55 protein-coding genes and 1 pseudogene (1 of these 56 running past the window's edge) are annotated in these 56,797 nt (G+C 63.7%); 28 read left to right on the top strand and 28 right to left on the bottom strand.

Annotated features, from left to right (window positions below; translation table 11 throughout):
• On the top strand, positions 1-1,688 hold the 3' portion of the coding sequence (locus tag J5J10_RS06480; RefSeq protein ID WP_349252043.1) for an EAL domain-containing protein. 886 nt of this gene lie to the left of the window's left edge; only the last 1,688 of its 2,574 coding nucleotides appear in the window; its start codon lies beyond the left edge, outside the window; the stop codon is at positions 1,686-1,688.
• A gap of 16 nt (positions 1,689-1,704) precedes the next feature.
• Here the strand turns inward: J5J10_RS06480 and J5J10_RS06475 are convergent, their stop codons facing one another.
• Positions 1,705-2,019: a DUF1476 domain-containing protein gene (locus J5J10_RS06475; RefSeq protein ID WP_208551272.1), complete on the bottom strand. Its 315-nt coding sequence runs from the start codon at positions 2,017-2,019 to the stop codon at positions 1,705-1,707.
• Positions 2,020-2,253: 234 nt separating this feature from the next.
• Between J5J10_RS06475 and purC the strand changes: the two genes are divergently transcribed.
• Genes purC through J5J10_RS06450 form a run of 5 tightly spaced genes read left to right on the top strand, consistent with a single transcriptional unit; the run spans position 2,254 to position 4,623 of the window.
• Positions 2,254-3,018: a phosphoribosylaminoimidazolesuccinocarboxamide synthase gene (purC, locus tag J5J10_RS06470; protein WP_208551273.1), complete on the top strand. Its 765-nt coding sequence runs from the start codon at positions 2,254-2,256 to the stop codon at positions 3,016-3,018.
• 17 nt (positions 3,019-3,035) lie between these two features.
• Complete coding sequence (gene purS, locus J5J10_RS06465; protein WP_208551274.1) at positions 3,036-3,278, top strand: phosphoribosylformylglycinamidine synthase subunit PurS; 243 nt, start codon at positions 3,036-3,038, stop codon at positions 3,276-3,278.
• A gap of 19 nt (positions 3,279-3,297) precedes the next feature.
• Positions 3,298-3,555 carry a hypothetical protein gene (locus J5J10_RS06460; protein WP_208551275.1) on the top strand — a complete coding sequence of 86 codons (258 nt, stop codon included), beginning with the start codon at positions 3,298-3,300 and terminating at the stop codon, positions 3,553-3,555.
• Positions 3,552-4,226, top strand: a complete 675-nt coding sequence (purQ, locus tag J5J10_RS06455) for a phosphoribosylformylglycinamidine synthase subunit PurQ (RefSeq protein WP_211929276.1) — start codon at positions 3,552-3,554, stop codon at positions 4,224-4,226. The genes J5J10_RS06460 and purQ overlap by 4 nt, the downstream gene beginning before the upstream one ends.
• A gap of 13 nt (positions 4,227-4,239) precedes the next feature.
• Entirely contained in the window at positions 4,240-4,623 is a 384-nt protein-coding gene (locus tag J5J10_RS06450; RefSeq protein WP_211929275.1) for a hypothetical protein, read from the top strand.
• A gap of 82 nt (positions 4,624-4,705) precedes the next feature.
• On the opposite strand, the gene J5J10_RS06445 is transcribed toward J5J10_RS06450, so the two are convergent.
• Positions 4,706-4,993: a DUF1127 domain-containing protein gene (locus J5J10_RS06445; protein WP_211929274.1), complete on the bottom strand. Its 288-nt coding sequence runs from the start codon at positions 4,991-4,993 to the stop codon at positions 4,706-4,708.
• Positions 4,994-5,076: 83 nt separating this feature from the next.
• Here J5J10_RS06445 and J5J10_RS06440 point away from each other — a divergent pair, with 83 nt between their 5' ends.
• The 7 genes from J5J10_RS06440 (at position 5,077) to J5J10_RS06410 (ending at position 11,707) form a co-directional block, all read left to right on the top strand.
• On the top strand, positions 5,077-6,489 hold the full coding sequence (locus J5J10_RS06440; RefSeq protein WP_211929273.1) for a PLP-dependent aminotransferase family protein: 1,413 nt from the start codon (positions 5,077-5,079) through the stop codon (positions 6,487-6,489).
• A 121-nt stretch (positions 6,490-6,610) separates the two neighbouring features.
• Positions 6,611-8,845, top strand: a complete 2,235-nt coding sequence (gene purL, locus J5J10_RS06435; RefSeq protein ID WP_211929272.1) for a phosphoribosylformylglycinamidine synthase subunit PurL — start codon at positions 6,611-6,613, stop codon at positions 8,843-8,845.
• Between the two features lie 14 nt (positions 8,846-8,859).
• Entirely contained in the window at positions 8,860-9,093 is a 234-nt protein-coding gene (locus J5J10_RS06430; RefSeq protein WP_208551281.1) for a BolA family transcriptional regulator, read from the top strand.
• 12 nt (positions 9,094-9,105) lie between these two features.
• The gene (locus tag J5J10_RS06425; RefSeq protein WP_211929271.1) at positions 9,106-9,333 is read left to right on the top strand and encodes a hypothetical protein; all 228 of its coding nucleotides are present in this window, start codon (positions 9,106-9,108) and stop codon (positions 9,331-9,333) included.
• Positions 9,334-9,348: 15 nt separating this feature from the next.
• On the top strand, positions 9,349-9,909 hold the full coding sequence (locus J5J10_RS06420) for a hypothetical protein (RefSeq protein ID WP_211929270.1): 561 nt from the start codon (positions 9,349-9,351) through the stop codon (positions 9,907-9,909).
• Between the two features lie 138 nt (positions 9,910-10,047).
• On the top strand, positions 10,048-10,380 hold the full coding sequence (gene grxD / locus J5J10_RS06415; protein WP_211929269.1) for a Grx4 family monothiol glutaredoxin: 333 nt from the start codon (positions 10,048-10,050) through the stop codon (positions 10,378-10,380).
• A 121-nt stretch (positions 10,381-10,501) separates the two neighbouring features.
• A complete protein-coding gene (locus J5J10_RS06410; RefSeq protein WP_211931158.1) occupies positions 10,502-11,707 on the top strand; it encodes a multidrug effflux MFS transporter in 1,206 nt (401 codons plus the stop codon).
• Positions 11,708-11,785: 78 nt separating this feature from the next.
• Here the strand turns inward: J5J10_RS06410 and J5J10_RS06405 are convergent, their stop codons facing one another.
• From J5J10_RS06405 to rpsD, 5 genes are all read right to left on the bottom strand, one after another.
• On the bottom strand, positions 11,786-12,610 hold the full coding sequence (locus J5J10_RS06405; RefSeq protein ID WP_211929268.1) for an inositol monophosphatase family protein: 825 nt from the start codon (positions 12,608-12,610) through the stop codon (positions 11,786-11,788).
• A gap of 20 nt (positions 12,611-12,630) precedes the next feature.
• Positions 12,631-13,461 (bottom strand): inositol monophosphatase family protein, encoded by an 831-nt coding sequence (locus tag J5J10_RS06400; RefSeq protein WP_211929267.1) that lies wholly within the window; start codon positions 13,459-13,461, stop codon positions 12,631-12,633.
• Positions 13,458-14,393 (bottom strand): tRNA 2-thiocytidine(32) synthetase TtcA, encoded by a 936-nt coding sequence (gene ttcA, locus J5J10_RS06395; protein ID WP_211929266.1) that lies wholly within the window; start codon positions 14,391-14,393, stop codon positions 13,458-13,460. The genes J5J10_RS06400 and ttcA overlap by 4 nt, the downstream gene beginning before the upstream one ends.
• A 55-nt stretch (positions 14,394-14,448) precedes the next feature.
• On the bottom strand, positions 14,449-15,375 hold the full coding sequence (locus tag J5J10_RS06390) for a glutaminase (protein ID WP_208551288.1): 927 nt from the start codon (positions 15,373-15,375) through the stop codon (positions 14,449-14,451).
• A gap of 111 nt (positions 15,376-15,486) precedes the next feature.
• On the bottom strand, positions 15,487-16,104 hold the full coding sequence (gene rpsD, locus J5J10_RS06385; protein WP_208551289.1) for a 30S ribosomal protein S4: 618 nt from the start codon (positions 16,102-16,104) through the stop codon (positions 15,487-15,489).
• Positions 16,105-16,424: 320 nt separating this feature from the next.
• Between rpsD and J5J10_RS06380 the strand changes: the two genes are divergently transcribed.
• Positions 16,425-17,321 (top strand): D-alanyl-D-alanine carboxypeptidase family protein, encoded by an 897-nt coding sequence (locus tag J5J10_RS06380; RefSeq protein WP_348646457.1) that lies wholly within the window; start codon positions 16,425-16,427, stop codon positions 17,319-17,321.
• A 26-nt stretch (positions 17,322-17,347) separates the two neighbouring features.
• Entirely contained in the window at positions 17,348-18,580 is a 1,233-nt protein-coding gene (pepT, locus tag J5J10_RS06375; RefSeq protein WP_211929265.1) for a peptidase T, read from the top strand.
• A gap of 8 nt (positions 18,581-18,588) precedes the next feature.
• Here pepT and J5J10_RS06370 read toward each other — a convergent pair whose 3' ends face one another.
• Together J5J10_RS06370 and J5J10_RS22600 are read right to left on the bottom strand one after the other, a co-directional pair.
• Positions 18,589-19,011: a type II toxin-antitoxin system VapC family toxin gene (locus J5J10_RS06370; RefSeq protein WP_211929264.1), complete on the bottom strand. Its 423-nt coding sequence runs from the start codon at positions 19,009-19,011 to the stop codon at positions 18,589-18,591.
• Positions 19,008-19,247: a hypothetical protein gene (locus J5J10_RS22600; protein ID WP_211929263.1), complete on the bottom strand. Its 240-nt coding sequence runs from the start codon at positions 19,245-19,247 to the stop codon at positions 19,008-19,010. Before J5J10_RS22600 ends, J5J10_RS06370 begins: the two co-directional genes overlap by 4 nt.
• 77 nt (positions 19,248-19,324) lie before the next feature.
• On the opposite strand from J5J10_RS22600, the gene J5J10_RS06360 reads away from it, so the two are divergent.
• Positions 19,325-19,744 carry a DUF1810 domain-containing protein gene (locus J5J10_RS06360; protein ID WP_211929262.1) on the top strand — a complete coding sequence of 140 codons (420 nt, stop codon included), beginning with the start codon at positions 19,325-19,327 and terminating at the stop codon, positions 19,742-19,744.
• Between the two features lie 3 nt (positions 19,745-19,747).
• Here the strand turns inward: J5J10_RS06360 and J5J10_RS06355 are convergent.
• From J5J10_RS06355 to J5J10_RS06320, 8 genes and pseudogenes are all read right to left on the bottom strand, one after another.
• A pseudogene (locus J5J10_RS06355) lies at positions 19,748-21,380 on the bottom strand (ATP-binding protein).
• 135 nt (positions 21,381-21,515) lie between these two features.
• A complete protein-coding gene (locus J5J10_RS06350; protein WP_208551294.1) occupies positions 21,516-22,805 on the bottom strand; it encodes a hemolysin family protein in 1,290 nt (429 codons plus the stop codon).
• A gap of 182 nt (positions 22,806-22,987) precedes the next feature.
• Entirely contained in the window at positions 22,988-23,224 is a 237-nt protein-coding gene (locus tag J5J10_RS06345; protein ID WP_211929261.1) for a DUF1127 domain-containing protein, read from the bottom strand.
• Positions 23,225-23,606: 382 nt separating this feature from the next.
• Positions 23,607-24,410, bottom strand: coding sequence for a glutamate racemase (gene murI / locus J5J10_RS06340; RefSeq protein WP_211929260.1), 804 nt, complete (start codon positions 24,408-24,410; stop codon positions 23,607-23,609).
• On the bottom strand, positions 24,391-25,212 hold the full coding sequence (locus J5J10_RS06335) for an RNA methyltransferase (RefSeq protein ID WP_211929259.1): 822 nt from the start codon (positions 25,210-25,212) through the stop codon (positions 24,391-24,393). The genes murI and J5J10_RS06335 overlap by 20 nt, the downstream gene beginning before the upstream one ends.
• A 70-nt stretch (positions 25,213-25,282) precedes the next feature.
• On the bottom strand, positions 25,283-25,828 hold the full coding sequence (locus J5J10_RS06330; RefSeq protein WP_211929258.1) for a hypothetical protein: 546 nt from the start codon (positions 25,826-25,828) through the stop codon (positions 25,283-25,285).
• A gap of 73 nt (positions 25,829-25,901) precedes the next feature.
• The gene (locus tag J5J10_RS06325; RefSeq protein WP_211929257.1) at positions 25,902-26,480 is read right to left on the bottom strand and encodes a hypothetical protein; all 579 of its coding nucleotides are present in this window, start codon (positions 26,478-26,480) and stop codon (positions 25,902-25,904) included.
• Positions 26,477-26,995 (bottom strand): hypothetical protein, encoded by a 519-nt coding sequence (locus J5J10_RS06320; protein ID WP_211929256.1) that lies wholly within the window; start codon positions 26,993-26,995, stop codon positions 26,477-26,479. The genes J5J10_RS06325 and J5J10_RS06320 overlap by 4 nt, the downstream gene beginning before the upstream one ends.
• Before the next feature lie 227 nt (positions 26,996-27,222).
• On the opposite strand from J5J10_RS06320, the gene J5J10_RS06315 reads away from it, so the two are divergent.
• From J5J10_RS06315 to J5J10_RS06305, 3 genes are all read left to right on the top strand, one after another.
• Entirely contained in the window at positions 27,223-28,437 is a 1,215-nt protein-coding gene (locus tag J5J10_RS06315) for an NADP-dependent isocitrate dehydrogenase (protein ID WP_208551301.1), read from the top strand.
• 131 nt (positions 28,438-28,568) lie between these two features.
• Positions 28,569-29,192, top strand: coding sequence for a glutathione S-transferase family protein (locus tag J5J10_RS06310; RefSeq protein WP_211929255.1), 624 nt, complete (start codon positions 28,569-28,571; stop codon positions 29,190-29,192).
• 81 nt (positions 29,193-29,273) lie between these two features.
• On the top strand, positions 29,274-30,932 hold the full coding sequence (locus J5J10_RS06305; RefSeq protein WP_208551303.1) for a SulP family inorganic anion transporter: 1,659 nt from the start codon (positions 29,274-29,276) through the stop codon (positions 30,930-30,932).
• Here J5J10_RS06305 and J5J10_RS06300 read toward each other — a convergent pair.
• From J5J10_RS06300 to recA, 3 genes are all read right to left on the bottom strand, one after another.
• Positions 30,916-32,148 (bottom strand): GGDEF domain-containing protein, encoded by a 1,233-nt coding sequence (locus tag J5J10_RS06300; RefSeq protein WP_211929254.1) that lies wholly within the window; start codon positions 32,146-32,148, stop codon positions 30,916-30,918. The genes J5J10_RS06305 and J5J10_RS06300 overlap by 17 nt on opposite strands.
• Before the next feature lie 126 nt (positions 32,149-32,274).
• Positions 32,275-34,935 (bottom strand): alanine--tRNA ligase, encoded by a 2,661-nt coding sequence (alaS, locus tag J5J10_RS06295; RefSeq protein WP_211929253.1) that lies wholly within the window; start codon positions 34,933-34,935, stop codon positions 32,275-32,277.
• 165 nt (positions 34,936-35,100) lie between these two features.
• The gene (recA, locus tag J5J10_RS06290; RefSeq protein WP_208551306.1) at positions 35,101-36,189 is read right to left on the bottom strand and encodes a recombinase RecA; all 1,089 of its coding nucleotides are present in this window, start codon (positions 36,187-36,189) and stop codon (positions 35,101-35,103) included.
• Positions 36,190-36,434: 245 nt separating this feature from the next.
• Between recA and J5J10_RS06285 the strand changes: the two genes are divergently transcribed.
• Positions 36,435-37,379: a carbohydrate kinase family protein gene (locus tag J5J10_RS06285; protein ID WP_349252042.1), complete on the top strand. Its 945-nt coding sequence runs from the start codon at positions 36,435-36,437 to the stop codon at positions 37,377-37,379.
• 28 nt (positions 37,380-37,407) lie between these two features.
• The gene (locus tag J5J10_RS06280) at positions 37,408-38,331 is read left to right on the top strand and encodes a pseudouridine-5'-phosphate glycosidase (RefSeq protein WP_211929252.1); all 924 of its coding nucleotides are present in this window, start codon (positions 37,408-37,410) and stop codon (positions 38,329-38,331) included.
• A 27-nt stretch (positions 38,332-38,358) separates the two neighbouring features.
• Here J5J10_RS06280 and J5J10_RS06275 read toward each other — a convergent pair whose 3' ends face one another.
• Both J5J10_RS06275 and J5J10_RS06270 read right to left on the bottom strand, forming a co-directional pair.
• Positions 38,359-39,093 (bottom strand): autoinducer binding domain-containing protein, encoded by a 735-nt coding sequence (locus J5J10_RS06275; protein ID WP_211929251.1) that lies wholly within the window; start codon positions 39,091-39,093, stop codon positions 38,359-38,361.
• A 67-nt stretch (positions 39,094-39,160) separates the two neighbouring features.
• A complete protein-coding gene (locus J5J10_RS06270) occupies positions 39,161-41,752 on the bottom strand; it encodes a cell cycle histidine kinase CckA (RefSeq protein WP_211929250.1) in 2,592 nt (863 codons plus the stop codon).
• A gap of 301 nt (positions 41,753-42,053) precedes the next feature.
• Between J5J10_RS06270 and J5J10_RS06265 the strand changes: the two genes are divergently transcribed.
• Positions 42,054-43,301 carry a flagellar biosynthetic protein FliO gene (locus J5J10_RS06265; RefSeq protein ID WP_211929249.1) on the top strand — a complete coding sequence of 416 codons (1,248 nt, stop codon included), beginning with the start codon at positions 42,054-42,056 and terminating at the stop codon, positions 43,299-43,301.
• An 84-nt stretch (positions 43,302-43,385) separates the two neighbouring features.
• Here the strand turns inward: J5J10_RS06265 and dksA are convergent, their stop codons facing one another.
• Positions 43,386-43,805, bottom strand: a complete 420-nt coding sequence (gene dksA / locus J5J10_RS06260) for an RNA polymerase-binding protein DksA (protein WP_208551312.1) — start codon at positions 43,803-43,805, stop codon at positions 43,386-43,388.
• Between the two features lie 284 nt (positions 43,806-44,089).
• Here dksA and J5J10_RS06255 point away from each other — a divergent pair, with 284 nt between their 5' ends.
• The 4 genes from J5J10_RS06255 (at position 44,090) to J5J10_RS06240 (ending at position 47,906) form a co-directional block, all read left to right on the top strand.
• A complete protein-coding gene (locus tag J5J10_RS06255) occupies positions 44,090-44,593 on the top strand; it encodes a histidine phosphatase family protein (protein WP_211931156.1) in 504 nt (167 codons plus the stop codon).
• Positions 44,594-44,689: 96 nt separating this feature from the next.
• On the top strand, positions 44,690-46,165 hold the full coding sequence (locus J5J10_RS06250) for a YcjX family protein (RefSeq protein WP_211929248.1): 1,476 nt from the start codon (positions 44,690-44,692) through the stop codon (positions 46,163-46,165).
• The gene (locus J5J10_RS06245) at positions 46,162-47,250 is read left to right on the top strand and encodes a TIGR01620 family protein (protein ID WP_211929247.1); all 1,089 of its coding nucleotides are present in this window, start codon (positions 46,162-46,164) and stop codon (positions 47,248-47,250) included. The genes J5J10_RS06250 and J5J10_RS06245 overlap by 4 nt, the downstream gene beginning before the upstream one ends.
• A gap of 119 nt (positions 47,251-47,369) precedes the next feature.
• Positions 47,370-47,906, top strand: coding sequence for a hypothetical protein (locus J5J10_RS06240; RefSeq protein ID WP_211929246.1), 537 nt, complete (start codon positions 47,370-47,372; stop codon positions 47,904-47,906).
• Between the two features lie 46 nt (positions 47,907-47,952).
• Here J5J10_RS06240 and folK read toward each other — a convergent pair whose 3' ends face one another.
• The 3 genes from folK to folP are packed head-to-tail and all read right to left on the bottom strand — an operon-like array spanning position 47,953 to position 49,704.
• Positions 47,953-48,486, bottom strand: coding sequence for a 2-amino-4-hydroxy-6-hydroxymethyldihydropteridine diphosphokinase (gene folK / locus J5J10_RS06235; protein WP_281436233.1), 534 nt, complete (start codon positions 48,484-48,486; stop codon positions 47,953-47,955).
• A complete protein-coding gene (gene folB, locus J5J10_RS06230) occupies positions 48,470-48,838 on the bottom strand; it encodes a dihydroneopterin aldolase (RefSeq protein ID WP_211929245.1) in 369 nt (122 codons plus the stop codon). The genes folK and folB overlap by 17 nt, the downstream gene beginning before the upstream one ends.
• On the bottom strand, positions 48,835-49,704 hold the full coding sequence (gene folP / locus J5J10_RS06225) for a dihydropteroate synthase (protein WP_211929244.1): 870 nt from the start codon (positions 49,702-49,704) through the stop codon (positions 48,835-48,837). Before folP ends, folB begins: the two co-directional genes overlap by 4 nt.
• Before the next feature lie 80 nt (positions 49,705-49,784).
• Between folP and J5J10_RS06220 the strand changes: the two genes are divergently transcribed.
• Complete coding sequence (locus J5J10_RS06220) at positions 49,785-50,423, top strand: DUF922 domain-containing protein (protein ID WP_246745836.1); 639 nt, start codon at positions 49,785-49,787, stop codon at positions 50,421-50,423.
• Between the two features lie 299 nt (positions 50,424-50,722).
• Here J5J10_RS06220 and J5J10_RS06215 read toward each other — a convergent pair whose 3' ends face one another.
• Together J5J10_RS06215 and J5J10_RS06210 are read right to left on the bottom strand one after the other, a co-directional pair.
• A complete protein-coding gene (locus tag J5J10_RS06215; protein WP_208551319.1) occupies positions 50,723-51,043 on the bottom strand; it encodes a 2Fe-2S iron-sulfur cluster-binding protein in 321 nt (106 codons plus the stop codon).
• A 132-nt stretch (positions 51,044-51,175) separates the two neighbouring features.
• Positions 51,176-51,544: an Hpt domain-containing protein gene (locus tag J5J10_RS06210; protein ID WP_211929243.1), complete on the bottom strand. Its 369-nt coding sequence runs from the start codon at positions 51,542-51,544 to the stop codon at positions 51,176-51,178.
• Between the two features lie 479 nt (positions 51,545-52,023).
• Between J5J10_RS06210 and J5J10_RS06205 the strand changes: the two genes are divergently transcribed.
• On the top strand, positions 52,024-56,797 hold a 4,774-nt coding region (locus J5J10_RS06205), incomplete at its 3' end, for a hypothetical protein (protein ID WP_211929242.1).

Genomic DNA, 56,797 nt, shown 5'->3' with positions numbered 1-56,797 from the left:
GGGACGAGCGCGTGATGCGCATCTACGGCGTGGAGGGACCCGGCCGGATACTGCCGAACGGCACGTGGCAGAGCATGCTCCATCCCGACGACCGGGACCGCGCGATCGGCAATTCCGAAAATGCGATCCGGGGCGGCGATGAGTTCTACGACCAGTTCCGGATATTCAGGAAGAACGACGGCGAGATTCGCCACCTGCGCTCGCGGGCAACGACCATCATCGACCAGAACGGCCGCCGGCGCCTTCTCGGTGTAACCTGGGACGTCTCCGACGATATCACCCTGCACCAGCAGCTCGACAGCGCAAAGACGCTGGCCGAGGCGCGCAATCGCGAGCTGGAAGGCGCGCGCCAGCGCATGGAGCATATCGCGCTCCACGATCACCTGACCGACCTACCCAACAGGCGATATCTCGATGCGATGCTGGACCAGATGGAAGAGCATTGCCGGTTGACGCACAAACGTCTCGCGGTGCTTCATATCGATCTCGACCGCTTCAAGCAGATCAACGACACGCTCGGCCACAATGCCGGCGATGCGCTGCTCCGTCACGCCGCATCTATCCTGCGGTCCGAGGTCGCCGCAGGTGATTTCGTCGCTCGCATCGGCGGCGACGAATTCGTCGTCCTCGTTCAGTTCGAGGGACCGGAGAAGCGGCTCGGCAAACTCGCCGAGCGCCTCATCGATCACACCCGCCGCCCCGTCACCATCGAGGGACATGAATGCCGGTTTGGCAGCAGCATCGGCGTCGCCGTGTCACGCGGGCCCGTCATCAATGCGCGCCAGCTGTTGCTCAACGCCGACATGGCGCTCTACCACGCCAAGAACCGCGGCCGAAACCGGTTCGAGTTCTTCCGTGACGACGACCAGACCCGCGCCGTCAGCACCAAGCGCTTGTCGGACGACATTTTGCGCGGGCTTGAGCAGGACGAGTTCGTTCCCGTCTACCAGTTCCAGTTCGACGCCCGGACGCTTGACGTCGCTGGCGTCGAAACTTTGGCGCGCTGGCAGCACCCCGAGCGTGGCCTTTTGACGCCCGATCTGTTCCTGAAGGCCGCCGACGATCTGAACGTCGTCTCCGATATCGACGGTCGCGTGCTCGACAAGGCGCTGGCCGACATGCGCCTCTGGCGCCAGCGCGGCTTTTCCATTCCCAAGCTGTCGGTCAACGTTTCCTCAAGGCGCCTGCACGATCCGAACCTGCGCAAGGCGCTGGCCGGAATCGAGATCCCGCCCGGCGCGCTGTCCTTCGAGCTCCTTGAATCCATTTTCCTCGACGATTTCGACGCGCAGGTGAAGGAGAACCTGCGGCTTCTGCGCAGGCTGGGAATTTCCATCGAGATCGACGACTTCGGCACCGGCCATGCGTCGATCGTCAGCCTGTTGCGCCTCAATCCTCAGGCGCTGAAGATCGACCGTGAGCTGATCCGCAAGGTGCCTGACTCCCGCGAGCAGCGGCAGCTCGTCCGGGCGATCATCGAGATCGGTCACTCCCTGAACGTCAAGGTCGTCGCCGAGGGGGTCGAGACCGACGCCCATGTAGAGGTATTGCGCGACCTCGGCTGCGATGTCCTTCAGGGTTTCGGACTCGCCCGCCCCATGCCGTTCGACCAGACGGAAACCTTCCTCAAAGGCCAGACATGGAAACGCCCCGCCACGGCCCTATCGGGCAACGACACGGGGCGTTGAAAAATCTGTCCTGATATTAGGTGTTCTGAACCTGTTCCACGGCGACGCCGAGAAGCTCCAGCATCTTGGCGCGCAGTTCCTCATCCGAAACGGACACGCCGCCGGCAGCCAGGTCGCCCTTGACCTTGCGGAACACGTCCTCGTCGCCGGCTTCCTCGAAATCCGAGGCTACGACTTCCTTGGCATAAGCATCGACATCGGTCTTGCCAAGCAGTCCGCCAGCCCAGATGCCAAGCAGTTTGTTGCGACGCGCTTCAGCCCTGAACTTCAGGTCCTGATCGTGCGCGAACTTGTTTTCAAACGCTTTTTCCCGGTCGCTCATGCCACTCATATCGTTCTCCCGAAATCTCTTGCCTTCTTGATGGCGCGTTTCCCCATTAATCAAAAGGCTGTAGAAAGTGCAATGCGAAGTTTGTCGTTTCCCTGAGTCGTTACCGGTTTGTCGGAAATATCCGTGAGGAACAACAGCTGCATTGTGAAAACGGATGTTTTCCTTTATGGGACCGCTTCAATTGCCGATCCACTGCGCCCCGCGCGAGGCGCCAACCAGCAGAGTAATTTTTCCATGAACCGTCGCCGCCGTATTTACGAGGGCAAGGCCAAGATCCTGTACGAGGGTCCGGAGCCGGGCACGCTGATCCAGTTCTTCAAGGATGACGCCACGGCTTTCAACAAGAAGAAGCACGACGTCATTGACGGCAAGGGTGTCCTTAACAACCGCATTTCCGAATACCTGTTCACGCACCTGAACAAGATCGGCATCCCGACCCACTTCCTGCGCCGCCTCAACATGCGCGAGCAGTTGATCAAGGAAGTCGAGATGATCCCGCTCGAGATCGTCGTGCGCAATGTCGCCGCCGGCTCGCTCGCCAAGCGTCTCGGCATCGAGGAAGGCGTCGTTCTGCCGCGCTCGATCATCGAATTCTACTATAAGTCCGACGCGCTCGACGACCCGATGGTCTCCGAGGAGCACATCACCGCCTTCGGCTGGGCCAATCCGGCCGAACTCGATGACATCATGGCGCTCGCCATCCGCGTCAACGACTTCCTGTCAGGCCTCTTCCTCGGCATCGGCATCCAGCTCGTAGACTTCAAGATCGAGTGCGGTCGCCTGTTCGAAGGCGAGATGATGCGCATCATCCTTGCCGACGAGATTTCGCCCGACAGCTGCCGGCTGTGGGACATCGAGACCAAGGAAAAGCTCGACAAGGACCGGTTCCGCCAGGATCTCGGCGGGCTTCTCGAAGCCTACCAGGAAGTAGCCCGCCGGCTTGGCATCATCAACGAGAACGAACCGATCCGTGGAACCGGCCCGGTTCTGGTGAAGTAAGGAAGAGGGAAATTCCAGTGATCAAGGCCCGTGTCACCGTCACCCTGAAGAATGGCGTTCTCGATCCGCAGGGCAAGGCGATCGAAGGCGCGCTCGCAACCCTCGGCTTCGACGGCGTCGGCCATGTCCGCCAGGGCAAGGTCTTCGACCTTGAACTTGATGGCGCCGACAAGGCAAAGGCGGAGGAAGACCTCAAGGCCATGTGCGAAAAGCTCCTCGCAAACACGGTCATCGAGAATTATACTATCTCCATCGCCTGAGGGTTGAAGGAGCGGTGGCATGGCCGACCAGACGCAGGAACTGATGTTCGAAATTCTGCGGAAACTGCAGGCGGATATTTCGACCATCAAGGATGGCCAGCGGGAAACGCGTCAAGATATCAATTCGCTCCGCAACTACATGCATGTAATGCAGGGCGACCTCAACAATATGCATGGGACGATGAGCCAGGTTCTGGACCGTCTCGATCGCATCGAAAATCGCCTGGAGCTGCGGGAGCTCCAGGAAGCCCAAGCAAGGTTTGAGCACCAGCCATGAAATCAGCCGTTCTCCAGCTTCCAGGCCTCAACCGCGACCGCGACATGATCGCCGCGCTCACCAAGATTTCCGGACAGGCGCCGGTGACGGTGTGGCAGACCGAGACGGACCTGCCCGATGTCGACCTCGTGGTCATCCCCGGCGGTTTCTCCTACGGCGATTATCTCCGCTGCGGCGCGATCGCCGCCCGTATGCCGGTGATGCAGGCGGTCAAGAAGGCGGCTGAGCGCGGCGTGAAGGTTCTCGGCGTCTGCAACGGCTTCCAGATCCTCGTCGAAGCCGGCATGCTGCCTGGCGCGCTGATGCGCAATGCCTCGCTGAAATTCGTCTGCCGCCAGGTGAAGCTCGAAGTGGTCAATTCCGACACCGACTTCACGCGGGCCTACGAAACCGGGCAGATCATCCGCTGCCCAGTGGCACACCATGACGGAAACTACTTCGCCGACAACGAAACGCTGAAGGCGCTCGAGGGCAACGGTCAGATCGTCTTCCGCTATGCCGATGGAACCAATCCCAACGGTTCGGTGAATGACGTCGCCGGCGTCATGAACGAAAAGGGCAATGTGCTCGGCATGATGCCGCATCCGGAAAACCTGATCGAGGCCGCCCATGGCGGCAATGACGGACGCGCGATCTTCGCCTCCGCCCTCGAAGTCATCGCTGCTGCGTGAAGGTTTGAAAAACATGCGCAAAGCGCTCGGTGCGACCGCCCTGCTCGCCCTCATGGCCCTCGTCGGCTGCCAGCCCAAGGCGACGACGCCGGCCGGGGGGCCTTCGGCGCTCGACATCATGGAAAAGGTCGCCGTCGGCGCCAATCGCTGCTGGTTCAAATCGGGCGACCCGGCATTCAAGTCCTATTCGCTCGCACCTGAACTGACATCCTTCTCCGGACGGCCACGCATTCTTCTCGTCCGCAAGGGCTCGAGCGACATCCGCCCCCTGCTCGTCGTGCAGGCCGAAGGAAAGCCCGCCCGCCTCCAAGCCTTCGGCCCGATGATGGGCGAGACGATTTCCGGTCGTATCGGCAAGGATGTCCAGCGCTGGGCTGCCGGCAATACCGACTGCTGAACGGATCCGGCGTCACGGGGTCGGGGAGACGCAACGCCGGATCCGTGCTTCCGCCAGGGGCGGAGGTCTAAGCGGCGGAAGCTCAGAACCAGGTCAGCAGGCGAGAACGACCCGCCTCCGACATCGCCTCGAGCCGCGACACGCCGATATCGCGCAACTGCTCGTCAGACATATCCCGCAGCGAAAGCCGGCCGGCGCGCCGTGCGTTCCAATTGCGCCACCGATCCACCAATCCCAAAATCCCGCTGCGCGGCGCCGGCATCGGCGCTGGCGCCAACAGGTCGCCGCTTGCGAGAAACTGTGACTCCCTGACATAGCTATCGGGGTAGATTGTATCGATTGTGATGAGATATTCGTCATATCTACGCATATTGCACCTGCCACATCGGGCGTTTCGGATGAATTGTCATCTATATTGACAGGGACATTATGCCAATGTAGAGAATTGTCCCCATGACAAATTGGCTTCCCAATCTCGCGGCGGGCAAAGGTCCGCTCTATGTTCGCCTTGCCGATCAGATGGAGGATGCCATCATGACCGGCCATCTTCCGGCGGGTAGCAAGCTCCCGCCACAGCGAAACCTCGCCTTCGACGTAAAGGTGACAATTGGGACGATAACCCGCGCCTACTCGCTGCTGCACGAGCGCGGCCTGGTCAGCGGCGAGGTCGGACGCGGAACCTATGTGCTACCCCGCCCCAATGGCGAGGCGGCCAACGATCCCGTCAGCGCAAGCCTCGCCGGCACCCGTCCCTTCGTCGCACCGGACGACAAGATCCGCTTCGACAGCACCGCCGCACCCGATGTCGGGCAGGCCGAGGTTCTGAGCGGCCTGATGGCGGAGATCACGCGCGACCACGCGACCGATATCGCGAGCTACACGCGCTCTTTCCCACGCCAGTGGTTCGAGGCGGGCGCCGAGTGGCTGGCCTGCAACGGCTGGCGCCCCGCGCCCGAGACGATCGTGCCGACGCTCGGCGCCCATGCCGCGATCATGTCTGTCCTGACCGTGCTGACGAGCCCCGGCGACAAGATCGTCTTCGAGCATTTCACCTATTCCCAGGTCTCGCGCGCCGCCGGTCTGGCAGGCCGCCGGACGGCGCTCGTCGAGTCCGATGCCGAGGGCGTGAAGCCCGACGACTTCGAACGGGTCTGCATCCAGCAACATCCCAAGATGGCCTTCGTGATGTCGACGACACAGAACCCGACGCTTGCCACCATGCCGGTCGAGCGGCGCAAGGCGATCGCCGATATCGCCCGCAGGCACAATGTCTGGCTGATCGAGGACAATCTCTATGGCGCCCTGACCGACTCGGCCCTCCCCCTGATCGCCACCTTCGCGCCGGAGCGCACCTTCGTCGTCGACGGCCTGTCGAAATCGGTCGCCGCCGGTGTCCGCGGCGGCTGGGTCGCCTGCCCGCCGCATTTCGCACAGCGGGTCCGCATCGCCCACAAGATGATGACCGGGGGCCTGCCGTTTTTGCTTGCCGAACTGGGTGCCCGGTTCGTGCTGTCAGGCGAAGCAGCGCGCATCCGCGATCTCTGCCGCAGGGAGATTGCTGCCCGCGTCGAGATCGCCCGAAGGGAACTCGCAGGCTTCGACTTCCGCTCGGATACCTTCGTGCCCTTCCTCTGGCTGAAGCTTCCCGAGCCGTGGCTGTCGGCGACATTCAAGCAGGCGGCCTACAATGACGGCGTCCTCATCGACGATGAAAACGAATTCAAGGCCGGCCGGTCAGAAAAGGTGAGCCACCGCGTCCGTCTCGGCTTCTCTTCGTCGCAAGACCGTACAGAGGTCTCGCGCGGCATGAAGATCGTCCGCCGTCTGCTCGAAAACGGCGCAGCCGGCTACGACAGCGTCGCGTGACGGGCGCCCCGGGGTCCGGCAGGCGCTAAGCCGTTGAAACGGCCATTTTCCTGTCGCGCTTGCCCGTCACATGCGCTAAAGAGGCCGCAATCCCGAACCGGCAGCCGTCCCAGGAAAAGCGATGACGATCTCCAATACGATCCAGATCACTCCCGAACTCGTAGCCGCACACGGGCTGAAGCCCGACGAATACCAGCGGATTCTGGATCTGATCGGCCGCGAGCCGACCTTCACCGAGCTCGGCATCTTTTCCGCCATGTGGAACGAGCACTGCTCCTACAAATCCTCCAAGCGCTGGCTGCGCACCCTGCCGACCAAGGGTCCGCGCGTCATCCAGGGACCGGGCGAAAACGCCGGTGTCGTCGACATCGATGACGGCGATGTTGTCGTGTTCAAGATGGAAAGCCACAATCACCCGTCCTACATCGAGCCCTACCAGGGTGCGGCGACCGGCGTCGGCGGCATCCTGCGCGACGTCTTCACCATGGGCGCGCGTCCGATCGCCGCCATGAACGCGCTGCGCTTCGGCGCGCCGGATCATCCGAAGACCAAGCATCTGGTTGCCGGCGTCGTTGCCGGAGTCGGTGGATACGGCAATTCTTTCGGCGTGCCGACCGTCGGCGGGGAAGTCGAATTCGACGCCCGTTATAACGGCAACATTCTCGTCAATGCCTTCGCCGCCGGCCTCGCCAAAGCCGATGGCATCTTCCTGTCGGAAGCCAAGGGCGTCGGTCTCCCCGTCGTTTATCTGGGCGCCAAGACCGGCCGCGATGGCGTCGGCGGCGCGACGATGGCGTCGGCCGAATTCGACGAGTCGATCGAGGAGAAGCGCCCGACCGTCCAGGTCGGCGACCCCTTCACCGAGAAATGCCTGCTGGAAGCCTGCCTCGAACTCATGCAGACCGGCGCCGTCATCGCCATCCAGGATATGGGTGCGGCCGGCCTCACCTGCTCGGCCGTCGAGATGGGCGCCAAGGGCGATCTCGGCATTGAGCTCAACCTCGACAAGGTGCCGGTGCGCGAGGAGCGCATGACCGCCTACGAGATGATGCTGTCGGAAAGCCAGGAGCGCATGCTCATGGTGCTTGAACCCTCCAAGGAAGAGGTTGCCAAGGCGATTTTCGTCAAATGGGGCCTCGACTTTGCGATCGTCGGCTACACCACCGACGATCTGCGCTTCCGCGTCATCCATCAGGGCGAGGAAGTCGCCAACCTGCCGATCAAGGATCTTGGCGACCAGGCGCCGGAATACGACCGCCCATGGCGCGAGCCCGGCAGGCGCGGCGCCCTGCCCGCCAACCTCGTCGCCGAACCGGATGACTATTCGGCAGCCCTCCTGAAACTGGTCGGCTCGCCCAACCAGTCGAGCCGTCGATGGGTCTACGAGCAGTACGACACGCTGATCCAGGGCAATTCGCTGCAGCTTCCCGGTGGCGACGCCGGCGTCGTCCGTGTCGACACGCACCCGAAGAAGGCGCTCGCCTTCTCCTCCGACGTGACGCCGCGCTACGTCGAGGCAGATCCGTTCGAGGGCGGCAAGCAGGCGGTCGCCGAATGCTGGCGCAACATCACCGCGACCGGCGCCGAGCCGCTGGCTGCCACCGACAACCTGAACTTCGGCAATCCCGAGCGCCCGGAAATCATGGGCCAGTTCGTGCATGCCATCAAGGGCATCGGTGAGGCCTGCCTTGCGCTCGATTTTCCGATCGTCTCGGGCAATGTCTCCCTCTACAACGAGACAAACGGCGTCGGCATCCTTCCGACCCCGACCATCGCCGGCGTCGGTCTGCTCCCCGACTGGTCGAAGATGGCCCGCATCGGCAGCGCCCAGGATGGCGACCACCTGATCCTGATCGGCACCGACGGCAGCCACCTTGGCAGTTCGGTCTATCTCCGCGACATCCTCGGCCTGACCGATGGTCCTCCACCGGAAGTCGATCTCCATGCCGAACGCCGCAACGGCGACTTCGTGCGCTCGGCGATCCGCAATGGACAGGTCACCGCCTGCCACGACATCTCCTCCGGCGGCCTTGCGGTCGCGCTTGCCGAAATGGCGATGGCGTCCGGCAAGGGCATGTCCGTCAACCTCACCGAAAGCCGTGGCCCCGCCCACGCCCTGCTCTTCGGCGAGGACCAGGCCCGTTACGTGGTCGCCGTCCCGGCCGACATGGCGAATTTCCTCTGCGCCAATGCAGAAGGTGCCGGCGTTCCCTTCCGCCGTCTCGGCACGGTGGGCGGCTCTACGCTTGCCGTGGAAGGCGTGCTCTCGGTCTCCGTGGACCAATTGCGTTTGGCCCATGAATCGTGGTTTCCTGAGTTCATGGACGGCAAGGCCATGGCCTTTGCCGCGGAATAACAGGGAGCATACCGATGGCAATGAAGGCCGGCGAAATCGAAGATATGATCAAGGCGGGCATACCCGGCGCGAAAGTCGTGGTCCGCGATCTGGCCGGCGATGGCGATCACTATGCGGCGGAAGTCGTGGCGGAAGCCTTCCGCGGCAAGACCCGCGTGCAGCAGCATCAGATGGTCTATGACGCATTGAAGGGCAATATGGGCGGCGTTCTCCACGCGCTTGCCCTCCAAACCTCCATTCCGGAATAAGGTGATACCGCCATGGCGAAGGGGCTCGTCGCGGAAATCGTCGAAAACGTCATCGAAGGCGTCCTAAAGGAGGTCCTGAAGAAGACCACCGGCCGCAAGACGACGCGCCGTCGCAAACGTCAGACGCGCTCGGCCACAACGGGCCGCTTCGTTCGCAAGAAGACGGTGCGCAAGCCGGCCCGCAAGCAGGTGAGCCGGCGCCGGACCGCCGCCAAGCGTAGCCGGCAGAAATCCCGATAACGAGGCGGACCGACCATGATCCTCCGTAGTCTGATGATCGCCGCGTGGGCATCCGCCGCGATGCTGACCCAGCTCCCTCTCAAGGCCCAGGCCGGCGAAATACACTGCCACGCCAATGAAAACTTCAACGTCGCTGTACGCGAGTACGATGAAGAACCAGGGTCGCAGTTCGCCGTCACAGTTCTCGATGGGGCGGAAGCGCCGGCGGACTGTGTATTCGATGCACAGGGTGCGGACATCGTCATCGGCGAGGCCGGAGACCCGCTCTGGTACGGCGAACTCACCGCCGATTTCCTCGTCACAACCCGGTCGACCGGCCCGGAAGGCGATCTCGTCGTCTTCGATCTGTCCACAGGCGAGAAAGTTCTCGACGCACCGGCGGACGAATATGACATCGAGGATGGCTTCATATCGTTCTGGCAGCGCGCCGGCGAGGCAACGTCAGCGACCTGCCCGGAATACGCCGAGAACCAGGCCAACGGCTTCGGCTCCGTCATCCTCGAGCACGTCGCCTTCGACCTTCAGGCAAAGACATTGGAAAAGACGGGCGATACGCGCTGCGGGGCGACCCAGTAGGCTTCAGTCTGAAGCGCCGGCAGCTTATCCGCACCATCACGGTTTTTTCGGCGGTCGGCTGGAATTTGGCCACCGACATGTTATTTAGGGGCAAGCAAAAAGCAGCGGACCTTGAACCCGCATGTGAAAGGATATGCCATGAGCGCCAACGAATTCATCGCCAATGAAGTGAAGACCAACGATGTGGTTCTCTTCATGAAGGGCACGCCACAGTTCCCGCAGTGTGGCTTCTCCGGCCAGGTCGTGCAGATTCTCGATTACCTCGGCGTCGACTACAAGGGCATCAACGTCCTTGCCGACAGCGAAATCCGCCAGGGCATCAAGGATTATTCCAACTGGCCAACGATCCCGCAGCTCTACGTCAAGGGCGAGTTCATCGGCGGTTGCGACATCGTCCGCGAGATGTTCCAGGCCGGCGAGCTGCAATCGCATCTCCAGGAAAACGGTATCGCCGTCCGCGGCGCTGCCTGAGGTCTCGCGACCCTTTAAAATTTAATGGTTTCATGACAAGGCGCTGCCCCCGCGGCGCCTTGTCGCTGCTTGAAAGAAAGTCATGTCCAGTCAATCGGAAAACCCGCCGGCGCTCGGCGCTATGCACCGGGTCGAATTCATTGCCCTGATGGCAGCCTTGATGTCGCTGACGGCGCTTGCCATCGACAGCATGCTGCCCGGGCTTGCCATCATTGGCGCCGACCTCGGCGTCACCGATCCCAACCACAACCAGTATATCGTCTCCGCCTTCCTCCTGGGCTTTGGCGCGGCACAGCTTTTCTACGGCCCGGCCTCGGATCGGCTCGGCCGTCGTATTCCGATCTTCTTCGGTCTCGCGCTCTACATCATTGCCTCGCTCGGCGCCGTCATCGCGCCGAGCTTCGAGGTCATGCTGGTGCTGCGCGCCATCCAGGGCGTCGGCGCCGCGTCGCTGCGCGTCATCACCGTGTCGATCGTCCGCGACGTTTACGGCGGCCGCCGCATGGCCGAGGCCATGTCGCTGATCCTGATGGTCTTCATGGTCGTGCCGGTCATCGCGCCGGGCACCGGACAGGTGATCATGCTGTTCGCCGACTGGCACTTCATCTTCGTCTTCATGGCGCTGGGCGCGCTGGTGGTCGGTCTCTGGACCTATATCCGGCTCCCCGAAACCCTGCCCGTCTCCGAGCGTCGCGCCTTCACGCCGAAGATCGTGCTCCAGGGCTTCCGGATCGTGCTCTCCGATCGCATCGCGCTGTGCTACACACTGGCCAGCACCTTTATCTTCGGAGCGCTGTTCGCCTTCATCAACTCGGCGCAGCAGATTTATATCGACATCTATCAGCTCGGTGAGTGGTTTGCCGTCGCCTTCGCGGCGGTTGCGATCTTTATGGCGTTGTCGTCCTTCATCAACGCCAAGCTCGTCGGCCGCTTCGGCATGCGCCGGCTCTCCCACGGCGCGCTGGTGGGCTTCCTGATGATCAACCTGGTCTGGCTGATCGGACACTTCGTCGGCCCGTCGCCAATGCCGTTCCCGCTGTTCATCACACTCTTCGCTCTGGCGATGTTCCAGTTCGGCTGGATCGGCTCGAACTTCAACTCTCTGGCAATGGAGCCGCTCGGCCATGTCGCCGGCACCGCGTCCTCCGTTCTCGGTTTCCTCAGCACGATCGGCGGCGGCCTGATCGGCGCGGTCATCGGCCAGGCCTTCAACGGCACCGCGATCCCGATGGTCGCCGGCTTCTTCACCGTCTCCGTCATCGGCCTCGTCTTCGTACTGATCGCCGAAAAGGGAAAGCTGTTCCAGGCGCACAACGCGCCGGTCTGAGAGCTCGTCAGTCCCCGGAAACGACAAGGCCTGCGGAGATCGCTCCGCGGGCCTTCTCTTTTGGGCTGACAAGCGGGCTCAGGCGGGACGAAAAACCTCGCACGACAGCATCTCCCAGCTTTCCCTGTCCGGTGCCACCAGCAGACCGCCGTCGACATGGCTCGGCAGATAGGCCGATCCGTCGAGCCTCGCTACATGCGCGCCCGCTTCCGCCGCGATCAGCGCGCCGGCCAGATGATCCCAGGGCATCAGCTTGCGATACATCAGGAAGTGCACGTGACCGCCGACGAACATGCGGTATTCGTGCGCGGCGCATCGGTAGGTGGTGAAGAGCCTCACTTCGGCGAGCCGCGTCAGCAGCCCACGCCGTTCCTCGATCGGCACGTAGCTCGCATTGGCGATCCCGACCATGTCGGCAAGCGGCACCGGCGGCACCACGCCCATCTGCGTCTGCGATCCGTCGGGACCGCAGAGCCAGGCACCCGAGCCCTTCTCCGCGATCACCCAGTCATTGCCCATCGGATCGTAGATGATCCCGGCCACGACCTCACCCTTCGACACCACGCTCGCCATCACCCCGAACAGCGGCAGTCCCGCGGCGAAGTTGAAGGTCCCGTCGATCGGGTCGACGACGACGGCAAGATCGGCATCGGCAAGCTTCGGCAGGAGGTCCGGATCGGCCGCGACTGATTCCTCCCCGACGAACAGCGCGTCCGGCATCGCCGCCTCGGTCCGCGCCCGGATCAATCGTTCCGCCGCCTCGTCCGCTTCCGTCACCAGGTCGATGGCCTCGGTCTTGATCCTGACATCGCCGTCACCGAGATTGCGGAAACGCGGCAGGATCTCGACCGCGGCCGCCTCCTGCAGCGCATTGGCAAGAATCGCGATATCGAGATCGGGCATGAGTGTTCTTCCTTCCTTGTTCAGTCGAGCGCGAGAATCTCGCGCCTGATCATCGTCCAGCTGTCTAAGTCGGGCGCCGACAATATGCCGCCCGTGGTCTCGCCCGGACGATAGGGCGTGCCATCGAGCTTAGCCGTATGTCCGCCGGCTTCCTGGTGAACGAGCACGCCGGCCAGATGGTCCCAGGGCATGAGCTTTTCGTGGCCGATGAAATGCACCTTGCCGGTCGCCGCCAGCCAGTATTCGTGCGCCGAGCAGTTGAGCGACAGCGCCATCCTGATACGGCTCATATTGGCGGCGATCAGCGGCCGCCGCGCGGGCGCGCTGTGCCCCCAGGAGAAGATGCCGACCATCTCACCGAGATCGACCGGCGCGGCAACCCGGATTGGCATCGTTTGACCGTCATACCGCCGGAGACGCGCCCCTGCCCCCTTCACCGCCACCAGCGTATCGCCCAGGACAGGATCATGGATCAGCCCGGCAACTGTCTCGCCGGCCACCGTCACTGCCAGCAGCGTTCCGAAGGCCGGCAGACCGGAGGCGAAGTTGAAGGTACCGTCGACAGGATCGATGACGAAGGCAAGTGGCGCTTCGGCGAGACCGTCTATAACGCCCGGATCGGCGGCATAGGCCTCCTCGCCGACGATGTGGGCGGACGGAAAACGCGCGCGGATCGCGGCGGTGATCCGCTTTTCCGCGTCGAGGTCCGCCTCGGTGACGAGATCGACGGAAGACGCCTTCTCGCTGATGTCGGCGGAGCCGAGATTGCGGAACCGTGGCATGATGTCATGAACGCCGGCCTCGCGCACGATGGCCAGCAGGAAGTCTATGTCTGTGTCTGAGAAGCTCATGGAAGAAGATCGGTCTCGGTGGAAGGGTCCGCCTGACTATCCTCTCCCGATGACGACGCCGTGACAGCAAGCCCGGCAAAATCGAAGAGCTTTCGATCCATCAGATGCGACGGGTTCACGTGCCCGAGTGCCCGCAACATCGCGTCCTTGCGGCCCGGCATCTTCGCCTCGATGCCGGCCAGCATCTCCTTCATCGCATTGCGCTGCAGCCCGTCTTGGCTGCCGCAGAGATCGCAAGGGATGATCGGAAACGCCATGGCCTCGGCAAACCGCGCCAGATCCTCTTCCGCCGCATAGGCGAGCGGCCGGAGCACCATCAGGTCACCCTCGTCGTTGACGAGCTTCGGCGGCATGCCCGCAAGCCGCGCCCCATGGAACAGGTTCATGAAGAACGTCTCAAGAATGTCTTCCCGGTGATGCCCGAGCACCAGCGCCTCGCAACCCTCTTCCCGCGCGATGCGGTAGAGATTGCCGCGCCTCAGCCGCGAACAGAGCGAACAATAGGTCGCGCCCTGCGGCACCTTCTCCTTCACGATCGAATAGGTGTCACGATACTCGATCCGGTGCTTGACCCCGATAGACGAGAGATAGTCCGGTAGCACGTGCTTTGGAAAGTTCGGCTGCCCCTGGTCGAGATTGCAGGCGATCAGCTCGACCGGCAGAAGACCACGCCACTTGAGATCGAGCAGAAGCGCCAGCAGGCCGTAGCTGTCCTTGCCGCCTGACAGGCCGATCAGCCAACGCTTCTGGCCCTTCAGCATGTCGAAGTCCTCGATCGCCTGCCGCACCTGCCGGATCAGCCGCTTGCGCAGCTTGTTAAAGCCGACGGAGCGCGGCGCTGCGGCAAACATCGGGTGCGCGCCGGAAAAATCGGCGTCGTCGACCGGTTCGGCATCCTGGAGGGACTGGGCTATGGGGGACGTGAGGTTCATGCCGTCTTCCGCAAATGGCGTTCGAGAAGCGACATGCCCCCATCCGGGTCCAAGATCAAGTCCCGAATACCGACCAGCCGGTGCGCGTCGCCAGCATTTCGAGCGCGACGGAGCCCAGCGCCGAGTTTCCGACCTTGTTGAGACCGGGCGACCAGACAGCGATCGACGCCTCGCCCGGGGCGACGGCCAGGATGCCACCGCCGACGCCGGACTTGCCGGGAAGGCCGACATGGAAGGCGAAATCGCCCGACCCGTCATAGTGGCCGCACATCAGCATCAGCGCGTTGATGCGTCTCGCCCGCTTCGGCGAGACCACCGAAAAGCCCGTGATCGGATTGGTGCCGCGATTGGCGAGATAAAGCCCGGCATGGGACAGCTGCACGCAGCTCATCGCAAGCGCGCACTGGTGAAAATAGACGCCGAGCACATGCTCGACCGGATGATGCAGGTTGCCGTAGCCGCGCATGAAGTTGGCGAGCGCGAAATTGCGATAGCCGGTCTTCTGCTCCGACTGGGCGACCTTCTCGTCGATGCTGAGCGTTTCGTCATCGGCGAGATAGCGCATGAAGCGCAGGTATTCGCCGATCGCCTCGCGCGGCGCATGCCCGGCAAGCACCATGTCGGTGACCACGATGGCCCCGGCATTGATGAACGGATTGCGCGGGATGCCATGCTCGTATTCCAGCTGCACGATCGAATTGAACGACGATCCCGACGGCTCGCGCCCGACCCGTTTCCAGATCGTCTCGCCCGCCTTGCCGAGCGCCAGCGTCAGCATGAAAACCTTGGAAATGCTCTGGATCGAGAAAGAGGTATCGGCGTCGCCGGCCTTGAAGGTCCGTCCATCCACGGTGGTGATCGCGATCCCCAGCTGTTCCGGCTTCACCCGCGCAAGCTCGGGGATGTAGTCGGCGACATTGCCCTCGCCGAGCCGGGGCTTAAGCTCCCGCACGATGTCGTCGGCGATCGCCTGCAGATCCATGTCGTCCCCTCGTCACAAAACGCCCGTCGCAATATTCAACGACGACCACCGCACCGCAACAAAAAAGCCGCCCCGAGGGACGGCTTTTCCGAAATCGATAACTGAAACCGATCAGCGCGAATAGAATTCGACGACCAGGTTCGGTTCCATGATGACCGGGTACGGCACGTCCGAAAGGGTCGGCACGCGCGCAAAGGTCGCAACCATCTTGTTGTGGTCGACTTCGAGGTAGTCAGGAACGTCGCGTTCGGCGAGCGAAACCGACTCGAGAACGGTTACGAGCTGCTTCGACTTCTGGCGAACTTCGATCACGTCACCGGCCTTGCAGCGGTACGAACCGATGTTGACGCGGACGCCGTTGACCGTGACGTGGCCGTGGTTGACGAACTGACGGGCAGCGAAGACCGTCGGTACGAACTTGGCGCGGTAGACGATGGCGTCGAGGCGCGATTCCAGCAGGCCGATCAGGTTTTCGCCGGTGTCGCCCTTGCGGCGGTTGGCTTCTTCATAGATCGCGCGGAACTGCTTCTCGCGGATATCGCCGTAGTAGCCCTTGAGCTTCTGCTTGGCGCGCAGCTGTACGCCGAAGTCCGAAAGCTTGCCCTTGCGGCGCTGGCCGTGCTGGCCCGGGCCGTATTCGCGACGGTTGACCGGCGACTTCGGGCGGCCCCAGATGTTTTCGCCCATGCGGCGGTCGATTTTGTACTTGGAAGATGCGCGCTTGCTCATCCGTATTTCCTTTTCAACAGGTTACAGCGGTTTGTTGCCAAACCGCCTTAAGGAAACACGCCCTCCTCTGAGCCCTGTTTGGGAGCTCTGACAGGCTTCTCACGTCAGCGAACGGAGAAAACCACGGGACATGTCAAAACAAACACCGGGCATTTCGGCCCGGCGTTGGGGGCGTCTTTAGTCAGGATAGGCATTTTTGTCAACAGCCATGGCCGAACTTCGCAACCGCCACGCCGACCGTATGGCCTCGGGCGTCGGACCACACAGCCATACAGCGCCATGCCGTCGTCCGCCACCGTCCGCCAACAGTTGAAAATACCGTGAAGCGGCACACGGCGGCTGACAGCCCGGGTGATCTGCGATATGCGGAAGGCCTGCATTCCATTTACCGAAAGATCGCCATGTCGTCCCGCGTTCACACCGCCGTCGCCCGCACGTTTCTCGCCATAGTCCTGACTTTCACCGCCAGCCAGGCGCTCGCCGGTCGCGCCCATCTCGTGGTCGACGCGCAGACGGGGACCATTCTGGAAGCCGAGAACGCCGACGAGCTGAACTATCCGGCCTCGCTCACCAAGATGATGACGCTCTACCTCACCTTCGAGGCGCTGCATCAGGGTCGGCTGACGTGGGACAGCAAGCTGGTGATGTCGGAAAACGCCGAGAGCAAGGAACCCTACAAGTTCGCCGTTGGCGTCGGCCGCTCGATCACCGTGCGCGAGGCGGTGATGGGCATGATCGTGCTGTCCACCAATGACGCCGCCGTTGCGGTCGCTGAGGCGCTCGCCGGCTCGGAGGCAGCCTTCGGCCAGATGATGACCGCAAAGGCCCGCCAGCTCGGCATGGCGAGCACCGTCTTTACCAATCCCGCCGGTCTGCCGGACCCGAACCAGGTGACGACCGCGGCCGACATGGCGCGACTTGGCCTTGCGCTGCTGCGCGACTATCCGGAAGAGTACAAGCTGTTCTCGACCCGGACCATGACCTTCCGCGGCATGAAGTTCCGCGGCCACAACGGCGTTCTCGCCGCCTATCCGGGCGCCGATGGCATCAAGACCGGTTATACGGAAGCGTCCGGCTACAATCTGGTCACCTCCGCCAGCAATGGCGGACGCCGCCTCGTCGGCGTCGTGCTCGGCGGCAACAGCGCAGGCGAGCGCGACAAGCAGATGATCGCGCTGATGGAGAAATATCTGGGGCCCGCCCCGGCCGGCCAGTAACAAACATTGGAGGATCGAAGCACGCCATGACCGACACCGTCCTCGACCGCCTGCTGCGCTACGTCATGATCGACACGCAATCCGATCCGGAATCCATGGCGCAGCCCTCCACCGAGAAGCAGAAGAATCTCGCCCGGGTGCTCGTCGACGAGCTTCTGGCCATGGGCCTGTCCGACTCGCACATGGACGAACACGGTAATGTCTACGCGACCCTGCCCGCCAATACCGGCAAGCCGGTCCCGGTCATCTGCTTCTGCTCGCACATGGACACCGCTCCCGACTTCACCGGCACCGGCGTCAAGCCGCAGGTCCTCAGGAACTACCGGGGCGGCGACATCGTCCTGCCGGGCGACACCAGCCGCGTGATCCGCGTCGCCGAACATCCGGACCTGAACGACCAGATCGGCCACGACATCGTCACCACCGACGGCACCACCCTTCTCGGCGCCGACGACAAGGCGGGCGTCGCCGAGATCATGACGGCGATGCGCCATTTCGTCGACAATCCCGACATCCCCCATGGCACGGTGAAGGTGCTCTTCACCACCGACGAGGAAATCGGTCGCGGCGCCGATAAGGTCGACCTCAAGAAGCTCGGCGCCGCCTTTGGCTACACCATGGACGGCGGCAAGGTCGGCGAGATCGAGAACGAGACCTTTTCCGCCGACGGCGTCGACATCGCCATCACAGGCGTCTCCATGCACCCCGGCACGGCCAAGGACGTGATGGAAAACGCGATCAAGATCGCTGCCGACATCGTCGCCCGCCTGCCGAAGGATCAGGCGCCGGAAACGACCGACGGACGTCAGGGCTTCATCCACCCGACCGACATCTCCGGCGCCATGGACGCCGCCCACCTGAAATTCATCATCCGCGACTTCGACGTGAAGGGCCTGCATGAGAAGGAAGCGCTGCTGGAGGGCATCGCCCAGGACGTGATGAAGGCCTATCCCGGCTCGTCGATGACCTTCAAGGTCCGCGAGCAATATCGCAACATGAAGGAAGTGCTGGACCGCCATCCGGACGTGATTGCCAATCTGGAAGAAGCCGTCCGCCGCGTCGGCCTCACCCCCGTCACCGCCTCGATCCGAGGCGGCACCGACGGCTCCCGCCTCTCTTTCATGGGCCTGCCCTGCCCCAACATCTACACCGGCGGCCACGCCTACCACTCGCCGCTGGAATGGGTGAGCGTCCAGGACATGGAGGTCTCGGTGAAGACGATCGTGGAACTGGTGAAGGTCTGGGAAGAGCGGGCCTGACGCCGGTTCTAGCGATGGTGCCAAGGATTGATCACTGTCAGCCCTGCCGCTTCGAAGGGTGAGGTGTCGCGCGTCGCCACGTCGAAATTACGGGAGGCCGCGATAGCGGCGATATAGCCATCGGCGATAGCAATAGCCCTCCCTTTCGAGCGTGAAACCGACATCAGGGTCGCGTAGGCTTTTGCGGCGGCTTCATCGAAAACGAGAAATCGGTTGTCGAACACAGCCTTGACTGTTTTCTCGAACGCCGTCGCAAGCCCTGCTTTACGTTGCCCCTCGGGCATTTTGGCGATTCCATATCGAAGCTCGGCCAGACTGATCGTCGTCAGAAAGAGTGTTTCCAGGACTTGCGTGTCCATCCACCGCAAGACCCCCGGGTCCGATTGCGGTCGGAGAAGCTCCGACAGGATATTGGTATCGACGATGATCATTCGAAATCGATATCACGCGGCGGCGAAGGGTCGCGCTCGATCTCAAGATCGACCCCGCCGAATTCCGCGACGATCGCCCGGAACGCCTCCCCGGCCTTCAGGCGCGGCTGTACGTCGACCGCCGCGTCCAGTATCGCGCGTATCTCCGCCTCCGTGCTGCGTCCATGCGCCACCGCCCGCTGCTTCAAGGCCCGGTGCGTATCGTCTGACAGGTTTCGTATTGTAACGGCTGCCATAAACCCTTACCTCCGGCTAGGGAGAGGATGATATCACATAGATGGGCGTGATATCAAACAGACGCAAGGGAGGTTTCATGACCGCGTCCTTCGATCTCACCCGCTTCATCGACGCCCAAGCCCACGTCTACGACACGGCCCTGCGCGAGCTCCGCGCCGGTCGGAAGCAGAGCCACTGGATGTGGTTCGTCTTCCCGCAGATCGCCGGCCTCGGGTCGAGCCCGATGGCACAGCGCTATGCCCTCACCTCGCTCGACGAGGCGCGCGCCTATCTCGACCGCCCGGTTCTCGGCCCACGTCTCCGAGAATGCTGCCAGATCCTGCTCGCACTCGACGAAACCGATGCCGAACGCATCTTCGGCTATCCGGACGTCATGAAGCTGCGCTCGTCGATGACGCTCTTTGCCAAGGCCAGCGCAAGTCCGAACCTCTTCGAGGATGTGCTTCTTAAATTCTACGACGGCAAGGAAGACGGCGAGACGCTGGCCCGCCTCTGACCCTCATTCGGCCGCGGACGGAACCTCGCCGCCAGCTTCATCGGTCGCGTTCGGATCGCCCGGCGCCGTCTCAACCTGCAGGTCGGGAAACGCCACGATCCGCTTGCCGGCGAAGTCCGTGTGCACGACGATCAGCCCCTGTTCCTCGAAATAGCCGAGCAGACGCCGCGCCCGCCGTGCCGAGTGCGTGCCATAGGCCTTGGCGATGCGCTGGTCCGAAGGGCAGAGTTCTCGGGTGAGCGCCGCCTTGGCAAGCAGCAGGAACACCCCCTGCAGATCGTCCGACACCTGCACCGACAAAGATAGCGCCGTCGCCCAGCCCTCGCTGGCTGCCGTCTCCTCATCCACGCCGGAACGGGAAATGGCGACGCGACGCCGGAACTCGCCCATCGCCATCGGCGGACCGCCGACGCGGCGCATGCGGGCCCGCACGAGAAACTCCTGGTAGAGAACCGAATCCGTCCGGTAGGCCGCCTGCGGATCGGCGAGTATTTCGTCGAGCACCGCGGCAAGCCGCTCCTCGCGCTCCTCCGCCGAGATTTCCGGCGCGGCCGGACGCGACGGCGTGGCGGCGGACGGCTGGTCTTCGCCACCGGCCGGGGCGGCCCGTGAAAGCTCGGCGAGGATGTCCGTGCGAGATTTCCGGCGCGGCCGGACGCGACGGCGTGGCGGCGGACGGCTGGTCTTCGCCACCGGCCGGGGCGGCCCGTGAAAGCTCGGCGAGGATGTCCGTGGTCGGACGCGGCGCCGGCGGCGCGCGGCGCACGATCGGCCGGGTAAATTCCTCTGGATCGGGCGTGAAGATCAGGTCTTCCACGTCCTGCGGCGCATCCGGCAGCGGCATCAGCTTCGGCGAGGAGGAACGCGCCGAGGTCTCGACATTTCCGATCACGATCGGCAGCGGCCGACGCGACAGCGCAGGTCCGAGCGCAACGAAATTGCCACGCTTCAGGTCACGGAACATCTCCGCCTGCCGCCGGTCCATGCCGAGCAGATCGGCGGCACGCGCCATGTCGATGTCGAGAAAGGTCCGCCCCATCAGGAAGTTGGAAGCTTCGGCCGCGACGTTCTTGGCAAGCTTCGCCAGACGCTGCGTCGCGATCACGCCGGCAAGCCCGCGCTTGCGGCCGCGGCACATCAGGTTGGTCATCGCGCCAAGCGACATGCGTCGCGCGTCTTCCGACACGTCGCCACCCATCGACGGCGCGAACATCTGCGCCTCGTCGACCACCACCAGCACCGGAAACCAGAACTCGCGGTCGGCGTCGAACATGCCGTTGAGGAAGGCTGCCGCTGCCCGCATCTGCTGCTCGATTTCAAGGCCTTCCAGCGTGAGCACGCAGGACACGCGGTGACGCCGGATGCGGTCGGCGATGCCCGCAAGCTCCGCCTCGGTTCGGTCGGCATCGACGACCACGTGACCGTATTTGTCGGCGAGCGTGACGAAATCGCCCTCGGGGTCGATGATCACCTGCTGCACCCATTTTGCGGACTGCTCCAGCAACCGCCGCAAAAGATGCGACTTGCCCGAACCGGAATTGCCCTGCACCAGCAAACGCGTGGCCAGCAATTCCTCGATATCGAGCTTGGCCGGGTCACCGCCCGCCAATGTTCCCATATCGATCCCGACCTGCAACGTGAATCACCCTTTCAGACTGTCTGGAAGATGCCGCCTACGGCTATCGCGGCAAACCAAACCCCGCAATAGCAGACCCGGCACGCGGTGACGCGCCGGGAATTGCGAAACCCACAGGCAATAACGCCACAGCGATCAGATTTCGCCCTCGCCGACCGGCGTCACCAGGAGCTTGTCGATCCGCCGGCCGTCCATGTCGATGACCTCGAACTTCCAGCCGTCCTTGATGAAGCTCTCGCCGAGATTGGGAATGGTCTTCATCTCGTCGATGGCGAAGCCCGCGACCGTCGTATAGTCGGGCTCGTCCTCGATGCGCACGCGGATGTGATCGATGAATTCGTCGATCGGGGTCCAGCCGGCCACCAGATAGGAACCGTCCTCGCGGCGCAGCATCGCCGGCTCGTCGTCGCCCTCCTCCTGGAAGGCGCCGGTAATGGCCTCCAGAATGTCGCCCGAAGTGACGATCCCCTCGAAATGACCGTATTCGTCATAAACCAGCACCATGTGCAGCGGCGTCCGACGCATCGCCTGGATGATGTCGGTCGCGCCGGCGAGGTCGGAGATGATCGGCACCTCGGCCGCCATCGTGCGGATGTCCACCGGCTGGCCGAGCGCCAGCGCCTCGTAGACCTTTCGGCTCACGAGGACACCGAGGATTTCGTCCGAATCGCCGGTTCTGACCGGCAAACGCGAATGCTGGCTGTTCCTCAGCGTGTCCTTCAACTCTTCAAGCGTATCGTCGACGTCGACCATCTCGACATCGCGGCGCGGCGTCATCAGGCCTCGGGCGGTGCGATCGGCAAGCCGCATCACGCCGGAGATCATCGCCTGCTCTTCCGTCTCGATCACGCCGGCGCTCTGGGCTTCCGCGAGCACGCTCTTGATCTCCTCGTCCGTAACGGTCCCGACATTGCCGCCGCTCTGCCCGAGCAGGGCAAGGATCAGTTTGCCGGAGGTGTCGAGCAGCCAGACAAGCGGCGCCGCGACCTTGGACAAAAGAAGCATCGGCCGCGCCACACGCGAGGCGACGCCCTCGGGATTGCGCAGCGCGATCTGCTTCGGCACGAGTTCGCCGACGATCAGCGACAGATAGGTGATGAGCACGACGACCGAACCGACGCCGAGCGCATTGGCGGCCGTCGTCGAAAGCCCTTCGCTCGCGAGAAACTGGGCAAGGCGGGCGCCGAGCGTGGCGCCGGAAAACGCACCCGAAAGGACGCCGACCAGCGTGATGCCGATCTGTACTGTGGAAAGAAAGCGACCGGGGTCTTCACCCAGCCGGATGGCGACTTGCGCGCCGTGATTTCCCTGATCCGCCAGGATTTTCAATCGAGCCGGCCGCGACGAGACAACAGCCAGTTCGGACATGGCGAGAACGCCATTCAGCAACGTCAAGAAGATGACGATCAATATCTCTGTTAACAAAACGAAACGAGCAACGCTCCTCTACACCGGCTAAACGGCCGGCCACTCCGGTTCTCTATCATACAAGACCGGTCCTTCCAAACGACAAGGACCGGCAACCGGCGATCAATTCTTGCGGAACGGATGCGGCGACGAGGTCCCCGCATCCTGCCTGATTGACGGGAATTTACCGGTCCTTTCACTCAGAACCGGATATCCCAAAAGCTCGGGCGCGATGGAGGAGGAAAGCGCTCCTCGAGCGGCAAACCCATGTCGCGGCGCATCCTGTCCGACAGGTCTGCGATGGCGTTGTAGCGCCGCCGGAGCCGCATCTCGTTGATGAGCAGGGACAGGGCGATGCGCCAGAAGCCGAATTTTTCCCGCAATTCCTCGAGCGGAATCCGCGGGGACGAATCAATCAAAAGTTGATCTCTGAACATGGTTTCTCATGCCGTCGCCTCTCGGCCGACGGCTCCTCGAAAAATGAATGAGCGCGCGCGATCACGGCTTACGGCGCAACAGGCGCCGAGAAGCACAAATCAGGCACGGGATGATGGTGAAAAGGCCGACGAACCGGACTTATCGGGCTCTCAATGCGAGGCGCGACCGGAGCAACCTCGGACGACGTTTGTAGAAACACGCGTCGAGGCAGCGAGACCGAGGGTTCGGCGCATCAGTCGTGCAAAATGAGTCATAACGCCTCCAACGGTTCGGATTTCGGATTGTTGGACGATGCCATAGAGGTCCGATCACGACAAGAGCACAATTCGCAATTGCATCACCGGGGCGTGAGCCGTTGTCCAAAAGCAACATTATCGACGTTCACCCCACGCGCAGACCAAATCCCTGCATCAGCCGCCGCGTCGAGAAATCCGGATTGCCGGACGTGAAGACGGCGAGATCGAATCCGTCCGGATGCTCCGCCCCTTCGACAACAGGCACCAGCCGCCGCGCCTGCCTGGCGATCGCCTCGGCCGGGTCCAGCCAGTCGACCGGCCATGGCGCCAGCCGCCGGAAGACGTTCGCCATGAACGGATAGTGCGTGCAGGCGAGCACGACGATGTCGGTCCTGCGCCCCTCGCTCTCGACGAAGCAAGGCGTAATCTCCGACAGCACGTCTTGGTCGGAGACGGCCTCGCCCCGAATATAGGCCTCGGCCATGCGCGCAAGGTTTTGCGATCCGACCAGCCGCACGTGGCACTGCGTGGCGAAAGACTGGATGAGGTCGCGGGTATAGGCGCGTTTCACCGTTCCCGGCGTGGCCAGCACGGAAACCAGCCCCGATCGCGTGCGCTCCGCCGCCGGCTTGATCGCCGGCACGGTACCGATGAAGCGCATTCCGGGAAATGCTGCCCGCAAATCCGCGCCGGCCAGCGTAAAGGCAGTATTGCAGGCGACGACAACGGCTTCGGGATCATAAGTGTCGATGAGCTCTCGGAAGAGAGCGACGATCCGCGCCTTCAGCGGTTCCTCCTCCCAGTCGCCATAGGGAAAGCCTGCGTCGTCGGCGACGTACACAAAGCCGCGTTCGGGCATCAGCACCCGCGCCTCGCGCAGGACCGTCAGCCCGCCAATGCCCGAATCGAAGACGAGAACAGGCTTCAGCTCACGCGTCTCCGCCGCCATCCTCGTCCCCGCTCCTAGACTTGACCGAACCCTTGGGATTGTTGCGGCTGTAGCGGTCGAATGTGGCGAAAACACCGCGCAGCACGCTGATCTCCTGCTCGGTGAAGGCCCGCCGGGACAGTACCGCGCGCAGGTTCTCGATCATCCTCGGCTTCTTGCCCTCGGGGCGAAAATAGCCGCGCGCGTCGAGCGCCTCCTCCACCTGTTCGAACAATCCGATCAGATGGTCCTTGGTCGCCGGCCGCTGTTCCGACGCGGTGAACCGCGTCTCCGCCAGATCCTCCATGCCCGATTTCATCCACTCGTAGGACATCAGAAGCACCGCCTGGGCGATATTGAGCGAGGCGAAGGCCGGATTGACCGGAAAGGTCACGATCTCGTCGGCGAGCGCCACCTCCTCGTTCGTCAGTCCCCAGCGCTCGCGGCCGAACAGGATGCCGGTCCGCTCGCCGCCGGAAAACTTCGCCCGCAGCGTCGAGGCAGCGACAACGGGCGAGCGCACCGGCTTGAAGCCGTCGCGTTCGCGCGCGGTGGTCGCATAGACGAAGTTCAGATCGGCGATCGCCGCCTCAAGCGTGTCGTAGACCTGCGTGGCGTCGATCACGTGATCGGCCTTGGAGGCGGCGGAGCGCGCCTTCTCGCTCGGCCAGCCATCGCGCGGATTGACGAGCCGGAGCTCCCAAAGCCCGAAATTCGCCATGGCGCGGGCCACCATGCCGATATTCTCACCGAGCTGCGGCTCGACCAGAATGATCACCGGACCTTCCGCCAACAATTCGCGCTCGCTGTTCGTGCCTGCCATTCTATTCGCCCGCTCTCGATGAAACGGCGGCTTCACTGGCACAGGTGCCGCGAAAATGCAAAAGCGATGATCATCTCCACGGCACCGGCTTGCCCGACGCCTGCCGTTCGAGCCAGGCCTTGAGCGAAAACCACCCGCCACTTTCAAGTGGCCTCAGAACATCGTCGATCGCATATCGCGACGATGAACCTGCGACCGGCTCGAAGATGAACATCAGGCGGTGACCTCCCTCGGGAAAGTTGTCGCCACAGTCCGGTGTCTGCAGGCTCACATCGATCATGTTGCGGGTATCGGCGCGTGTCCGGTCGATTACCCCGACCTTGCCGATCGGACAGCGGTTGGGATCGCCGGTCATCGCATCGGTCTCGAACAGCACCACCGAGCCCGCCGCCTTCGCCATACGGACCGCGCCGGTGTAGGCCTCGACGAAGGACAGCGTGAAATCGTTCAACAGTTGCGTTTCGGTGAAATACGGCTCATGCCGGTCGGGTTCGTCGAGCGCGTTCACCACGATCCGCTCCACATAGCCGTCAACCAGATCCCGCCGGTTGTCGGCCTGAGCCGGCGCCGCCAGAACCAATCCCGAAATCAGGGACAAACACGCCAACCGAAACATTGCATCTCCCGGACATCCGTCTCTGTCCGGAGATTGCGCGCAAGACCAAAACAGCGCAAGGGCGCCGCGACCATCAGTCTTCGGCGAGCGCCCGGAACTGTTCCCTGAGCGAGTGGTCCGTCTTGCCGTCGTCGCCGAGATGGCGGATGTCATCGACGTAGTACCACGGCGCGGGCTCGTTGTAGCCCTCCTGCACGACGTCGAAGACGACACGCGTTCTCACCTTGGCCCACTCCTCGCCGAAACAGGCAAAGGCATTGAACTCCACGAAGACAGGCGTCTTGTCGCCCTCCGGCTTGCCGACCTCGTAGGTAACGTCGGTCACCTCGCAATTGTCCTGCCCGCCGATCACGGGCTCGTGGTCGAGGAACATCATGTCCTCGTTGCTCTTCACCTTGACCAGTGCAGCGGCGAGATCCCTTGTGAAGCCGACGCTGTAGAGCGCCATCAGCGCCTCAGGATCGAAATAGCTGGTCGACACGTCCCCGCCGGTCGTCTCGCCGCCCGAACTGCGGATCGTCACGCCCATCACGGCCTTGACCGGCCGCAACGGATCGGCGCCGTCGGCCAGCGAGATCGAGGGCGTGGCCGTCAGCATCGCCAGACCAAGGCTTGCAAGCAGCAGGCGTCTTGAGGACCGCGGACTGCTCATTGAGCACCGATTTCCTTCAAATAGCCCTTCAGCGATTCGCCGGTCTGCCCGTCGACCACCTCATAGAGGTCGTCGATCACCGCTTTGCCTTGCTCTTCGATCACATGGAAGATCAGTACGCGTTCGGGCTCGTTGGTCGCCTCGTCGAAGCAGTTCCGGTTATCGAAGGTCGCGACCACCTGGCCGTCGCCGTCGTCCTCTATCTTGAGCTTCTCGATCGGGCAGCTGTCCTGTCCGCCGACGATCGGATCGTAGTCCAGGGGCGTGCCTGTCGTTTCACCTTCCGGCGGATCGTAGACCGGAAACTTGGATGCCTCGCGATAGCTGTTGGCGAAGTCGCGGCTGTAAATCTCGTCCAGCAGGTCGTCGCCGAACATGTCCCGGAAATCGGTATTGTCCCTTTCCCAGTTCTTCTGGGCGATCTGCATCAGGGTCTTGACCGGAGCGGTCATGTCGGTGGCCAGGGCGGAACTGGCGAGAAGCGTCAGCGACAGGCCGAGGAGGATGGATTTCATCTGTGGATTTCCGCAGGTTTTGAGTTTATCGCAATCTATCGATACCATGGGAAACGGCAAGCGCGCCTCCGATCGACGACGCGACCAAAGTTGGTGGCAATTTCTTCAGCAAAAGCACGATAGCAGGGCTTCTGCGCTTTGCCTCGCGCCGTCTCGATGCTATAGCGCAGCAAATTTCGCTTGAAACCCCGCGGGATTCCCCTCCCACAGAGCAGAAGAGGCAATTCATGAACAAGATCAAGGTTGCGAACCCGGTCGTCGATCTCGACGGCGACGAGATGACCCGCATCATCTGGCAGTTCATCAAGGACAAGCTGATCCTTCCCTACCTTGATCTGGACATCGAATACTACGACCTGTCGGTCGAGAACCGCGACGCAACCAACGACCAGGTGACCGTCGACGCCGCCCACGCCATCAAGAAGCACGGCGTCGGCATCAAGTGCGCAACCATCACGCCGGACGAAGCTCGCGTGAAGGAATTCAATCTGAAGCAGATGTGGAAGAGCCCGAACGGCACGATCCGCAACATCTTGGGCGGCGTGATCTTCCGCGAGCCGATCATCTGCAAGAACGTTCCCCGCCTCGTTCCCGGCTGGACCCAGCCGATCGTCGTCGGCCGTCACGCGTTCGGCGACCAGTACAAGGCAACCGACTTCAAGTTCCCCGGCAAGGGCAAGCTGTCGATCAAATTCGTCGGCGAAGACGGTGAAGTGATCGAGCGGGAAGTCTACGACGCCCCCGGCGCCGGCGTGGCGCTCGCCATGTACAACCTCGACGAATCGATCCGCGAATTCGCCCGCGCTTCGATGATGTACGGTCTGATGCGCAAGTGGCCGGTCTACCTGTCGACCAAGAACACCATCCTGAAGGCCTATGACGGCCGCTTCAAGGACATCTTCGAGGAAGTCTACCAGAACGAGTTCAAGGCCAAGTTCGACGAAATCGGCATCGTCTACGAACACCGCCTGATCGACGACATGGTCGCCTCGGCTCTGAAGTGGTCCGGCGGCTATGTCTGGGCCTGCAAGAACTACGATGGCGACGTCCAGTCCGACACGGTAGCCCAGGGCTTTGGCTCGCTTGGCCTGATGACCTCGGTTCTCCTGTCCCCCGATGGCCGCACGGTCGAGGCAGAAGCCGCCCACGGCACGGTCACCCGCCACTACCGCCAGCACCAGAAGGGTCAGGAAACCTCGACCAACTCGATCGCCTCGATCTTCGCCTGGACCCGTGGCCTTGCCCACCGCGCCAAGCTCGACGACAATGCGGAACTCGCCAAGTTCGCGACGACGCTCGAAAAGGTCTGCATCGACACGGTCGAATCCGGCTTCATGACCAAGGACCTGGCGCTCCTCATCGGCCCGGATCAGCCCTGGCTCTCCACGACCGCCTTCCTCGACAAGGTCGACGAGAACCTCAAGAAGGCCATGGCGGCCTGAACGCCTAAGACGAATGGATAATGAAAAACCCGGTCTTCTGGCCGGGTTTTTTCTTGCCCGGCTGCGCCGGCCCATTGACGCGCCAGCGATCCGGGTCCTAGCCTTCCGCAAACTTCTGGGAGGGGTTCAAGATGTCCGAGATCGTGTTCTACACCAATCCGATGTCGCGCGGACGCATGGTCCGCTGGATGCTGGAGGAGGTCGGCGTTCCCTACCGCACGGAAATCGTACCCTTCGGCCCGCCGATGAAGACCCCGGACTATCGTTCGGTCAACCCGCTCGGCAAGGTGCCGTCGATAAGGCACGGCGATAACGTCGTCACCGAGGTCGCCGCAATCTGCGCCTATCTGGCGGACGCCTTCCCCGAAGCTCACCTTGCTCCGCCACCCGCCGACCGCGCCTCCTATTATCGCTGGATGTTCTTCGCAGCCGGCCCGCTGGAGGCCTGCCTCGTCAACCGGGCGCTGGGCGTCACGGTCCCTGACGACAAGCGCGGTATGGTCGGCTACGGCCGCTACGACACCATGCTCGACACGCTGGAAGGTGCGGTCAGCGCCTCCGACTATGTCGCGGGCAAGGCCTTCACCGCCGCTGATGTCTATGTCGGCTCGCATATCGGCTGGGGCATGCATACCGGCGCGATCGAGAAACGCCAGGCCTTCACAGACTATCTTGGTCGTGTCGGCAGCCGCCCCGCCGCGCGGCGTGCGGCGGAACTCGACGATGCCGCTGCAGCGGCCATGCAAAATACCTGAGCCGCCGCGGGGGCCGGCCTTGCCCCACGCAAGGCCAAGGTCTCTAATCCGGCATCACAATCTCCGCTCGACCGAGTCGCCATGTCCGCCAGCCTCGAGACCTTCGAACCGAAATCCTTAAGCGTCCTGAAGGAAGGCTACGGACTTGCCCGGCTGCGCGCCGACGCGATTGCCGGCCTCACCGTCGCGATCGTCGCCCTTCCACTCTCCATGGCAATCGCGATCGCTTCGGGTGTGACACCGGATCGCGGCCTGTTCACCGCCATCATCGGCGGCTTCCTCGTCTCGCTGCTCGGCGGCAGCCGCCACCAGATCGGCGGTCCAGCCGGCGCCTTCATCGTGCTCGTGGCCGCCACCGTCGATCGCCACGGCATTACCGGCATGCTGCTTGCCGTGATGATATCTGGCTTCTTCCTGATCCTCGCCGGCAGCCTGAAGCTCGGCACCTACATCAAGTTCATCCCCTACCCGGTCACCGTCGGCTTTACCGCTGGCATTGCCGTCATCATCTTTTCCAGCCAGCTCGGCGAACTGTTCGGCCTGACGCTGCCGGGCAAGGAACCCGGCCCGATCGTCGAGAAACTCGAAACGCTGGCCGGCGCCTGGCAAACGATCAACCCGGCGGCCTTCGCCATCGCCGCGCTGACGATCCTGATCATCCTCGTGCTCCGGCGTCTGCGCCCGCATTGGCCCGGCCTGCTGATCGCGATTTGCGTCGCCTCGCTCGCAACCGCGCTGCTCAGCCTCGACATCACCACGATCGGCTCGCGTTTTGGTGGCATTCCGCGCACGCTGCCGCTGCCGGAAGTGCCGCCCTTGTCGTTCGATCTGGCGGTTGCCGTCCTGCCGGATGCCATCGCCTTCGCGCTGCTGGGGGCGATCGAGTCGCTTCTCTCCGCTGTCGTTGCCGATGGCATGACCGGACGACGTCACCGATCGAATGTCGAACTCGTCGGCCAGGGTGTCGCCAATATCGGCTCGGCGCTGTTCGGCGGCATCTGCGTCACCGGCACCATCGCCAGAACCGCCACCAATGTCCGCGCCGGCGCCACGAGCCCCGTGTCAGGCATGCTGCACGCCCTCTTCCTGCTGCTCTTCATGCTCGTCGCAGCCCCGCTCGCGGTCTATATCCCGCTCGCCGCCTTGGCCGGCATGCTGGCGGTCGTCGCCTGGAACATGGTCGAGCGTCCCGCATTCGCCGCACTCCTGCGATCCTCACGCGGCGACGCGGCGGTGCTTCTCGTCACCTTCCTGCTGGTCGTCTTCCGCGATCTGACCGAAGGCATCGTCGTCGGCTTTGCGCTCGGCGCGCTGCTCTTCATCGGCCGCATGAGCAAGGCTGTGACCGTGACACCGCACGAGGAACCGGGCGCAGCCGAAAAACCCATCGACCAGAGCGACGAGGACACCGTCGTCTACCGGATCGGCGGCGCCTTCTTCTTCGGCGCGGCCGCCACAGTCGGTTCGGTTCTGGACCGCATCGCCGACCGCTACCACAATTTCGTCCTGGATTGCTCCGATGTCTCCTTCATGGACTCGACGGCGGCGAACGTAATCGAGGGAACGGTCCGGAAGGCCGAGCGCGCCGGTGTCAGCGTCTACATCGTCGGCGCAGGGGAAGAGCTTAAGAAGCTGCTGGAGACGCATGAACTGGAACCGCCGCGCGTCACCTATGTAGCCCGCATCGCCGACGCCCGCGCGGCCATTGCCGCAAGGCGTGCCGTCACGTCGCCTGTCTGAGGCCGTCCCGGTCCGGCCGGCCGGCATCCTTGCTCTCCGCCATCAGCGAAGCGATCAGCTTCAGCCCGGCGCTCGCATTGAGCGCGGTGACCCGGTTGCGGCCGTTGCGCTTGGAGATGTAGAGCCCCCGGTCGGCGATGCCGAGCAGAAAATTGATATCCGCGTAGCTGGCGACATCGGCGCTGAGACCGATGCTGACCGTCATCCGCAGCTCCTGGGCTCCAAGGATGACCGGCGCCCGCTCCACCGCCTCGCGCAGCCGCTCGCACGTCGCCCGCGCTTCCTCCAGCTCGCAATCCGGCAGGTAAAGCGCGAACTCCTCGCCGCCAATCCGGCCGAACACGGCGTCCTGAGGCACTTGCGCGACGAGAAGCCGGCTGAACGCCATCAGCGCTTCATCGCCGCCCGCATGGCCATAGGTATCGTTGATCCGCTTGAAATGATCGAGATCGAGCAGTGCGAGCGCGCCTTGCGCCTTCGACTGCTCACGAAGCCGATCGACCGCCTTGATGAACGCCCTGCGGTTGAAGATGCCGGTCAGTGAGTCGATCTCCGCCTCTCGCCTGTAGCGGAATTCCAGCCGCTCGCGAGTCATCACGAAGATCGAGAAGCCGCCCATCAGCGCCAGCGCAAACAGGCTGAACATGAAGATGCCGTTGGTCAGCGAAGCGATGCTCTCCGGCGGTTGCACCAGCGTCACGATGAGCCGCAAAGCATAGACCGCCGCATGCAGGCCGAAAAACACCGAGAGCCAGGTCCGCGCCGGCAGCGGTTCTTTGGCCCGACCCCGCCAGCCGGCGCCGGCGACCAGAACCGATGTCACGACCATGAGCACCGAAGCGCCGAGGATACGGGCTCCGAGATCGTTCTGAAACGTGGGCAAGCCGAAATAGAGGCCGAGCCAGATTGCTGGCGGCACGGTGGCCCAGAGCGGATTGACCGGCCGGTCGTCGAAGGCCCGAATGCCGACCCAGTAGAGAGGCATGGCGTAGGTCGTCAGAGCGTTGCCGATGCCGGCGACCAGCCATTCGGGCGCAAGCCCGCGCAGGGACAACAGGAAAACACCGGTAGCCGACGTAAAATAGGCCAATGCCCAGAAGAACAGGGCGGCGTTGGACCGCTCACGAAGCCAGTTGGCGGTCACGAAGACACAGATGATCGCCAGCCCGGTGGACAGGCACAACATTAGGGTCGACACATTCAGCAATTCGGACACGCACTACTTCCCGCTCACTGATGCCGAGACGTAGCAGCGAAGTCTTAAATAATGACGTAAGCGGATCGCTAGAAATCTGTCGTGCCGAAAATAGTTCGGCACGACATCGGTTTTCCGGGAAAATGGTCAGCCGCCGATTGCAGCGGCGACGGCATCCACGGCCGCCTGGGCATTGGCGCCGTCCGGACCGCCGGCCTGCGCCATGTCGGGACGGCCACCGCCACCCTTGCCACCAAGCGCGGCCGAGGCCACGCGGACCAGATCCACCGCGCTGAAGCGACTGGTCAGGTCTTCGGTGACCGCGACGACGGCGCTTGCCTTGCCATCTTCCGAAACCCCGATCAGCGCGACGATACCCGAACCGAGCCCGGCCTTGCCGTCGTCGGCGAGGCCCTTCAGGTCCTTCGGCTCGACGCCCGACAGCACCTTGCCGACGAACTTGACGCCGGCGATCTCGGTCGCTTCGACGGCACCACCACCCTGGCCGCCGCCCATCGCGAGCTTGCGCTTGGCATCGGCCAGTTCGCGCTCCAGCTTCTTGCGTTCTTCGATCAGCGCCTCGACACGGCCGACAAGATCGGCCGGCTGCACCTTCAGCGAAGCCGACAGCGTCTTCACCCGCTCGTCCTGCTCGGAAAGATAGGCGCGTGCAGCCTCGCCCGTCAGCGCTTCGATACGGCGCACGCCGGCGCCGACTGCGCTGTCCGACAGGATGCGCACGAGGCCGATATCGCCGGTCGCCGAAACGTGCGTCCCGCCGCAGAGCTCGATCGAATACGCCTTGCCGGCCTTTTCGCCGCGCAGCGCCGTGCCCATGGCGACGACACGAACCTCGTCGCCATACTTCTCGCCGAACAACGCCATCGCGCCCTCGGCAATGGCGTCGTCGACGCTCATCAGCCGCGTCGTCACAGGCGCGTTCTGCAGCACGATTTCGTTCGCCATCTCTTCGACGATCTTCAGCTCCTCGGCGCTGATCGGCTTCGGATGCGAGACGTCGAAGCGCAGCCGTTCCGGCGCCACCAGCGAACCCTTCTGGGCGACGTGGGTGCCGAGCACCTCGCGCAGCGCCTCGTGGATCAGGTGCGTCGCCGAATGGTTGGACCTGAGGCGACCACGACGGGCGTGGTCGACATCGAGCGTAGCCGCGACACCGACGGCGACCTTGCCGTCGCGCACGGTGCCGATGTGAACGAACAGGCCCTCGCCCTTCTTCTGCGTGTCGGTGACATCGATGACGAAACCGTCGCCGGTAATGACGCCGGCATCGCCCATCTGTCCGCCCGACTCGCCGTAGAACGGCGTCTGGTTGACGACGATCTGCACTGCCTCGCCGGCCGATGCCTGGTCGACGGACGTGCCGTCGCGCACGATGGCCTGGATTTCCCCTTCGGCGGTTTCGGAGCTGTAGCCGAGGAATTCGGTGGCGCCGAGCTTTTCCTTGAGCTCGAACCAGATTGTCTCGGTCGCCTTGTCGCCGGAGCCGGCCCAATGCGCCCGTGCCTCGGCCTTCTGCCGCTGCATCGCGTCGTTGAAGCCGGTGATGTCGACGCCGATGCCCCGGGCGCGCAGCGCGTCCTGCGTGAGGTCCATCGGGAAGCCGTAGGTGTCGTAGAGTTTGAAGACAGTCTCGCCGTCGAGCGTATCGCCCTTGGACAGGTTGCTGGTCGCATCCGACAGCAGCGACAGGCCGCGCTCCAGCGTCTTGCGGAACCGGCTTTCCTCGAGCTTCAGCGTCTCTGTGATCAGAGCCTCGGCGCGGACCAGTTCCGGATAGGCCCGGCCCATCTGCTGCACCAGCGCCGGCACCATCTTGTAGATCAGCGGCTCGCGCGCACCGAGCAGTTCTGCATGGCGCATGGCGCGACGCATGATGCGGCGAAGCACGTAGCCGCGGCCCTCGTTCGACGGCAGCACGCCATCGGCGATCAGGAAGGCGGACGAACGCAGATGGTCGGCGATGACCCGGTGGCTGGCGCGGCGCTCGCCTTCGGCGGCAACGCCCGTCAGGTCGACCGAGGCCTCGATCAGCGCCCTAAAGAGATCGATGTCGTAGTTGTCATGCTTGCCCTGCAGAAGAGCTGCGACGCGCTCCAGGCCCATGCCGGTATCGATCGACGGACGCGGCAGGTCGATCCGCTCCTCCTTCGTCACCTGCTCGTACTGCATGAAGACGAGGTTCCAGATTTCGATGAACCGGTCGCCATCCTCTTCCGGCGACCCCGGAGGACCGCCCCAGATATGGTCGCCGTGGTCATAGAAGATTTCCGAGCACGGTCCGCACGGGCCGGTATCGCCCATCGCCCAGAAATTGTCGCTGGTAGCGATGCGGATGATCTTGTCGTCGGAGAGCCCGGCGATCTTCTTCCAGAGATCGAAGGCCTCGTCGTCGGTGTGGTAGACCGTCACGCAGAGACGCTTCCGGTCGATGCCGAATTCCTTGGTGATCAGGTTCCAGGCAAGCTCGATCGCACGTTCCTTGAAATAGTCGCCGAACGAGAAATTGCCGAGCATTTCGAAGAAGGTATGGTGGCGCGCGGTGTAGCCGACATTGTCGAGGTCGTTGTGCTTGCCGCCGGCGCGCACGCATTTCTGCGCCGTCGCCGCCGTCGAATACGGACGCTGCTCAAGCCCGGTGAACACGTTCTTGAACTGCACCATGCCGGCGTTCGTGAACATCAGGGTCGGATCGTTGCGCGGCACCAGCGGGCTGGAGGAAACGACCTCGTGACCATTCGTCTTGAAGTAGTCGAGAAAAGTCGACCGGATGTCGTTTACACCGCTCATGTCACGCCCTTCATTCGGGCCGGAAGCCCGGCCAATTCGCAAAATCAATGGCTTTTATCGCCCGGCATGGCCCCTGTCCAGCGGCGTATCCGCATGCGCAAATGAAAACCGGCCGCGTCCCGAAGGAAACACGGCCGGTGGAATTTCGACAGACTGGCGAGAGCCTTACATGTCGTCGGCACCGTCGCCGTCATTGGCGTCGGGACCACCGTTCTGCAGGAAGCGCTCGGCGATCAGGCCGGCGTTCTGGCGCAGCGCCATCTCGATCTCGTCGGCCACGGCGGGATTGTCGCGCAGGAACAGCTTGGCGTTCTCCCGGCCTTGGCCGAGGCGCTGGCTGTTATAGGAGAACCAGGCGCCCGATTTTTCGACGATTCCGGCCTTGACGCCGAGATCGACCAGTTCGCCGGTCTTCGAAACACCTTCGCCATACATGATGTCGAATTCGACCTGCTTGAAGGGCGGTGCCATCTTGTTCTTGACGACTTTCACCCGGGTCTGGTTGCCGACCACTTCCTCGCGATCCTTGACCTGGCCGATACGACGGATGTCGAGGCGAACCGAGGCGTAGAACTTGAGCGCATTGCCGCCGGTCGTGGTCTCGGGAGAACCGAACATCACGCCGATCTTCATGCGGATCTGGTTGATGAAGATCACCATGGTCTTCGACTTGGAGATCGAGGCCGTCAACTTGCGCAGCGCCTGGCTCATCAGGCGGGCCTGCATGCCCGGCAGGCTGTCGCCCATCTCGCCCTCGATTTCGGCCCGTGGCGTCAACGCCGCGACCGAGTCGACGACGAGAACGTCGATCGCGCCGGAGCGCACCAGCGTATCGGTGATCTCGAGCGCCTGCTCGCCGGTATCGGGCTGCGAGATCAGCAGGTTCTGCAAATCGACGCCGAGCTTGCGGGCATAGACCGGGTCGAGCGCGTGTTCGGCGTCGACGAAGGCGCAGATGCCGCCCTTCTTCTGGGCTTCCGCGATCGTCTGCAGCGCCAGCGTCGTTTTGCCCGAGCTTTCCGGACCGTAGATTTCGATGATGCGCCCCTTCGGCAGGCCGCCGATACCGAGCGCGATGTCGAGGCTGAGCGACCCCGTGGAAACGGTCTCGACCTCGACCACGCTCTCGTTGGCGCCGAGCTTCATGATCGAGCCCTTGCCGAACGAGCGCTCGATCTGCGACAGCGCCGCTTCCAATGCCTTGCTTTTATCCACTGCTTTATCCTCTACGAGCCGCAAAGAATTCTGTGCCATTTGATCCACCTTTAGGTTATTGAAGCCGCATAGGCAATAAAGCAGCCGATATGGGTTATGTACACTTTTTGTTCTCTTTTTGCAAGAGCCACACAACCACCTGTTATCATTGAGATAACGGGAGAGAGTTCGATTTTCGTTCCGCAGTCTCTCCCGGATGACAGACGATATGCGCCTTCCGAGGCCCGACACCCGTCGCGGACCCTGCTCGATTCGGCTCGCCGGTGTCTATTGGAGGGCGTGTCGTGAACGGTCCCTTGGTCGTTTTCGGCGGGGCGCATATCGATCGCCGCGGACGCATCGAGGCCGATACGGTGATGGGTGCGAGCAATCCAGGTCACTTCATGTCGGAGGCCGGTGGCGGCGCTTTCAACGCCGCCCGCGCGCTCGCGCGGCTCGGCCATAGCGTCCGTCTCGTGGCGCCGCGCGGCGGCGACGCGGCCGGCGAAATCGTCACCCATGCCGCCGCCGAGGCTGGCATCGACGACCGGCCCTTCGTTTTCCTCGATCGCGAAACGCCGAGCTACACCGCGATCCTCGACCGCGACGGCGGCCTCGTTATCGCCCTTGCCGATATGGAACTCTACCGCCTCTTCTCCCCCCGCCGGCTGCGCACATTGTCGGTACGTGCCGCGCTTGCGGATGCCGGCGCGATCCTCTGCGACGCCAACCTGCCGGCCGAGACGCTGGAGGCATTGGCAGCGACCGGTCGCCAGCGTGGCCTGCCGGTCGGCGCGATCGCCATCTCCCCGGCCAAGGTGGTGCGGTTCCGCGCCGCGCTGCCCCATCTCGACTGGCTGTGCATGAACGTGGCAGAAGCACGAGCGATTTCCGGCGCCGATGCTGCCTCCCCCGCCGACTGGGCGACAATCCTTCGCGGTCTCGGTCTTGCCGGCGGCCTCGTCACCAACGGCATGCATCCCGTCGTCGCCTTCGACCGCGAGGGCATTGCCATTCTGACACCCCCGCGCCTCGATAGGGTCGCCGATGTCACCGGCGCCGGTGACGCGACGGCCGCCGGCTTCCTGTCGGCCAGGCTCGCCGGAATACCGCTCGGCGAGGCGCTGCGCCGCGGTGTCGCGGCGGCGCTGGTGACGCTGAAGACTGCGAGCGCGACGGCGACAAACCTTTCGCCCGACCAGCTGAATGCGAATCTGCCCCTTGTTCCGGCGGCGCAAATGTTGTCATGACAACGCGAACACTTGATCGGACGGCCCCATGACGAAGCATAACCTCCCGCAACTCCCCCTCGCCTATTCCAAGGAAGTCTCCGACGCCAAGGCGCGCGGCGCGCCGATCGTCGCGCTGGAATCGACGATCATCACCCATGGCATGCCCTATCCGGGCAATCTCGCAATGGCGAGAAGCGTCGAGGACATCATCCGCCACGCTGGCGCCGTTCCCGCCACCATCGCGGTGATCGACGGCACACTGCACATCGGGCTTGATGCCGACCAGATCGAAAAGCTCGCCCAGGCCACCAATGTCATGAAGGTCTCGCGCGCCGATCTCGCCTTCGCCATCGCCGAGCGGCGCACCGGCGCCACCACCGTGGCCGCAACGATGATCGCCGCCGCCCGCGCCGGCATTTCCGTCTTCGCCACCGGCGGCATCGGTGGCGTCCACAGGGGGGCCGAGGAAAGCTTCGACATCTCCGCCGACCTCGAGGAACTGGCCCGCACCGGCGTTCTCGTCGTCTGCGCCGGCGCCAAGGCGATCCTCGATATTCCGAAGACGCTCGAAGTGCTGGAAACCCGCGGCGTCCCGGTCGTGACCTTCGGCAGCGAGGACTTCCCGGCCTTCTGGTCCCGCGTGTCAGGACTGAAAAGCCCGCTGACGCTGTCCAGCCCGGAAGCGATCGCCAACTTCCAGCGCACCCGCGAGAGCCTCGGCATCGACGGCGGCATGCTGATCGCCAATCCCGTGCCGGAGGAGTTCGAAATCCCGCGCGAGGAGATGGAAATCTATATCGGCAGGGCACTCGCCAGCGCCGAGCGCGAGGAGATCGCCGGAAAGGCCGTCACGCCGTTCCTGCTCGACAACATCTTCCATCTGACCGCCGGCCGCAGCTTGAAGACCAATATCGCGCTCGTCGAAAACAATGCCCGTCTCGCCGCCGAAATCGCGGTGGCGCTCGGCTGACACGCTGGATGACAACGCACGGCTTCGTCAGGAAATGAAGCCGCGCCTCAAAGCCTCGGTGACGGCATGCTCCAGCGTGTCGACGCCGAGCTTGGAGCAGACGGACGATACCAGATAGTTCACCGTCCGGGCCGAAAAGCCCATCTTCTGCGCGATAGCCGACGAGTCGAGACCCGATGCGGCAAGCGTCAGGCATTCCATGTCGAGTGCCGAAACACCGGCCGGCCAGCCGCCGCCGCGCTTCTCCAGCGTGTAGACCCGGTGGAGCAGTTGGAACGAGAGGAGGCTAAAATCGTCGAGTTCCGACGCCGACAGCGGCTCGCGGTTGCCATAGAAGGCGACGATCCGGTTCGGTCCCTCAACCGCGTGAAGCGAAAAATAGACGCCGAGATGCAGCTGATAATCGTCCAGCAGCTCCAGCACGCGGCAACGCTCGGGCTCCTGATAAGCCCTTTCGACGAAATCCCGTGTCCAGACGAACGTCCGGCTCTCCCCGGAATGAAAAAGCTCTTCAGGCGTCGGCACTCGTACGCCGGTCTGCTCAAGCCGGGTGAAAAACTCGTCCGGGAAATTGTTGAGAAGCAATTGCTCGCGGAAGCTGGCGCCCGGCTCCGGCTGCGACACGAAGATCTTGTAAAAGGAAAACCCGAGCCGGACCTGGATCAGGGAGAGCGCCTCGCCGATGCCTGTCAGCGTTTCGGCGGCATGGATGCGCGCCACGATCCTCTTGCGGCCGTCGGGGCAGTCCTCGGTCTCGCTCATGCCGCTTCCCCTTGCTCGTTCGGTAGAAGATATGCCGTCACCGGCTCACCGACCGCCTTGATCCGGCTCAACTGTCGAGCATCTCCCGCACGGCGACGGCCAGTTGCTTCAGCGAGAACGGCTTCGGCAGGAAGCCGAATTTCGCGTCGGCCGGCAGGTTCCGTGCAAATGCATCCTCGGCATAACCGGAGACGAAGATGAACTTGAGGTCGGGATAGTTCTTGCGCAGCTCGCGCAAGAGGCTCGGCCCGTCCATCTCCGGCATCACCACGTCGGAGACGACGATGTCCACCTTGCCGTCCAGCTCCTCCATGATGTCGAGAGCCTCGACGCCGGAACCGGCCTCGTGCACGGTGTAGCCGCGCGTTTCCAGCATGCGCTTGCCGCCGCGCCGCACAGCCTCCTCGTCCTCGACGAGCAAGACGATCGCCGACTTGCCGGTGAGGTCGGCCTTCTCGTCCGCCGCCGGATCGGCGCTCGACGCCGGCGCATCCACGGCGGCCTCCGCCGCCTCGGCGCTCTCGGCCGGAACATGGCGCGGCAGGAAGATGCGGAAGGTCGTTCCCTTGCCGACTTCCGACAGCGGATAGATATAGCCGCCCGACTGCTTGACGATCCCGTAGACCATCGCGAGGCCAAGTCCGGTGCCCTTGCCGACATCCTTCGTGGTGAAGAACGGCTCGAAGATCTTGTCCATGATCTCGGGCGCGATGCCCGTGCCGGTATCGGTGACCTCGACCATCACGAAATCGTCGGCCGGCAGGCCGCGATGATTGAAGGTCGCGACCTCCGCCGCATCGACATTGCGCGTGCGGATGGCGATGGCGCCGCCATCCGGCATCGCGTCGCGGGCATTGACGCAGAGGTTCACGAGCACCTGCTCGAATTGCGACAGATCCGTCTTCACCGGCCAGAGATCGCGATCGAACTCGACCGAGAGCTTGACGTTCGTGCCAGAGATCAGCCGATCGACGAGGATGCGCAGGTCGCCGATCACGTCGGTGAGGTTCAGGACGCTCGGCCGCATCGTCTGCTTGCGCGAGAAGGCGAGCAGCTGCCTGACGAGCACCGCGGCGCGGTTTGCGTTGCGCTTGATCTCCATCAGGTCGGCGAAGCTCGCGTCCGAGGGTCGCGCCTGCAGGAGAAGATGGTCGGAGGAGAGCAGGATCGCTGTCAGCACGTTGTTGAAGTCGTGCGCGATGCCGCCGGCGAGCGTGCCGACAGCATTCATCTTCTGCGTCTGCGCCATCTGCGCCTCGAGCGCCTTCTGCTCGGTCACGTCGACGGCATAGACGATCGCTGCCTCTTCGGGCGCCTCATCGCTCTGGTCGATCACGGCGTTCACATAGAATCGGAAATACCGGCCCTCGACCGACGGATGCCGGGATTCGATCGGCGCGATGTCGACCTGGCGGTCCTTGGCGGCGGCGAGCGCCTCGGCGAACCGCTCCCGGTCGCTTTCGGGAAAGACGACCTCCATGCGGGCCCCGCTTTCAAGATCGTCGCGCGAGACGAGATCGGCGAAGAGCCGCATAAACGGCGCATTGGTGCGCAGGATTTTCCCGTCGCCGTCGACGGAGGCGATCGCCATCGGCGTATTGTTGAAAAAGCGGGTGAACCGCATTGAGGCGACGGAATCCGACTGGTCGGACCCGGCCGTTTCAGTGCGTTTCAGGATGATCGTCCGGCTTTCGCCCGGTGCGCCGTCGCGGGTCGAACGCACCCGATGCACGAACCTAACCGGCAGGCTCTGGCCGTTGCTGCGGCGCAAATCGAGATCGAGCGTGGCGGTGCGCGTCAGACCCGGCTCGGCCTGGACGGATTCGATCAGCGCCATACCCTGGCCGGCGACGATGTCGGCAACCGACATCGAGCCGGGCGCAAATTTGGTCAGGTCGATGCCGAGCCATTCGGCCAGTGTCGCATTGATATAATAGATCTCGCCGTTTCTCCCAGCTGACAGGAAACCGGCGGGCGCATGGTCGAGATAGTCGATCGCGTTCTGCAAATCGCGGAAGAAGCGCTCCTGGTCGTCACGCTCGGAACTGATGTCGACGATCTGCCAGACATGCATTTCCCGCTTCTGCTCATCGCCCTTCAGAAGGCGTGCCTTGAGACGGTACCAGTGGGCGCCGGTCGGATGCGGAGCCGCTACTCCGAGAGGTTTCAGCAGGCGGAACTCCTCGTAGCCTTCGCGTCCCTCGCGCAGCCCGTTGGTCAGCCGGTAGAGCGCCTCGCTGGATTCCCGGTGCTTGGAAAGCAGCGTCTCGAGGTTCTGCACCTCGGTCGCCTTCCGCGCGCCGGTCAGCCGTCCATAGGCGGCGTTGGCATAGATGACGCGTCCCTTGGTATCGGTGATCAGCGTCCCGTCCGGCTGGCTGGCGAGGAATGCCCGGGCGAGCGTGTCGGACTGCGATTGCGGCATCACCTCGACGAAGCCGATCACGGCAGAGACGAGGAAGAAGATCCCGACCATGGCGAGAATACCGAGAAGCCCTATCACCACCTGGCTGTCGAGCGTCTCCTTGAAGATGACGAATGATACGGCGGCCGCCATCAGCACGAGGGCGAGCATGAGGATACGGATCGCGGTCCCGGAACGGTTTCTGCGATCCACCAAAGGCGCTGCCGTATCGACGGCCTGCTGCGATGTTTTCATCAATCCCTCATGCACGACGCCGGCGACTGTTGCGGATAAACCGGAATCGCGCCCGTCGATTCTTCTTTAGCAACTTGCGCCATGCATCAAAAGCGCCGCCGCAGCAGATAACGCACTGCATTCACAACCAATCCCAAGCCCGATCCCAAGCATTGCCACAATCACCTCTATGCTGCGCCACCCCGGCGCCTTGCCGCCGGCAAGGGTCGGCTACGAGACGCTCAAAGCTGTGGCAGGGCGGCAGCTGTGCGTTGCCATTGTGCCGGTCTTCTGTCACAAAGCCGCAAAAGGAGACGCGACTATGCTCGAAGAAATGGTGTCTGCCTACGGCAACCGGTTTCTGATCGCGGCAGCTGGCGTGAGCCTTGCCCTGCTGGGTTTGTTCGTCGTTTTGTGGGTGCTGCGGCATCGCGCCCCCTCGCCCTTCGTGCGCGGCGGACGCAATCGCCAGCCGCGCCTGCAGGTTCTCGACGCCGCCGCGGTCGACGCGCGCCGCCGCCTCGTGCTGGTGCGCCGCGACAATATCGAACACCTCATCATGATCGGCGGCCCGACCGACATCGTCATCGAGAGCGGGATCGGTGACGACCGCACCTATATCTCCGTCCAGCAGCCGGCACAGGAAGAGCTCCCGGAGTCGGAGCGCGCCGCGCCGCTTATGCCGCCGGTGCAGCAGGTGACAGAGGCCCGGAAGATCGCCCCGCAACCGCCGGGAAGCGAGCCGCGCGTTGCCGCCCGCGCTCCAGAGCCGGCCATGCCTGCACCCCGCCCGGTGCCCTCGCAACCGCCGGCGCCCAATCCTGTGGCGGTCCAGCCAGCGGCAACCCAACCGTCCGCGATCCAGCCGGCCACCGCTCAGCCCGCCGCGCCCCAGCCTCCGGTGCAGCAGCAGTCCGCACCGGCACACACAGTCGAGCGCGAGGCCGCATCCACCACGCAGCCAATACCCGCAGCACGACCGGTGGCCGCGCCGATGGCACAGCAAACCGCTCCCATTGCCGCACAGCCGGCTGCGACCGCGGCGCCCCAGGCGCCGCAGACGCCTCCCGTCGCGCCGCCACGGGAGACCTCGCCGGCACCCATAACCGCCACGCGGACCGAGCCCAGTGTCGATGACGTCTTCGATGCGGCGCGCAAGCGCGTGCTCTCGGTCGATCCGGATGAGGCGGAGCCGGCCGCCGCCGTAGGCCCCGAGCCGATGCGCGCCGCGGCCCCAGGCGGCAGCGCGTTCGAGCAATTGCTCGAGGCGGAAATGGCGACGCATCTGGACGCGGTGAAGGCCGCAACCCAGGCAGCACCGCGTCCCGTACCGACCGTACTGCCTCCCGCACCGCCCAGCGTTTCCGCATCGATGGTCGCTGTGCCCTCGGCCACCTCGCGCCCGTTGGTAACGCCGGCCGCACCTGCCTCGCCGGTGCCAGCTAGACCCGCTCAGGCGGACGCTCAACCCGCGTCGAAAGCGGCACCGGCCCCGCAGCGCGAAGAACCCAATCTCCAGACGGAAATTGCCCGAATTTTCGGCGAAATGGAGTCGGGCCGAGATACGTGATCGCCGGATTTTCTTCTGGTCGACACAAAAAAACCCGGCGGAACGCTCCACCGGGTCTTAAAAATCACGGATAAAACCGCAGACTCATTCGTCCCGGTAGACTTTTTCGCGGCGCTCGTGTCGCTCCTGAGCCTCGATCGACAGAGTCGCGATCGGGCGGGCGTCGAGACGCTTGAGGCCGATCGGCTCACCCGTCTCCTCGCAGTAACCGTAGGTGCCGTCCTCGATCCGCTGCAGAGCGGCGTCGATCTTGGAAATTAGCTTGCGCTGACGATCACGGGCGCGAAGTTCGATAGCGCGGTCGGTTTCTGACGAGGCCCTGTCCGCGAGATCGGGGTGGTTGGCGCTTTCTTCGGCGAGGTGGTCAAGGGTTTCCCGGGCTTCCCGGAGAATGTCGTTCTTCCAGGCAATCAGTTTGGCGCGGAAGTATGCCCTTTGGTTCGAACTCATGAACTCTTCGTCTTCCGAGAGCACATAGTCGCTAAGATTGATCTTCTCACTCAACGCGATTCTCCTGAAGAACATCTCAATGGGCGGCTGTATATCCTTTCAAAACGGTGCATTCAAGCCTAAAGCCACGATTTAAGAAAGAGTTCACATTGTCGTAAAACTCTCATAAACGGCTAATATTTCATCGTTTTTCGGAAAGTGCCGCTCATTTTTCCGGCAGTGCCCTCCAACCCACCGATCCGCCTTTGGCCTTACGCCCTTGGCTGTGGTTGACGGACATCCCCCTCAACCGCTAGTGCAGGAGAGCCGACCAGCCTCGCACTTGAAGAACCGGGATGATGACCGTAACTCCGCCCCCCTACCGGATTTACCTGCTACGGCATGCCAAGGCGGGCTGGGCGCAGCCGGGAGGGCGCGATTTTGATCGTGAACTGACGGAAGACGGACATGCGGAAGCCGAGGCCATCGGGCGTATGGCCGCCGCACGTGGCTACAGGCCGTCCATGGTCATCAGTTCGACCGCCGCCCGCTGCCGTCAGACCGCCGAGGCGATGCGCCGCGCGCTCGGAGACAGCGGAGAAGTCCGCTTTACAGACGATCTCTACAACTGCCCCGCCGAAACCTATTTCGATCTCCTGGAAAGACTTGACGACGTCCAGTCCGTGATGATCGTCGGCCACAATCCGGCAATCGAGGAGGTTTTGGCCGGACTGGCGGGCTCAGACGCGGTGTCTGAACGCGTACCCATGGGCTATCCGACCGCCGGCCTCGCCGTTATCGACCATTCAACCGGCAACGGTGACAGCGCCACCTGGCGCGTCATCGACTTCCTCTGCGCCTGATCCGTTGCCAAACGCCGGCCGATGGCGAACCGTTGTCTTCCGTCCGCGTTGCCGTCTTCCTATATGTCGTGAAGAACAACAGACCGGGAGCGCATTTTGCCGCCGAGAATAACCACCTTCGCCGACGAGGCGATCATTGCGCTCGACAACATCGCCGATCGTGCCGTGCATTTCATGCAGCCGACGCTGCGCCTCGGGGTGACCGGCCTCTCCCGCTCCGGCAAGACTGTGTTCATCTCCTCGCTGGTCCACAATCTCTTGAACGGCGGTCGCCTTCCCCTGTTCGAAGCGCTGCAGTCCGGTCGCATCACCGCAACCCGGCTGGAAGAGCAGCCGGATGATGCTGTGCCGCGCTTCCAGTACGAGGATCACATCCGCTCGCTGGTCCGCGACCGCGTCTGGCCCGACTCGACGCGGGCGATTTCCGAGCTGCGGCTGACGATCGACTACGAAAGCGCCAGCGGCTGGAGCCGCTTCTTCTCGCCCGGCCGCCTGTCGATCGACATCGTCGACTATCCCGGCGAATGGCTGCTCGACCTGCCGCTGCTGGCGCAGGACTTCCGCACTTTCAGCGACAATACGACCGCCCTTGCCAGAACCGGCATCCGCGCCGAACTCTCCTCCGAATGGCTGGCGGCCGCGGCCGCGATCGATATGGACGCGCCCGCAGACGAAATGACTGCCCGCGAGATCGCCCGGGTCTTCGCCGACTACCTGAAGGCCTGCAAGCGGGATGAGCGCTCCCTCTCCACCCTGCCGCCGGGCCGCTTCCTGATGCCCGGAGACCTCGACGGCTCGCCGGCCCTCACCTTCGCTCCGCTGCCCGACATGCCATCAGGCCCGCCGCCGGCGGGTTCGCTCAGGGCCATGATGGCGCGGCGTTTCGAGGCCTACAAGAGCGTCGTCGTCAAACCCTTCTTCCGCGAACATTTTGCCCGGCTCGACCGGCAGATCGTTCTCGTCGACGCGCTGCAGGCGATCAATCGCGGCAACGAGGCTGTCGAAGACCTCGAAAGGGCACTCGTCGACGTGCTGAGCTGCTTTCGCCCCGGCACCAACAATTTCCTGACTTCGCTGCTCCAGCGCCGCATCGACCGCGTGCTCGTCGTCGCCACCAAGGCCGACCACCTGCACCATGAAAGCCATGACCGGCTGCAGGCGATCACTCGCCGGCTGGTGGACAGGGCCGTCCGCAGCATCGGCCTGTCGGGCGCCGGCATCGAGGTCATGGCGCTCGCCTCCGTCCGCGCTACCCGGGAGGCCACCGTCCGCGAAGGCGGCGAGGACCTGCCTGTCATCGTCGGCACGCCGATGGACGGCGAGACGATCGGCGGCGAGCGCTTCGACGGCAACCGCAAGACCGCCGTCTTCCCCGGCGACCTGCCCGAGGACCCCGAAGCCTTCTTCGCCTCGCTGGAGAAAGCCACCGGCAGCCGCCCGATGCCGGAACTCAACATCGTCCGCTTCCGTCCGCCGGAACTGGAACAGACCGGCGAAGGCATCAAGCTCTCCGTCCCGCACATCCGCCTCGACCGCGCCATGCAGTTCCTGCTGGGAGACCGTCTCGCATGACACCGACCTCCAAAACCCCGAACGCGGGCCGCCGGCCGGCGTCCTTTACCGTCAAGGACGACACCGCTCCGCCGGAGACCAAACAGCTGCCGCGAACCCCACGCAGCTTCGACGCGCCCGTGGCCGTCGTCGTGCCCGACGAGGAGGATGTGTTCCTGGCCGAAAGCCTCTCCGCCGACATGACGACCGCGGACGCGATCGCCCTTCCCCGTCGCCGCCGCTTCTCGTTCCTGAAGCTTGCGATGAGCGCCTTCGGCGTGCTGGTCTCGCTGGCGCTCGGACTCTGGGTCGACGGACTGGTGCGCGATCTCTTCGCCCGCGCCGACTGGCTGGGCTACACCGCGCTTTCGGTACTGACGATCGGACTTTCCGCCACGCTCGTCGTCATCCTGCGCGAACTCGCCGGGCTGATGCGGCTCGACGAGGCGCAGGTGCTGAAAAGCCAGGCCGCCGACGCCATCGCCAGGAACAACGACCGCGAAGCCCGCTCCGTCGCCGACAGGCTCTCAAGGCGCCTCGCCACCCGCGCCGAGACCGCCAGGGGCCGGGCGACGCTGGAAGCCAGCCGCGACGACATCATCGACCCGCCGCACCTGATCGCGCTCGCCGAACGCGAACTGCTGGCGCCGCTGGACCGAAAGGCCCGCGCCCTGATCCTCGGCTCCTCCAAGCGCGTGTCGGTCGTCACCGCCGTCAGCCCGCGCGCCATCGTCGATCTGGTCTATGTGCTGTTCGAGGTGGTTCGGCTCGTCCGCGCGATGGCGGAACTCTATGGCGGCCGGCCAGGGCGGCTCGGCATGCTGCGCCTGCTGCGTGACGTGATCGCCCACCTCGCCGTGACAGGATCGATCGCCGTCGGCGATGGCCTTGCCCAGCAGATTCTCGGCCACGGCCTCGCCTCGCGCCTGTCCGCCCGTCTCGGCGAAGGCGTCATCAACGGCCTGATGACCGCCCGCATCGGCATCGCAGCGATGGATCTCTGCCGCCCGCTCCCCTTCGTCGCCGTCAAACGTCCGGGTATCGGCGATTTCATCGGCGATCTGACCCCGGGCGCAAAGGGCGAAAAACCCGACAATCACGCGTGACGGTACGCGCGAAGACGATTGCCGAACGCCGGCGAATATGGTTAATCGAAATGAAGCATTAACCACTCCGCGTTAAGGTGCGGTCAGGTTTCCGGTTGCTCGTACCCCAAGGTAGCTCGATGTCTTTCCGTTCGTTCACGCTCATCGGCGTGTCTTTCGCCCTCCTCGCCACGGCGGTTGTTGCCGTGCCGTCTCCGGCCGACGCCGCCCCCCGCGACAAGCGCTTCTTCGATTCCGTCGCCGGCATCTGGACCGGCCCGGGCGAAATCGTCGCCGGCAAGTACAAGGGCACCAAGTTTACCTGCAATCTTACGGGCATCTCGTCCACCGGCCCTGCCGGCCTGACACTGGATGGCACTTGCCGCGTCGGCGTCTTCTCTCAGCCGATGAAGGCTGTGATCTCGCAGGTCGGCAACGGCTACCAGGGCAAGTTCCTGGACGGCGCCGAAGGCAAGGGCCTCGACATCATCTCCGGCAATGTCAGCGGCAACAAGGTCGTGATGGGCATCAACCGCGCCAAGCTGAACGGCGCGATGGTCGCGAGCCTCAAGAACCAGACCGCGATGAACATAACCATTTCCGTCAAGGTCGAGGATCAGCTGGTGCCGGTAATCGGCCTCAGCCTCAACCGCCAGGCCGCCGCGCGCGCTGACTGATCAGCGAAATTCACCGACAGCTTTCGAAGGCCGCGTTTTCGCGGCCTTATTCGTTTGAGCGCCACCAGCCGCCGTCGGCACTGGCCGCCTCGATGCCACCGGCGTCGACGATAGAAGTCCAGTCCCGTACCGACTTGCCTGCAATGTCGAGCTCCGGCGCGATATCCGCGAGCGGCACCAGCACGAAGGCCCGTTCGGTGATACGCGGATGCGGAATGGCAAGCGTCTCGGTCGAGACGTCCTGGTCGTCATAGGTCAGGATATCGATGTCGATCGTGCGAGGCCCCCAGCGCTCGATCCGCACCCGCTTCATCTCCCGTTCGATCGACAGGCAGAGCTCAAGAAGCGGCTGCGGCGCAAGCCGCGTCTCGATCAGCGCGCAACAGTTCAGGAAATCGGCCTGGTCGGTCTTCCCCCATGGCGGCGTGCGGTAGAGTTTCGACACCGACACGACCCTGCAATCGTCCCGCCCATCGAGCCGGGCCAGCGCATCGGCCATGGTCTGCCGGGGATCGCCGACATTGCCGCCGAGGCCGAGCGTGACGCGCGACCAGCCGGACGTCTCAACGGGAGAGTTCAACGCACACCTCGGCGTAATCGAGCACGCCCTGGATCGGCGCCGACGGTTTCCGCACTGTGATCGCCACGTGGCGTATCGGCGGAAACCTATCGAGAAGTGTGCGGCAGATGTCGAGCGCCAGCGCCTCGATCAGGCGCCGGCGCGTGCCGGTGACGACCTTCTCGATCTCCTTGAAGGCGGCGCCGTAGTCGACCGTATTCTCGAGCGACTCGCGGTCGAGCGACTCGCCTGCATCCACATCCATCTCCGCGTCGACGAAGAACCTCTGTCCCAGCACCCCTTCCTCTGGATAGAAGCCATGATGGGCGAAGAACGCGCAGTTTTTCAGTCTGATCTTGTATCGTCCGGTCAAAGACCCTGTCCTTCTGTAAATACGCCGCGGGCGGCCAGCATAGCATCGGCCACCTTCAGCGCGTCGCGATTGGCCGCGACATTGTGCACCCGGAAAACGCTGGCGCCCGCCAGCCTGAGCAGCGCCGAGGTAGCAGCCGTCGCGATATCCCGATCGGCCGCCTCCCGCCCCGTCAGCGTCCCGAGAAACCGCTTCCGCGACGTGCCGACCAGAAGCGGCAATCCGAGATCATGAAGCTCCGCGAAGCGCGCCATCAACGCGACGTTTTCGGCTTCTGTCTCCTTGGCGAAGCCGAAGCCGGGATCGAGCACGATCCGTGCCTGGTCGATCCCGGCGCCGGCGGCGATTTCAAGCGAACGCGCAAGATAGGCCTTTTGATCCTCGATCGGATCGGCAAGCGGGGCCCGGCCGCGCCCCGAATGCATGATGCAGACGCCCGCCGATGCGGACGCGACGACGCCGGCGACGTCGGGCTCGCGCTGCAACCCGTGCACGTCATTGACGATATGCGCGCCGGCGGCAAGCGCCAGTCTTGCCGTTTCCGCCCGGTAGGTGTCGATCGAGATGACCGCGTCGGTCTCGCGCGAAAGCCGCTCGATCACCGGCAGGACCCGGTCCTGCTCCTCATCCGCCGTCACTTCGACGGCACCGGGACGGGTCGATTCGCCGCCGATGTCGAGGATGTGAGCGCCGTCCTCCAGGCACCGCAGCGAATGGCGCAAGGCCGCCTCCGCCGTCGCATGCTTGCCGCCGTCGGAGAAGGAATCCGGCGTGACGTTGACGATCGCCATGATCAGGCTCTCCGGCCCGAGCTGCAGCTGACGACCGTGGCCGATCAGCCACGTCGATCGAACGATCTGCTCCATCGAGCCTCTCCCTCTCAAAAATCGCGACCCGATATTGCGCTCGCGATGGCTATGCCCCAAGGTCGGGTGGAATTCAACAGATGGACTCGCCGATGACCCGCCTGCGCAGCCTTGCGACCTTCTTTCTCGCCGCAATTCTGCCTCTTGTGTTTGTCCAGCCAGTCCCCGCCGAAACGATCGTCAAGAAACGCACAACCTATTTCACGATCGGTGGTCGCACCGCCGAGGAGCTGGACAACGAGTTGTCGCGCCACGGCCCGATGACTCAGACGACCGGCGCCCGGCACCCCGGGGCGACCCGGATCAAGTTCGACGGTGAACTGACATACGTGGAAAAGGGCGGACGCTGTCGCATCGGCAAGGCAACCGTCGTCGTGGACACCCACCTGATCCTGCCGCGCTGGAAGAACCGCAAGACCGCCAGCCGCGACTTGGGCTTCATCTGGGATGCGCTGTCGAGCGACATCAAGCGTCACGAGGAACGGCACGCCGAAATCGCACGCCAGCACGCCCGTTCGCTGGAGAAATCCCTGAAGGCCCTGCCCGCCATGCGCAGCTGCGAACCGCTCCAGGAACGCGTCCAGCAGCTCTCCGACCGCGCCATCGAGGCGCATGACGCCGACCAGATGCGGTTCGACCGCGTGGAATCGGTCAACTTCGAACGCCGCCTGATCCGGATTCTGGAAAGCCGGCTCGAGCGTTCGGCCAAGTCCAAGTAGCCCACGACCGAATCTGCACAACTTTTTTACAACTTTGCTCGCAAGCTTGTGCAAAACTTGTGCGTAAGCCTGTGAATAACAGGGCATTTCTCGTCGTGGAACTTGATAAAAAACTGAAATACAACTGTCATCAACGTCAAGTGCTGGCGTTGATGGTCCCGAGTTCTCCTGGCGCGTCCTTGATGCCGCGGGTGTATCCTCCCTCTCCCGTTGGCGATGCGCCCCCTTGCCTCGCTCGTCGCATGCGACGTAGCGAGGCCTTTTTATGTGGGCATGCCTCATGGAAACGGGTCTGCGGATCAGCCCTGGCGCTCGGGAACGTTGACCACAAGCCCGTCAAGGGCCGGCGTGATCTTGATCTGACAGGACAGACGCGAGTTTGGACGGACATCGACGGCAAAGTCGAGCATGTCTTCCTCCATGGGCGACGGCTGGCCGGCCGCGGCGACCCAGGCGTCATCGACATAGACATGACAGGTGGCACAGGCGCAGGCGCCGCCGCATTCGGCCTCGATGCCGGGCACCGAATTGCGGACAGCGTTTTCCATCACGGTTGAACCCGGCTCCACCTCCAGGTCATGGCGGGTACCGTCAAAGGCGACAATCGTCAGTTTGGTCATTTTTGCATAAGGTCCAGGCTAGGCTTTCGGAGAGGCCCGGAGTCATCCACGAATTCCCGATCCCAGTCAACAAAAAGGCCGCCGCCGATAGGGTTTCTAGGGCGCGGCCTCTTGTCTCTTGTTCTGTCGAGGTCAGCGGCAGAGCTTAAGGATGAAGTTTTCCGCTTCGACGATCGCCGCGCTGACGACAGCGAGATTGGCAGCCGAGGCGCCATCGCGCTCCAGTGCCTCCGCCGCGTCGATGACGCGCTGCGCCCCGATCTGGCCGGCCGCACCCTTGAGGCGAGCCGCGGCTCCGGCAATGGTGACCGGATGCTGGCTGACGAGATCAAGAAGGCAGGCCCGCGCCTGGCGGCTGTAGGCCTTCAGGGCCTCGATCTCACGTTCTTTGTCGCCCTGCGCCTGTGCGGCCAGGAAGACGAGGTCGACGGGCCGCGACAGCGACGCAGTGGCGGCGGTGGCGTTGACCGGAGGTTCAAATGCGATATTCAAGGCAGCCATGATCAGGTTTCCCGAGTTTCTGTCCTTTGGCACGGACACCCTGCGCCCGGAAAAGTCGATTTCGCGTTAAATGCGCCTGGTTGGCGCCTGCAAATCTCTGAACATGGTTAATTTTCGGTAAATGCTTATATAGTTTCGCATTTCCGTCCGAGACTTCGTTCAAATGCTGTTAACAACCTCCGACGAAAGCCGTAAGCGACCCGCCCTATTAATTGTCACGGCCCTGTGAATGTGTCACTACGATACGAATGAATGGGCAAGTGTCTCAAACCTTTGCCTGAAATGGCCGGAGGATGGTATGTAAATATCGTCCAGCGCCCGACGAAATTCGGGCTCCGGCAGAGTAATAGTGTACGTCGTATCCCGTTAGGGCAAGGGGATGCGGCGGGCCAGAGTACGGATCTGCCAACGCTCTCGAGGCAGCGGCGGAAGGGGGCAAGGCGGAACTGGCTTGGAAAGCGGTAACGAGGCGTAACCCGATGGCGAATAATAAAACGAGCGGATCGATCGACGAAAGCGCCTATCAGGCCCTTGAAGCTGCGCTTCGGATCGAATTCGACGACACCGAACAGCCGGCGCCTGGTAGGCAGTATGCGCCGGACGCTGCGGAGGCCAAAGTGTCCGATCAGTCCAACCCGCGTACCGCCGCAGATCGCCGCAATGCCGAGCGAAAGGCAGCACGGCCAAGCGAGAGCCCCGAACCGCGCGCTCCTTCATTCGAACCGGCCAATGACGCATCCCGCCGCAGCTCGGCCGCGATCATGAAATCGCTCGACGGCGCTTCCATGCGCTCGGCCCTGCGCAATGCGTCGATCGTGTCCGTCGCCTGGGTGATCGGCGCTGTCGGACTGGCACAATTGCTGTTCGGATCGATGATCTGGCAGTCGCCTTCGGTCTCCGACCTCGTCGCCAATCCCGGTCTCGTCGCCATCCTGGTCGGCACGATCCTGCCCGTCATGCTGTTCTTCGCCTTCTCCATCATGATGGCCCGCGCCCATGACCTGCGCAACGCCGCCCGCTCGATGGCGGAAGTGGCACTGCGTCTGTCCGAGCCGGAAACGATCGCCTCCGAGCGCATCATGACGGTCGGCCAGGCCGTGCGCCGCGAAGTCTCGGCCATGAACGAGGGCATCGAACGCACGATCGCCCGCGCCACGGAACTCGAAACCCTCGTCCACTCGGAAGTCTCGGCGCTGGAGCGCAGCTATACCGACAACGAACTGCGTGTCCGCGGTCTCGTCCACGAACTCGGTGCCGAGCGCGATGCCATCGTCAATCACGCCGAGCGCATCCGCACGTCCATTATCGGCGCCCACGAACAGCTCAAGGAAGACCTGTCGCTCTCGACCGAGGAAATCTCGGTTCGCCTCGCGACATCGGGCGAAGCCTTCGCATCGCTGCTCGACACCCGCGCCGCCGCCCTCATGGAGAAGTCGGACGCCGCCGCCAACGCGCTCGGCAGTCTTCTCGCAACCAAGACCGAGAATCTCGTCCAGGCGCTGAGCGTCTCCGGCATCTCGCTCGCCAGCGAGTTCGACACCCGGCTGCACTCGCTGACCTCGACACTGGCGGAAAGCGGCCAGCGGCTGCTCGGCGAGTTCGAGACGCGCGCCTCCACGCTCGAAGCCAATACCGAGAAGCTGAACGAAGCGCTGATCGAACGCGCCCGCCAGCTCAACGAGACGCTGGCCGAGCGCACCCGCGCCATTGCTGACAGCCTGACGACGGGCGAACGCGACATCACCACCTCGCTCGATTCGGTTCTTGCCAAGCTCAACAGCGCGCTCGACGAAAAGGGCACCAGCTTCCGCCACAGCCTGCAGTCCAGCGTCGACGACGTGGTCGTCGATCTCGACCTGCGCACGGGCCTGTTCGAGGAGCGCCTGCAGGGAACGATCGGCCAGATCAACACGATCTTCGACGACAGCATCTCCGGCTTCGCCACCGCCTTCGACCAGCGCGCCGGCACGCTGGACAACAAGCTGATGGACAGCCTCAACCGGATCAACGAATCGCTGTCAGGCAACGTCGAGTCCCTCGACGGCATCCTGAACTCCGGTATCGACCGCCTCGGCTCGACCCTGACCGACCAGTCGTTCGCGCTTGCCACCACCCTTGGCACGGGTCAGGAACTGATCGAAGGCGCCCTTTCCGATCATCAGGCGAAATTCCAGCAGGTTTTCTCGGAACGCTCGGCGGAGGTGATCTCGACCTTCGAGAGCGGCCAGCAGCGGCTCGCTGAGACGCTCGATGCCAAGACCGCCGAAATCGACGGCCTGCTCTCGACGGGTGTCGACAATGTCACCCGCAGCCTCGAAAGCCGCTCCGGCACGCTGATCGGCGCGATCTCCGGAACCGAGGAACGCCTGTCCGAGACGCTTGGTACACGGACCCGCGAAATCACCGAGGCGCTCGATCACGGTCAGGAACGGCTGGCGCAGAGCCTTGATTCACGCACCGAAATCCTGTCGCAGTCGCTGTCCGGCACCGAGACCCGCCTCGCCGACATCTTCGAGCGCCAGACCTCGGCCATCGCCGAAACGGTGTCGGACGCCGAGCTGCAGATCGAAACCGTTCTCGCTGTCCGGACGGAAACGCTGCAGGCCTCGCTTGAGGAAAGCCAGCGCCAGATCGACGAAAGCCTCGGACGCCACACCGAAGGCATGTCGACGGCTCTTGCTTCGGGCACCGAGCGCCTCGATGGCGTGTTGCGCGGCGCCGGCGAACAGATCGAGGTCAACCTGTCCCGCCACGCCGACGATATCTCCGGCGCCCTCACCTCCGGCACCGACCGGCTGGATGGGGTATTGCGCGGCGCAAGCCAGGAGATCGACGGCAACCTGTCCCGCCACACAGAGACGCTCGCCGAGACGCTGTCTTCAAGCGCCCGGACGCTCGACGCAGTACTTCGGGACGGCGAGACCCAGATCGGCAACACCATCTCCGAACAGGCCGCAGCCCTTGGTGCAACCGTGGCAGCAAGCGCCGGCATGCTCGAAATCTCCATCGAAGGCCACAGCGACGAGCTGCGTCGCGCGATCGACGACAGCGGCAAGGCGCTCGACGAACGCCTCCGCAGCACCGTCGGCGCGATCGCCGGCGAACTCGGCTCGGCCGCGACCGACGTCACCCGCTCGGCACAGGACTTCTCCGAACGCGTCGAAAAGTCGATCAGCGGCATGACCACGCGCCTCGACGAAACCTCCACCCGCATCGAGACAAGCCTCGGCACGCTGGAAGACCGCATCCGCAACGGCCTCGACGGGGTCGACAGCGCCGTCGACGATGCCGGCGAGAAGTTCTCCGCCCGTCTGTCCGAGAAGGTCTCCGTCATGGAGCGGGTCGGCTCGGAAACGACCGAGCGGATCGCCCGCGTCATCGAGGAAGGCACAAGCCGCGTTGGGGAGACGCTGGACAGCCGTACGGCGAAGATCGACGAACGCCTCTCCACCATGGACAAGGCTCTGAATATCGGCCTCGAAAACGTCAACCGCACGATCGAAACAAAGGCGGCGGGTCTCGCGAGCGCTTTGCGCGCCGCGGTCTCCGATGCCGCCCAGACGATCGACACCGAAGCCAGCCGCTCGGTCGAACGCATCGGTGAGACCGGCGACCAGTTCGCCTCCCGTCTGGCCCAATCCACCAGTGACTCGACGCGCAGCCTGACGGAAGCCGCAAGCAGCGCCGCAGCCTCGTTGAGCGAAGCGGCGGCGAACGCCACACGGTCCTTCGGCGAAGCCGGTGACGCATTGGCAAGCCGCGCCGAATCCGTCCGGACCGTCCTGTCGACGACCGCCACGGACGCGACCACCTCGCTGGAAACGGTCGAGAAGGCATTGGAAGCGCGCGGCAATTCGATCCGCTCCGTCCTCGACGAGCGGACCCGCGAACTCAATTCGATGCTCTCCGGTCGTGCCGCCGAGCTCAATCGTGTTCTCGACGAAAAGGCCCTGCCCGCGATCGAGCAGTATACCCGCACCAGCCGCACCATTGCCGACAATGTCACGAGCGCAGTCCAGGAAGGCGCCGACCGCATCCGCACCGAAAACGCCGCGATCGTCGGCGCGATCAACGAGCGGACGGAAAACGCTGTCCGAACCTTCGGCTCCACTGAGAACTCGCTGGTCAACAGCGCCGGTCGCCTGATCGAGCGCCTGGAAGCCAACAGCGCGATCATATCCGAAACCCTGCAGAGGGCGTCGTCGGAAATCGCCTCGGCCGACGAGCGCCTGGATGCGACGACCAACCGCTTCGCCGAGGCCTCTTCGCGTGCGGCGGATTCGCTGTCGAGCTCCAGCCGTCTGCTCGACGATAAGCTGCAGCGCCTGTCGACCATTTCCGACGAAACGCTGTCGCAGGTCTCCAGCATCGTCAGCCGCTTCGGCGACCATTCCCGCGTTCTCGGCCAGGCCGCGGAGCTTCTCTCGGCCGCCCAGTCGAACCTTGCCGGCACGCTCGAAGAGCGCCAGCAGGCGCTGCGCGACCTTTCCATCGGGCTCGTGAAGCGCTCCGAGGAAATCGAGAACACCATGAAGTCGCTCGGCAGCATGGTCGAGGTCGCCTTCGACCGCGTCGAGGATCGTTCCAACCAGGTCGCCGGCAATCTCCGCCAGTCGGTCTCCTCGTCCTTCTCGGATGTCGGCCGCATTCTCGGCGAGACCGAAAAGCAGGCGACCGCCACCGCCGCGTCGATGCGCGAGGCGCTGATGTCGGCCGGTCAGGACGTCACCAGCACGATCGAAAGCACGCTGTCGGAAGCGGAAAAGCGCTCCGCCGACATCGCCAACCGGCTGCGCTCCGGCCTGTCGAACTCGCTGGGCGATCTCGACCGCCTGCTCGCCGATGCCGGCCATCGCTCGGATCAGACCGCCGCCCACCTGCGCGAAGCGCTCAAGGGTGCTGTCGAGGATGCCGTCGGTCGCTTCGCCGGCGCGACGGAGGAAATCCGCCGCTCGGCCAGCGACATCCGCAAGGAACTGGATCTGACCCGCAACGAGCTGAAGCGCGGCGCCTTCGACCTGCCGGAAGAAGCCAAGGAGAGCGCTGCCGCCATGCGCCGCGCCGTCTCCGAGCAGATCCGTGCGCTGCAGGACATCTCGCAGTTGGTCGGCCGTTCCGTCCAGCCGATGGAAGTCTCGACGCCCCGCGCACCGGCCCCTGCACCCGCTCCCGCTCCGGTCGCCCAGGCGCCGCAGCAGGAGACCCGCCGTGCCCCGGCGCCCGCCGCCGCTCCGGCACGCCAGGCTCCGGCCA

This window comes from Ciceribacter sp. L1K23, assembly GCF_018122705.1.
Taxonomy (GTDB): Bacteria; Pseudomonadota; Alphaproteobacteria; order Rhizobiales; family Rhizobiaceae; genus Allorhizobium.
Note: the sequence above shows the minus strand (reverse complement) of the source record. Positions and strands in the feature narration are given on the sequence as shown.

Bases quoted from the DNA above. Each gene is read 5' to 3' on its own strand.
- J5J10_RS06475 (WP_208551272.1), bottom strand. From the start codon at position 2,019: ATGAGTGGCATGAGCGACCGGGAAAAAGCGTTTGAAAACAAGTTCGCG.
- purC (WP_208551273.1), top strand. From the start codon at position 2,254: ATGAACCGTCGCCGCCGTATTTACGAGGGCAAGGCCAAGATCCTGTAC.
- J5J10_RS06460 (WP_208551275.1), top strand. From the start codon at position 3,298: ATGGCCGACCAGACGCAGGAACTGATGTTCGAAATTCTGCGGAAACTG.
- purQ (WP_211929276.1), top strand. From the start codon at position 3,552: ATGAAATCAGCCGTTCTCCAGCTTCCAGGCCTCAACCGCGACCGCGAC.
- J5J10_RS06450 (WP_211929275.1), top strand. From the start codon at position 4,240: ATGCGCAAAGCGCTCGGTGCGACCGCCCTGCTCGCCCTCATGGCCCTC.
- J5J10_RS06445 (WP_211929274.1), bottom strand. From the start codon at position 4,993: ATGCGTAGATATGACGAATATCTCATCACAATCGATACAATCTACCCC.
- J5J10_RS06440 (WP_211929273.1), top strand. From the start codon at position 5,077: ATGACAAATTGGCTTCCCAATCTCGCGGCGGGCAAAGGTCCGCTCTAT.
- purL (WP_211929272.1), top strand. From the start codon at position 6,611: ATGACGATCTCCAATACGATCCAGATCACTCCCGAACTCGTAGCCGCA.
- J5J10_RS06430 (WP_208551281.1), top strand. From the start codon at position 8,860: ATGGCAATGAAGGCCGGCGAAATCGAAGATATGATCAAGGCGGGCATA.
- J5J10_RS06425 (WP_211929271.1), top strand. From the start codon at position 9,106: ATGGCGAAGGGGCTCGTCGCGGAAATCGTCGAAAACGTCATCGAAGGC.
- J5J10_RS06420 (WP_211929270.1), top strand. From the start codon at position 9,349: ATGATCCTCCGTAGTCTGATGATCGCCGCGTGGGCATCCGCCGCGATG.
- grxD (WP_211929269.1), top strand. From the start codon at position 10,048: ATGAGCGCCAACGAATTCATCGCCAATGAAGTGAAGACCAACGATGTG.
- J5J10_RS06410 (WP_211931158.1), top strand. From the start codon at position 10,502: ATGCACCGGGTCGAATTCATTGCCCTGATGGCAGCCTTGATGTCGCTG.
- J5J10_RS06405 (WP_211929268.1), bottom strand. From the start codon at position 12,610: ATGCCCGATCTCGATATCGCGATTCTTGCCAATGCGCTGCAGGAGGCG.
- J5J10_RS06400 (WP_211929267.1), bottom strand. From the start codon at position 13,461: ATGAGCTTCTCAGACACAGACATAGACTTCCTGCTGGCCATCGTGCGC.
- ttcA (WP_211929266.1), bottom strand. From the start codon at position 14,393: ATGAACCTCACGTCCCCCATAGCCCAGTCCCTCCAGGATGCCGAACCG.
- J5J10_RS06390 (WP_208551288.1), bottom strand. From the start codon at position 15,375: ATGGATCTGCAGGCGATCGCCGACGACATCGTGCGGGAGCTTAAGCCC.
- rpsD (WP_208551289.1), bottom strand. From the start codon at position 16,104: ATGAGCAAGCGCGCATCTTCCAAGTACAAAATCGACCGCCGCATGGGC.
- pepT (WP_211929265.1), top strand. From the start codon at position 17,348: ATGACCGACACCGTCCTCGACCGCCTGCTGCGCTACGTCATGATCGAC.
- J5J10_RS06370 (WP_211929264.1), bottom strand. From the start codon at position 19,011: ATGATCATCGTCGATACCAATATCCTGTCGGAGCTTCTCCGACCGCAA.
- J5J10_RS22600 (WP_211929263.1), bottom strand. From the start codon at position 19,247: ATGGCAGCCGTTACAATACGAAACCTGTCAGACGATACGCACCGGGCC.
- J5J10_RS06360 (WP_211929262.1), top strand. From the start codon at position 19,325: ATGACCGCGTCCTTCGATCTCACCCGCTTCATCGACGCCCAAGCCCAC.
- J5J10_RS06345 (WP_211929261.1), bottom strand. From the start codon at position 23,224: ATGTTCAGAGATCAACTTTTGATTGATTCGTCCCCGCGGATTCCGCTC.
- murI (WP_211929260.1), bottom strand. From the start codon at position 24,410: ATGGCGGCGGAGACGCGTGAGCTGAAGCCTGTTCTCGTCTTCGATTCG.
- J5J10_RS06335 (WP_211929259.1), bottom strand. From the start codon at position 25,212: ATGGCAGGCACGAACAGCGAGCGCGAATTGTTGGCGGAAGGTCCGGTG.
- J5J10_RS06330 (WP_211929258.1), bottom strand. From the start codon at position 25,828: ATGTTTCGGTTGGCGTGTTTGTCCCTGATTTCGGGATTGGTTCTGGCG.
- J5J10_RS06325 (WP_211929257.1), bottom strand. From the start codon at position 26,480: ATGAGCAGTCCGCGGTCCTCAAGACGCCTGCTGCTTGCAAGCCTTGGT.
- J5J10_RS06320 (WP_211929256.1), bottom strand. From the start codon at position 26,995: ATGAAATCCATCCTCCTCGGCCTGTCGCTGACGCTTCTCGCCAGTTCC.
- J5J10_RS06315 (WP_208551301.1), top strand. From the start codon at position 27,223: ATGAACAAGATCAAGGTTGCGAACCCGGTCGTCGATCTCGACGGCGAC.
- J5J10_RS06310 (WP_211929255.1), top strand. From the start codon at position 28,569: ATGTCCGAGATCGTGTTCTACACCAATCCGATGTCGCGCGGACGCATG.
- J5J10_RS06305 (WP_208551303.1), top strand. From the start codon at position 29,274: ATGTCCGCCAGCCTCGAGACCTTCGAACCGAAATCCTTAAGCGTCCTG.
- alaS (WP_211929253.1), bottom strand. From the start codon at position 34,935: ATGAGCGGTGTAAACGACATCCGGTCGACTTTTCTCGACTACTTCAAG.
- recA (WP_208551306.1), bottom strand. From the start codon at position 36,189: ATGGCACAGAATTCTTTGCGGCTCGTAGAGGATAAAGCAGTGGATAAA.
- J5J10_RS06280 (WP_211929252.1), top strand. From the start codon at position 37,408: ATGACGAAGCATAACCTCCCGCAACTCCCCCTCGCCTATTCCAAGGAA.
- J5J10_RS06275 (WP_211929251.1), bottom strand. From the start codon at position 39,093: ATGAGCGAGACCGAGGACTGCCCCGACGGCCGCAAGAGGATCGTGGCG.
- J5J10_RS06270 (WP_211929250.1), bottom strand. From the start codon at position 41,752: ATGAAAACATCGCAGCAGGCCGTCGATACGGCAGCGCCTTTGGTGGAT.
- J5J10_RS06265 (WP_211929249.1), top strand. From the start codon at position 42,054: ATGCTCGAAGAAATGGTGTCTGCCTACGGCAACCGGTTTCTGATCGCG.
- J5J10_RS06255 (WP_211931156.1), top strand. From the start codon at position 44,090: ATGACCGTAACTCCGCCCCCCTACCGGATTTACCTGCTACGGCATGCC.
- J5J10_RS06245 (WP_211929247.1), top strand. From the start codon at position 46,162: ATGACACCGACCTCCAAAACCCCGAACGCGGGCCGCCGGCCGGCGTCC.
- J5J10_RS06240 (WP_211929246.1), top strand. From the start codon at position 47,370: ATGTCTTTCCGTTCGTTCACGCTCATCGGCGTGTCTTTCGCCCTCCTC.
- folP (WP_211929244.1), bottom strand. From the start codon at position 49,704: ATGGAGCAGATCGTTCGATCGACGTGGCTGATCGGCCACGGTCGTCAG.
- J5J10_RS06220 (WP_246745836.1), top strand. From the start codon at position 49,785: ATGGACTCGCCGATGACCCGCCTGCGCAGCCTTGCGACCTTCTTTCTC.
- J5J10_RS06215 (WP_208551319.1), bottom strand. From the start codon at position 51,043: ATGACCAAACTGACGATTGTCGCCTTTGACGGTACCCGCCATGACCTG.
- J5J10_RS06210 (WP_211929243.1), bottom strand. From the start codon at position 51,544: ATGGCTGCCTTGAATATCGCATTTGAACCTCCGGTCAACGCCACCGCC.